This is a genomic window from uncultured Prevotella sp. (genome assembly GCF_946407605.1).
Classification (GTDB): Bacteria; Bacteroidota; Bacteroidia; order Bacteroidales; family Bacteroidaceae; genus Prevotella.
In genome coordinates, this window is record NZ_CAMJOS010000024.1 from 1 (window position 1) to 55,214 (window position 55,214).

49 protein-coding genes and 1 tRNA gene are annotated in these 55,214 nt (G+C 48.0%); 35 read left to right on the plus strand and 15 right to left on the minus strand.

Features of this window, described 5'->3' with window-relative positions:
- From Q0R57_RS10350 to Q0R57_RS10360, 3 genes are all read right to left on the minus strand, one after another.
- Positions 1-1,274: ABC transporter permease (locus Q0R57_RS10350; protein WP_294747077.1), on the minus strand; the 1,274-nt coding region annotated here is incomplete at its 3' end.
- Between the two features lie 160 nt (positions 1,275-1,434).
- On the minus strand, positions 1,435-1,986 hold the full coding sequence (locus Q0R57_RS10355) for a hypothetical protein (RefSeq protein WP_294747080.1): 552 nt from the start codon (positions 1,984-1,986) through the stop codon (positions 1,435-1,437).
- A 6-nt stretch (positions 1,987-1,992) separates the two neighbouring features.
- Positions 1,993-2,541, minus strand: coding sequence for a hypothetical protein (locus Q0R57_RS10360; RefSeq protein ID WP_294747083.1), 549 nt, complete (start codon positions 2,539-2,541; stop codon positions 1,993-1,995).
- 610 nt (positions 2,542-3,151) lie between these two features.
- On the opposite strand from Q0R57_RS10360, the gene Q0R57_RS10365 reads away from it, so the two are divergent.
- Entirely contained in the window at positions 3,152-4,432 is a 1,281-nt protein-coding gene (locus Q0R57_RS10365; RefSeq protein WP_294747086.1) for an ATP-binding protein, read from the plus strand.
- A 352-nt stretch (positions 4,433-4,784) separates the two neighbouring features.
- Here Q0R57_RS10365 and Q0R57_RS10370 read toward each other — a convergent pair whose 3' ends face one another.
- On the minus strand, positions 4,785-5,090 hold the full coding sequence (locus tag Q0R57_RS10370; protein ID WP_294747089.1) for a hypothetical protein: 306 nt from the start codon (positions 5,088-5,090) through the stop codon (positions 4,785-4,787).
- 370 nt (positions 5,091-5,460) lie between these two features.
- Between Q0R57_RS10370 and Q0R57_RS10375 the strand changes: the two genes are divergently transcribed.
- The 20 genes from Q0R57_RS10375 to Q0R57_RS10470 all read left to right on the plus strand — a co-directional run bounded on the left by Q0R57_RS10375 (position 5,461) and on the right by Q0R57_RS10470 (position 29,508).
- Positions 5,461-6,105 (plus strand): UpxY family transcription antiterminator, encoded by a 645-nt coding sequence (locus Q0R57_RS10375; RefSeq protein WP_294747092.1) that lies wholly within the window; start codon positions 5,461-5,463, stop codon positions 6,103-6,105.
- Between the two features lie 25 nt (positions 6,106-6,130).
- Complete coding sequence (locus Q0R57_RS10380) at positions 6,131-6,862, plus strand: hypothetical protein (RefSeq protein ID WP_294747095.1); 732 nt, start codon at positions 6,131-6,133, stop codon at positions 6,860-6,862.
- A gap of 199 nt (positions 6,863-7,061) precedes the next feature.
- A complete protein-coding gene (locus Q0R57_RS10385; RefSeq protein ID WP_294747098.1) occupies positions 7,062-7,604 on the plus strand; it encodes a hypothetical protein in 543 nt (180 codons plus the stop codon).
- Between the two features lie 7 nt (positions 7,605-7,611).
- Positions 7,612-8,169, plus strand: a complete 558-nt coding sequence (locus Q0R57_RS10390; RefSeq protein WP_294747100.1) for a hypothetical protein — start codon at positions 7,612-7,614, stop codon at positions 8,167-8,169.
- Positions 8,162-10,045 carry a patatin-like phospholipase family protein gene (locus tag Q0R57_RS10395; RefSeq protein ID WP_294747103.1) on the plus strand — a complete coding sequence of 628 codons (1,884 nt, stop codon included), beginning with the start codon at positions 8,162-8,164 and terminating at the stop codon, positions 10,043-10,045. The genes Q0R57_RS10390 and Q0R57_RS10395 overlap by 8 nt, the downstream gene beginning before the upstream one ends.
- A gap of 84 nt (positions 10,046-10,129) precedes the next feature.
- Positions 10,130-11,227, plus strand: a complete 1,098-nt coding sequence (locus Q0R57_RS10400; RefSeq protein ID WP_294747106.1) for a dsDNA nuclease domain-containing protein — start codon at positions 10,130-10,132, stop codon at positions 11,225-11,227.
- Positions 11,228-11,274: 47 nt separating this feature from the next.
- Complete coding sequence (locus Q0R57_RS10405; protein ID WP_294747108.1) at positions 11,275-12,975, plus strand: hypothetical protein; 1,701 nt, start codon at positions 11,275-11,277, stop codon at positions 12,973-12,975.
- 10 nt (positions 12,976-12,985) lie between these two features.
- Positions 12,986-15,418, plus strand: a complete 2,433-nt coding sequence (locus Q0R57_RS10410) for a hypothetical protein (protein WP_294747111.1) — start codon at positions 12,986-12,988, stop codon at positions 15,416-15,418.
- Positions 15,418-16,536, plus strand: coding sequence for a hypothetical protein (locus tag Q0R57_RS10415; protein WP_294747113.1), 1,119 nt, complete (start codon positions 15,418-15,420; stop codon positions 16,534-16,536). The genes Q0R57_RS10410 and Q0R57_RS10415 overlap by 1 nt, the downstream gene beginning before the upstream one ends.
- Positions 16,529-17,995: a hypothetical protein gene (locus Q0R57_RS10420; RefSeq protein ID WP_294747116.1), complete on the plus strand. Its 1,467-nt coding sequence runs from the start codon at positions 16,529-16,531 to the stop codon at positions 17,993-17,995. The genes Q0R57_RS10415 and Q0R57_RS10420 overlap by 8 nt, the downstream gene beginning before the upstream one ends.
- 5 nt (positions 17,996-18,000) lie before the next feature.
- Entirely contained in the window at positions 18,001-19,572 is a 1,572-nt protein-coding gene (locus Q0R57_RS10425) for a hypothetical protein (RefSeq protein ID WP_294747118.1), read from the plus strand.
- 2 nt (positions 19,573-19,574) lie between these two features.
- Entirely contained in the window at positions 19,575-20,279 is a 705-nt protein-coding gene (locus tag Q0R57_RS10430; protein WP_294747121.1) for a hypothetical protein, read from the plus strand.
- Between the two features lie 117 nt (positions 20,280-20,396).
- Positions 20,397-22,376 (plus strand): leucine-rich repeat protein, encoded by a 1,980-nt coding sequence (locus tag Q0R57_RS10435; RefSeq protein ID WP_294747122.1) that lies wholly within the window; start codon positions 20,397-20,399, stop codon positions 22,374-22,376.
- Positions 22,377-22,853: 477 nt separating this feature from the next.
- Positions 22,854-23,165, plus strand: a complete 312-nt coding sequence (locus Q0R57_RS10440) for a helix-turn-helix transcriptional regulator (protein ID WP_027449625.1) — start codon at positions 22,854-22,856, stop codon at positions 23,163-23,165.
- Positions 23,166-23,341: 176 nt separating this feature from the next.
- A complete protein-coding gene (locus Q0R57_RS10445) occupies positions 23,342-24,748 on the plus strand; it encodes a hypothetical protein (RefSeq protein WP_294747129.1) in 1,407 nt (468 codons plus the stop codon).
- Positions 24,749-24,750: 2 nt separating this feature from the next.
- Positions 24,751-25,416, plus strand: coding sequence for a hypothetical protein (locus tag Q0R57_RS10450; protein WP_294747131.1), 666 nt, complete (start codon positions 24,751-24,753; stop codon positions 25,414-25,416).
- Positions 25,417-25,608: 192 nt separating this feature from the next.
- Positions 25,609-26,034 (plus strand): hypothetical protein, encoded by a 426-nt coding sequence (locus tag Q0R57_RS10455; RefSeq protein ID WP_294747134.1) that lies wholly within the window; start codon positions 25,609-25,611, stop codon positions 26,032-26,034.
- 142 nt (positions 26,035-26,176) lie between these two features.
- Positions 26,177-26,509, plus strand: a complete 333-nt coding sequence (locus tag Q0R57_RS10460; RefSeq protein ID WP_294747136.1) for a hypothetical protein — start codon at positions 26,177-26,179, stop codon at positions 26,507-26,509.
- Between the two features lie 33 nt (positions 26,510-26,542).
- The gene (locus Q0R57_RS10465; protein WP_294747139.1) at positions 26,543-28,960 is read left to right on the plus strand and encodes a BT4734/BF3469 family protein; all 2,418 of its coding nucleotides are present in this window, start codon (positions 26,543-26,545) and stop codon (positions 28,958-28,960) included.
- Between the two features lie 62 nt (positions 28,961-29,022).
- The gene (locus Q0R57_RS10470) at positions 29,023-29,508 is read left to right on the plus strand and encodes a D-Ala-D-Ala carboxypeptidase family metallohydrolase (RefSeq protein ID WP_294747142.1); all 486 of its coding nucleotides are present in this window, start codon (positions 29,023-29,025) and stop codon (positions 29,506-29,508) included.
- Positions 29,509-29,568: 60 nt separating this feature from the next.
- Here Q0R57_RS10470 and Q0R57_RS10475 read toward each other — a convergent pair whose 3' ends face one another.
- The 3 genes from Q0R57_RS10475 to Q0R57_RS10485 are packed head-to-tail and all read right to left on the minus strand — an operon-like array spanning position 29,569 to position 34,340.
- Positions 29,569-31,068: a DUF4301 family protein gene (locus Q0R57_RS10475; RefSeq protein ID WP_294747144.1), complete on the minus strand. Its 1,500-nt coding sequence runs from the start codon at positions 31,066-31,068 to the stop codon at positions 29,569-29,571.
- Between the two features lie 12 nt (positions 31,069-31,080).
- Positions 31,081-32,118, minus strand: coding sequence for a sugar kinase (locus Q0R57_RS10480; protein WP_294747146.1), 1,038 nt, complete (start codon positions 32,116-32,118; stop codon positions 31,081-31,083).
- 11 nt (positions 32,119-32,129) lie between these two features.
- Positions 32,130-34,340: a RelA/SpoT family protein gene (locus Q0R57_RS10485; protein WP_294747148.1), complete on the minus strand. Its 2,211-nt coding sequence runs from the start codon at positions 34,338-34,340 to the stop codon at positions 32,130-32,132.
- A gap of 127 nt (positions 34,341-34,467) precedes the next feature.
- Between Q0R57_RS10485 and Q0R57_RS10490 the strand changes: the two genes are divergently transcribed.
- The 3 genes from Q0R57_RS10490 (at position 34,468) to Q0R57_RS10500 (ending at position 38,309) form a co-directional block, all read left to right on the plus strand.
- Positions 34,468-36,870, plus strand: a complete 2,403-nt coding sequence (locus Q0R57_RS10490; protein WP_294747151.1) for a glycoside hydrolase family 2 TIM barrel-domain containing protein — start codon at positions 34,468-34,470, stop codon at positions 36,868-36,870.
- 117 nt (positions 36,871-36,987) lie between these two features.
- Complete coding sequence (locus Q0R57_RS10495; protein WP_294747153.1) at positions 36,988-37,611, plus strand: hypothetical protein; 624 nt, start codon at positions 36,988-36,990, stop codon at positions 37,609-37,611.
- 11 nt (positions 37,612-37,622) lie between these two features.
- Positions 37,623-38,309, plus strand: coding sequence for a sigma-70 family RNA polymerase sigma factor (locus Q0R57_RS10500; protein ID WP_294747155.1), 687 nt, complete (start codon positions 37,623-37,625; stop codon positions 38,307-38,309).
- A gap of 136 nt (positions 38,310-38,445) precedes the next feature.
- Here the strand turns inward: Q0R57_RS10500 and galE are convergent, their stop codons facing one another.
- The 7 genes from galE to Q0R57_RS10535 all read right to left on the minus strand — a co-directional run bounded on the left by galE (position 38,446) and on the right by Q0R57_RS10535 (position 44,883).
- Positions 38,446-39,486 (minus strand): UDP-glucose 4-epimerase GalE, encoded by a 1,041-nt coding sequence (gene galE / locus Q0R57_RS10505; protein WP_294747158.1) that lies wholly within the window; start codon positions 39,484-39,486, stop codon positions 38,446-38,448.
- Positions 39,487-39,598: 112 nt separating this feature from the next.
- On the minus strand, positions 39,599-40,201 hold the full coding sequence (gene rsxA / locus Q0R57_RS10510) for an electron transport complex subunit RsxA (protein ID WP_294747160.1): 603 nt from the start codon (positions 40,199-40,201) through the stop codon (positions 39,599-39,601).
- 86 nt (positions 40,202-40,287) lie between these two features.
- Positions 40,288-40,869, minus strand: a complete 582-nt coding sequence (locus tag Q0R57_RS10515; RefSeq protein ID WP_294747162.1) for an electron transport complex subunit E — start codon at positions 40,867-40,869, stop codon at positions 40,288-40,290.
- 53 nt (positions 40,870-40,922) lie between these two features.
- Positions 40,923-41,576 (minus strand): RnfABCDGE type electron transport complex subunit G, encoded by a 654-nt coding sequence (locus Q0R57_RS10520; protein ID WP_294747165.1) that lies wholly within the window; start codon positions 41,574-41,576, stop codon positions 40,923-40,925.
- Complete coding sequence (locus Q0R57_RS10525) at positions 41,573-42,571, minus strand: RnfABCDGE type electron transport complex subunit D (RefSeq protein WP_294747167.1); 999 nt, start codon at positions 42,569-42,571, stop codon at positions 41,573-41,575. Before Q0R57_RS10525 ends, Q0R57_RS10520 begins: the two co-directional genes overlap by 4 nt.
- A gap of 51 nt (positions 42,572-42,622) precedes the next feature.
- Positions 42,623-43,990, minus strand: coding sequence for an electron transport complex subunit RsxC (gene rsxC / locus Q0R57_RS10530; RefSeq protein ID WP_294747169.1), 1,368 nt, complete (start codon positions 43,988-43,990; stop codon positions 42,623-42,625).
- Positions 43,987-44,883: a Fe-S cluster domain-containing protein gene (locus Q0R57_RS10535; RefSeq protein WP_294747171.1), complete on the minus strand. Its 897-nt coding sequence runs from the start codon at positions 44,881-44,883 to the stop codon at positions 43,987-43,989. The genes rsxC and Q0R57_RS10535 overlap by 4 nt, the downstream gene beginning before the upstream one ends.
- 174 nt (positions 44,884-45,057) lie before the next feature.
- Here Q0R57_RS10535 and Q0R57_RS10540 point away from each other — a divergent pair, with 174 nt between their 5' ends.
- From Q0R57_RS10540 to rpe, 4 genes are all read left to right on the plus strand, one after another.
- Positions 45,058-45,498 carry a hypothetical protein gene (locus Q0R57_RS10540; protein WP_294747174.1) on the plus strand — a complete coding sequence of 147 codons (441 nt, stop codon included), beginning with the start codon at positions 45,058-45,060 and terminating at the stop codon, positions 45,496-45,498.
- A gap of 7 nt (positions 45,499-45,505) precedes the next feature.
- Positions 45,506-47,326, plus strand: coding sequence for a chloride channel protein (locus Q0R57_RS10545; RefSeq protein WP_294747176.1), 1,821 nt, complete (start codon positions 45,506-45,508; stop codon positions 47,324-47,326).
- A gap of 29 nt (positions 47,327-47,355) precedes the next feature.
- On the plus strand, positions 47,356-48,339 hold the full coding sequence (gene fmt / locus Q0R57_RS10550) for a methionyl-tRNA formyltransferase (RefSeq protein WP_294747179.1): 984 nt from the start codon (positions 47,356-47,358) through the stop codon (positions 48,337-48,339).
- 213 nt (positions 48,340-48,552) lie between these two features.
- Positions 48,553-49,200, plus strand: a complete 648-nt coding sequence (gene rpe / locus Q0R57_RS10555) for a ribulose-phosphate 3-epimerase (RefSeq protein WP_294747182.1) — start codon at positions 48,553-48,555, stop codon at positions 49,198-49,200.
- Between the two features lie 69 nt (positions 49,201-49,269).
- Here rpe and Q0R57_RS10560 read toward each other — a convergent pair whose 3' ends face one another.
- Positions 49,270-49,869 carry a sigma-70 family RNA polymerase sigma factor gene (locus Q0R57_RS10560; RefSeq protein ID WP_294747184.1) on the minus strand — a complete coding sequence of 200 codons (600 nt, stop codon included), beginning with the start codon at positions 49,867-49,869 and terminating at the stop codon, positions 49,270-49,272.
- 172 nt (positions 49,870-50,041) lie between these two features.
- On the opposite strand from Q0R57_RS10560, the gene Q0R57_RS10565 reads away from it, so the two are divergent.
- The 7 genes from Q0R57_RS10565 to Q0R57_RS10595 all read left to right on the plus strand — a co-directional run bounded on the left by Q0R57_RS10565 (position 50,042) and on the right by Q0R57_RS10595 (position 55,213).
- Positions 50,042-50,938, plus strand: a complete 897-nt coding sequence (locus Q0R57_RS10565; protein ID WP_294747186.1) for a patatin family protein — start codon at positions 50,042-50,044, stop codon at positions 50,936-50,938.
- 2 nt (positions 50,939-50,940) lie between these two features.
- The gene (gene trmD, locus Q0R57_RS10570) at positions 50,941-51,627 is read left to right on the plus strand and encodes a tRNA (guanosine(37)-N1)-methyltransferase TrmD (RefSeq protein WP_294747188.1); all 687 of its coding nucleotides are present in this window, start codon (positions 50,941-50,943) and stop codon (positions 51,625-51,627) included.
- Positions 51,628-51,687: 60 nt separating this feature from the next.
- A complete protein-coding gene (locus tag Q0R57_RS10575; RefSeq protein ID WP_294747190.1) occupies positions 51,688-52,434 on the plus strand; it encodes a polyphosphate polymerase domain-containing protein in 747 nt (248 codons plus the stop codon).
- Between the two features lie 36 nt (positions 52,435-52,470).
- Positions 52,471-53,148, plus strand: a complete 678-nt coding sequence (locus Q0R57_RS10580) for a DUF4956 domain-containing protein (protein WP_294747192.1) — start codon at positions 52,471-52,473, stop codon at positions 53,146-53,148.
- Positions 53,133-53,879: a DUF2490 domain-containing protein gene (locus Q0R57_RS10585; RefSeq protein WP_294747194.1), complete on the plus strand. Its 747-nt coding sequence runs from the start codon at positions 53,133-53,135 to the stop codon at positions 53,877-53,879. The genes Q0R57_RS10580 and Q0R57_RS10585 overlap by 16 nt, the downstream gene beginning before the upstream one ends.
- Before the next feature lie 15 nt (positions 53,880-53,894).
- Entirely contained in the window at positions 53,895-55,040 is a 1,146-nt protein-coding gene (locus Q0R57_RS10590; RefSeq protein WP_294747197.1) for a carbohydrate-binding domain-containing protein, read from the plus strand.
- Between the two features lie 100 nt (positions 55,041-55,140).
- Positions 55,141-55,213: transfer RNA gene (locus tag Q0R57_RS10595), tRNA-Lys, on the plus strand.
- Position 55,214 lies beyond the last annotated feature (1 nt).

Consider the following 55,214-nt stretch of genomic DNA (forward strand, 5'->3'; position numbering starts at 1 on the left):
TTAAGCACGAGTATCGCCCCAAAGGCTCCAATGAACAGTGAGGGGGCAAAGAGCATCTCGCCCTCAACAATCGGAGCCGTATTGAGCGTGCTATTGTCGAAGAACATGCCGAGGATTTCCCTTCGCAGACCGTAGATGGCGAGCCACGAGAATACGAGGCCGATGATGCCTCCGATAGTTGTCAGTACCAGGTTCTCAGCTATCACTTGGTTCAGTAGCGTTGTGCGTCTGGCACCGAAGGTCTTGCGCACGGCCATCTCCGCCGAGCGTCGCTCCATACGTCCAGCCACGATACCGCAGAGGTTCAGTGCCGGCACGAAGAGTAGCACGAACAGGATGCCCGCGTAGTGCATGACCAATTGCCACCCCGTAACCACCCCGAACACGCTGTCGCGATTCTCGGAGCGGAGCATGTGCACGGGGTGCGTGGCCAGGTTTCGGGTCAAAACCAGTTTCATCTTTACACCCTCGCCAAAGTTGAAACTCGACTCTACCACTTCAGGATGTGCCTGCTGCATGCGTGCGGCCAGGTCGTCGAGTTGCTGCTTCAGCGCCAGCAGATGTGCGTCGTCTTTCACTGTGGCCACGATGGAGTAGAAGCCATGGTAGGCATTGCCGAAATGTGTTTCCACCAGGGTGTAGGGCACGATGATGTCAACATAACTGTCGGGGGTAAGCTGACTACCGCTGCGCACCACGCCCACCACGCGCACATCGGGGCGGTTTTCTATCGTTACCGTCTTACCTAAAGCATCCACGCCCTTTCCGAACAACCGTTCCACCAGGGCATCGCTGATGACGCAGACAGCCTCCTTGTCTTCCACCTCCTTCTGGGTGAAGGGCCGACCGCTCAGGAAGTCGTATTCATAGATGCGGAAGAAGTCGGCGTTAGTCTCGTTGCACACGACGTCCACATAGTCATCCTTGCCGCGTTCCACAAAGGTGTGGCAGCGCCCTTCCATTTTACCCGTACCTGCCGCCAACAGCGTGGGCGAAGCGTACTCAATGTTCGGGCTGGACTTGAACCACTCCTCAAAGGCTTTGGCGCTGAAGCCCATCTGCCCCATGCCGCCGTTCTCCGCTTCAATGCGCAGACCCTCGAAGTAGACCGTCCGTGCGCGGTTTGGCTCCGGATAGATGGGCGCCAACTTGATGTAATACACTACGGCCATCACCATCGTAAAGGCAATGGCCAAGGCCGTGCCCGCGATGTAGATGCCGGAAAAAAGTTTCTCCTCGCGCATTAGGGCGAGGGCCTGTCTGAAATATCTCATATCTGTTGCGTTATTTTGTCTTCCTTATTATATGCCAAAACCGTGCCAAACTCATAACTGCCTGATAATCAGCAACGGCATAAAATAAAGTGTCCATTTCTGGACACTCATGGTGTCCGGAAATGGACAATCTAATATGTATTTCTCGTTACTGTATCTTTCAGAACCCCGGTTCTGCCTCGCCACGAAGGAAGGTAATCCATCCATCCTTGTCTTTGAAGTAAAATCCTTCGAATCGAAGCGTCGTTTCATCGGCGTAGTCGAAGGTGGCGATATTGGAATAGGCCATGTGTCCACTATTTGCACCCTCATAGTGGGCATTCAGCAACAGGCAGTTGCGCTTCTCGCCATTTCCCCCTTCCGGGCTGTAGTAACTCAGTTTCCATGTACCTGAGAAAGTTCCTTCCAAAGGCTCCACATTCTCCCAATCGGTATAGAGTTGCTCCCCGTCGATGGTGACGAGCTTGCGGGTTTGCCATTTGCGCATACCCGATAGTGTGCCGTCGGTCTGGAATGTGAGGCGCTCGAAATAGCGCTGCGTGTCGCTGATGTTCTCGTAGTGCCATGTGCCGACCATGAGCGGCCCGTACTGCTCATTCAGCTTCACGGTCTTTTCGTGTGCCTCCGGGTCGGCATATCTTGGTTCGTCGCTTTCGCAAGAGGCGAATGCGAGGGTGACAACCAAAAGTGATATGACGGTTCGGGTTTTCATGTTCATTTACTTCTTCAACTTGCCTTTGCTCTCAAGATACATCGTGAAGGTCTCCCACTGCATGGCATTCTTCTTGATGTTGGCCTGCGTGCGCTCGTCGTTAATGAACTGTGCTGGGTAACAGTCGTGCAGATAGTAGCGTGGATTGCCCTCGTCCTCGCCAATCGTAGAATAGTGCAGAACAAGGTCGTAGAAAATGCGGCTGTCGAAATCGGACACGAAACGGCTGACCTCAAACAAGAAGTTCTCACCAAGGCGGAACTCCAGTCCCTCTTTATGATAGTTCTTCATCAGCTTATTGAAAAGTTGCTCATCCTGCTTCTTGAAGCGGATCTCGCGGGTGCTAACGTTGAACCACTCGATATCGTCCTCGGTGAAGAGGGTGTCAATGGTGGCAGTCGCGCCCCTTGTCTCGCCACTCGCTTCGCAGACGAAGAACTTAATCTGCTCCTCGGGACAAACAGTAAAGGGCTTATCCTGCTCGTTGTCATTGCTGCTGCAAGAGGCGAGGGAGAAAGCAGCAAGCATCATGAAGGCGATTCTCCAGAGTTTCATTGTTTTCATCTTTCTGTTTCAATTGTTACTTTCATTTAATTTGTCGTTCTGACTGAGGTCTATGCACTCAAATCATTTTGATATTTTATACACACGCCTTGTCCTGTTGAATGTCGGACACACTCTTAGTTCTAATTCGACTGTGCAAATTTACGAATTATTATGTGATATCGTTCCCTTTGCCTATACCTTTTATGTATTATTAGGTGAAATTTGTTTGTTTTGAGGAATGATATAAAGACTACTATAATCAGATGAAATCGGAGTTTATTCAGGAGATTGTTGAGCGCACTATGTCCGTGTGGTCCTTTCCCGAGTTGATTTCTATCTGGTGAGCACTCATCGTTCAGATAGAGCTTGATTTACAATGAACTGAAAGCACTTACAGCAGGTTTTTTTACACTTTTCAATAACTTTTGATGGCAAAAAAACTACACTTTTCAATGATAAATGTCAAAACTACACTTTTAAAATTGTTGCGTTATTATGTAAAATATCGCGTTCCGAGACACTATTTCTTGTAAAATATCGTATTCTGATGCTATGTTTTTATGTAAAATATCGCGTTTTACGTTTTTTTTCGTATCTTTGCACCCAAAATATCATCGTTATGGTTGACAAAAGGACATTGGAATTCATCCTCACTGACCAGCAGGAGGAAATGGAAGGCAGAGCTGAAGAGGCATTATGCCAGCGGCGTGAAGAAAGTCTGATTGACTTCAAAAGCACTCAGGCACAGGTAGTCATTGGTGTCAGGCGAAGCGGTAAGTCAACGCTTTGCTATCAGGCTATGCACAATCACAGCCTGAAGTTTGCATACGCTGACTTCGATGATGAACGGTTGGTTGACCTCAAGGCAGACCAGCTGAACGACGTGCTGGAGATTCTGTATAAGATATACGGCGACTTTCAGTATCTTTTCCTCGATGAGATACAGAATGTCGAAGGATGGCATCTGTTCGTCAATCGTATGCTGAGAAAGAAAATGCACGTTATCATCACAGGTTCCAATGCCAAACTGCTCAGCGGCGAGTTGGCCACGCACCTCTCTGGTCGCAATAAGGAAATATCACTTTATCCTTTCTCTTTCAGGGAGTTCTGCATGATGAAAGATGTGGACACAGAACGTCGCACCACGAAGGCAGAGGCATTCCGCAGGGCGGCTTTCGACGAGTATCTGAAGCAGGGCGGCTTTCCTGAGTTGCTGATGATAGACGACAACAGAAATTACGTGAGTTCATTGGTGGACAACATTCTGAAACGCGACATCGAGCAGAGATACAAGATTGCCTACAAGGCTGCATTTGAGAACCTTGCCCATCACCTCCTGAACGTATCGCCTGCCATTGTCGTCACTACTGACCTGGCTGATCTGTTCCATTTCAAGTCGGAGCATACGGCCAAGAACTACGTGAAATACTTGAAGGAAGCCTATATGCTGGTGGGCATTCAGAAGTATTCGCAAAAGAGCAAGCAACGCTCTGTCCAGGAAAAGGTCTATGCCGTTGACGTGGCCATGATGGACCAACGCGAGAATGCCTTTGCGGGCGAGAACCTTGGTCATCGGCTGGAGACCATCGTAGCCATTCACCTTGTCAGGAAATGCAAGTCGGAGGGATTGGATGTCTATTACCTGAACGACCGTTCGGGCGAGTGCGACTTTGTGGTCTGCAAAGGTAATCAGGTCATACAAGCCATACAGGTGTCATACGATATTTCTGCTGAAAATACTTACAAGCGTGAGAAGAATGGCCTACTGCTTGCCGCCAGACAGACCAAATGCGAAAATCTGTTGCTACTCACTGACCATGAGAGCGGCGAAATAGAGGAGGATGGTCACAAGATGAAGATTCAGCCCGTCTATGAATGGAGTTTGGAACTCGGAGTGTAGTCAGCTGAATTTTAAGAAAGCAGTGCAATAGCCAAATATGTCAGGGGACAGATACTGACACAGGTGGGGGATACATGCCCCCTGGGGCAAATGCTTAGCTCACCTTGCTCTTTGAATGATTCCTCGGTCTATGCCTGTTAGGCGTTGAAGCTGACGGACGGATGCTCCAAGTTCCTTAAGCTGAATGAATGCCTGCCACTGGGTTTCTCTGTCGAGCTTTTGGAATTCGCTGCTATTGGAAACGCCTGCGATTCTGAAATCATTGAATGGAATACGGTTTACTACTGTTTGAGTATTACAAATCTGAAAGACGGGTTCAACGGTGCCATCGTATTCACACCAGGAGCTATATTCATAGTCCTTGATCAGAGTAACAATAGACATATGCACCTGCAATTCTCTTGATGGTATCACCAACTTTCTCATCACGCTCACGAATGAGCAGATGAAAGTGGTTTGACATCAAGCAGTAAGCGTAATAGATGCAGTTAGTGCCACAGGAGTTACCCTCATCATCATACTGAGTGCGCATTCTGTCGAGGATATTGATGAACTGATAGAAGTCCTCTGGCTCCTCGAAGATGTTCTGGTGATTGATGCCTCGCATCATCACATGATATATCTCAGTTCCTGATGTTACTCTTGGTTGCCTGGACATGAATGAATGTGTTGACTCTATGATATATAACGCTGAATAAGAGGGAATATTGTAAAAATAGAGGCTATTACGCAAGAAGAGAAGTGGAATACTAGTGGTTCATGTTGAATGGCTACTTCTTATGGTGCATAATCAGCTCCTGTGACTCTGGATGGAGTTGCAGGGGCGAATTGTTTATAACGGTTTTTGCGATGATTGACGAGAGCGGAAAAGGATGGCATGAGAGATTATGTTAAAAAATGCATAAGATTGTAGAAAAATAGAAATATTTCACTATCTTTGTGCCTTGAAAGGCAAGAAGTCGGGCGGCACCGACATTGCATCGATATTGAAATGTTGAAGTCATAAAGCTACTGAAGACCAGAGTGATATGATGGAGATGGAAGATGGAAGATGTCTGAGGGCTGATGTGAGTGGGCCGAGGACAGAGTCGGGAAAAGGACAGGGACGCGACACAAGGATGTGTGGTGACCCCAAGATGTGGTTTCCGATGAGGGTGACGTATCAGCGGGAGATGAAGGTGAAGGCGGAGCTGGACCGGCTGGGAATAGAGAACTTTGTGCCGATGAGGTATAAGGTGGTGGAAAGGCACAATAACGGGGATACGGAACTGCGGCGGGTGCTGGTGCCGGCTATCAACAACCTGATTTTCGTGCGGTCGACGCAGGAACGAGTGAGCGAGTTGAAGAGGACAAATGAGGTGCTGGAGCCGCTGAGGTATATGATGGACCATACGGCCGCTCGTGAACACGCCATTATGACGGTGGCGGACGGGGAGATGGAGAATTTTATGCGGGTGGCTTCGCGGACTGACGACAGCGTGATGTTTCTGGATGATGAGACGGTTTTGGGGAAGGAAGGCAAGCGCGTGGAGATTATGGGCGGCGCGTTTGAGGGCGTGACGGGCGTAATCAGGAGAGTGAAGAGGTGTAAGAGGGTAGTAGTGGAGATAGAAGGTGTGGCGAGCGTGGCGATAGCGTGGGTGCCGGCAGGGATGCTGAAGGAGATTGGTTAGATGGTTATGGGTTATAGACGTGGAAATGGCTAAAATGAAAGAAATATTTGTTGGCGTAAAAGAAATCGGTTATATTGAGACACAAATATCGAAATTGTGTGAAAAGTATAACAGCCGGAATGGTGTTGACTATATCCAGCAAAGAGCTCTGTTTAGAAATTATTGTCATGATACAATCACCGTTTTCGAAGATTGCTTTGAAACGTCAATGTTGGGCATGCAACGTTGTGTGAATAAGGTAAAAGCATATCAAACCAAAGATGATTTGGATATAAGAATTGCAACGCTTGATATCGTGGATATGCTTTGTGAGCTAAAGGATATCGCAAGAACAATGGTACCTATCAAAGATTTGCCATCATGTAAGAAACTGACAGAATTGTCGGCTGAAGACATCGTATCTAAAGCCAAAGACTTAGTGAAGAACGATTTTGTTAAGGCTGCTGTTGGAGTGTATCTTCTTGGTTCGAAGGTAAATGATGTGGTTAAGATTGAAGATGTGAAAGGTTACTATAGTGAACGTTTGGCTCAATTGAATAGTGAGATACGAACAAAGGGCAAGTTGATAAGTCCTATCGAACAATTCTTGCTGGACAAATTCAATGCGGAGATTGGTTATTGTAATATTGCCTTGTTTAAAGCAGGGATTGGTGCTGCAGAAGAATTAAAAGGATTGGTAGAGATAGGGAAGAAGCATATTGAAAAGTATGAGAATGAATATCGGAGTACGGCTTGCTCTGAGCGGGTGTGCTTGTAGATAATATGGAGGATGTTTAGGGCTTGTGCCGAGGTGGGGGGAGGAACCACAGGGCTGAGGAACGGAATAAGAATTTTATGGAGATGAAGGGATAGGAGATTGTTAAAGGGGTATGGCTGATGAGGCTGTGCCTCTTTGTGGTTATGAGGGCCGCGACGGTGTCGGGGCAGACAGAAGAAGTAATATAAAACTATAGATTATGGAAAATTGTAATATAAAGATTGTTGAATACAATGTGGTGAGGAGATTGCCTGAATTTAAAATGGCAAATGCTGCCAAGATTGTTTATGTGCGAAAAAGTGACCATGCGGACGATGAGTATGATACTTTTATAAATGAGGCTATTAGGCAAGTGTTTGACAACGTAACTTTCCGCAAAGTGACTAATATAGAATTGTTACGCAGAGAGGTGGGAAATTATAAGAAAGGACTGTTTCATATTCAATATGAACCAGATACTGATAAGATAGACCTGTATGCTACAGAATTTATATCTGAGGAAAAGAAATGGTCTGTTTATGATATCGTATTTCCGTTATATGTAAAGTCGAATGGTGAAGGGTTGGATATTGTCTTTAAGCATGAGATTGCACAGATGAAATATGAGAGTAAAGATATACCAAGTGCGAGAGACTTTATTGAAAGCTTGAAGAAAGAATTGATTAATCCACTGCCAATCATTTATACTCTTGATTGGGAAGAGGAGAGTTATGTGATGGGGGCTGAGGAAAAGATGAGTTAGTCGCGATATGAACACTATAGATGCTATTGTAAATATTGCAAGAGGTACAGACATTTTTAAAGTGTGTGTGTGTCAAATAGATTATTCTAATGATGAACATGCGCTTACGGATGAAGTAGGATGTTACATGTTTCATCGGCATAATTATGATTATCGCTTTATTGCTGTTGATGAACATCTAAAGGCATCGTTAGTCCAAATGGAGACAAAAGGGTTTGTGCTTAATTCTCAGGTGATGTTGAAAGATGGCAGATATGCCCATATCCCTCTTATGGATTTTCTTTGTGAGGTAAATGATAAAAATACGAGCAGGGTTATTGCAGGATTAAAACTATTAGACCTTAAGCACGGCTATTTGATGTACAGTGGCTCTTCGTATCATTTTATCGGATCTGACGTGTTATGTGAATCGGATTACAAATCATTGCTCTATCATTCATTGTTGTTGTCGACATTGGTTGATTGCCGATGGGTAGCCCATCAATTGATTAATGGTTCAAGTAATCTGAGGATGGGTGAGAAAAACGGAATTGTACCCCAATTAATAAAGAAGATAGATGACTAAGACTGGAAGGATAAGAAAGGTGGATCAGTTCACCACATGCAAAGGTGTGTTCCAGGGAGGTGGATGCAGAGGCTTTGCTTATGTGGGTGCTTATAAAGCTGCCGTTGATGCTGGGGTGGTTTTTACTGAGGTATGTGGAACATCAGCAGGCTCAATCTTTGCTGCATTTATAGCAGCAGGCGCTACTCCTAAACAGATGAGGTCAATTGTTGACCGGATGAATCCTGATGTTTTGTTTCATGTGCCATGGTACAGAAAGTCAATTATTACGAAAATTATCACTGGAGTAAGAAGGGGGTATGTTATTGACCCATCGAAATTGGAAGAAATACTCAACAAGGAATTAGCGGAATTGCTCCATATGGATGACGTGGTCAGGTTTTATCATTTGAGAATGCCGCTCACAATCATAGCCTCTGATTTGTGTAGGCACACTTATAAAGAATTCTCTCGCGAAAAAACGCCCGACGAATCCGTAGCCCATGCCGTGGTTTGCTCCTCTGCATTTACGTATTTCTTTAGATTACAGGATAAACGCTATACAGATGGAGGCATAGTTAGTAATATGCCGGCATTTGCTTTAAAGACCAGCAACCATTTCGACAAAATACTTGCATTTAACTTGTTGTCCAAAGAGACTGAATCGGTTAAAGACACATGTTCCTTTGATATACTGATGAATGTATTGACAACCATAACTAACGCGAATGTGGAAGTGCAGAGCCAATTAGTTCCGAAATGTTATGTTGTTCCTATTGACGTTAGGGATTATGGCGCACTGGAATTTGAGAAGATTAAGGATAAGGCGTGGTTGAATGCTCTTATATCACAAGGCGAAAAGAGCACGAAGGAGTTTTTTGATAGGAAGCAGCGTCCTTCGGCCAATCTTACTGCTCATGAAGATATGCTGAACAAGAGCATAGAGATGCGCACGCAGATATCCTTGATAAGTTTGAATGAGACACATGATCTTGCAGAAATATTTGTAATTGCTCATAATACTGTATGGTCAAGAGAAATGTTTCCTCTTCTTGTTGGATGGTTCAATGACGGTGTGAAGGTGAATGTTTATTGTGAGAGCCCTACCGCAAATAGTCAAACAGATGAAGAAGCCAGAAGGAGGATGCTTCGATACATGGGGTGCGAGATATATGAGGTGCAAACTACACTACCAATGATAGGATACTTCGTGAGGAGAAGTGGTGATAAGTGGGAGGCAATTATATCGAACGATGCGACAGGTAAAGGGAAGTATTATCGTACGGCAGTTGACAAACCTCTTTTGAAATCGGCACTGAATAACATTACGGCCAATGTGCCCTTGTTGGGAGCACCATACCAAACTGTGGGGAATACTGCTATCGGGATTAAGCAGGTAAACGATGCTGCTATCATTTCAATGATACAGCAAGAACCACTGTATCAAGGAGCAAGTCTTAGCTTTGAGACTATAGCCCTTAAAGATGTGGAATATCTGACAAAGTATGTACTTAACTACAAGTACATTAACATAGATTTGATACATCAGTTATATCAAGACGCAAATCTTCCTCCATTTAGTGCCGCTGCAATAGATTTTGGGCAGAAAGAGTCTTTGGTAGGACCGCCTGTGCTTGAAGAACATAATGGGAAATTGTATGTTATCGAGGGTAATACGCGGTGCTTTTATTGTATGAGAAATGGTATTGAGACTATCGAGGCGATTGTGGTAAGAAACGTAACCGCCCCGTTGCCAACATCGGGTAGATACAAATACGAAGATATTATACTAACAGACAATACCATGTATTTCGATACACGTTATCTCAATGCAAAGAGAAAGTATTTCAGGCATATTGAAAGATGCTTGAGGCCAAGTAATACATATTTAGTGTGAGAATACCGGTTGCGATGGTGTTGCAGTATACGAGGACAAGGAGGCAGCGATGCATCGCTGGAAAAAGACAAAGAAGAGAGAGCAATGAAAGAAGCAATTAGGCAAATCATAGAACTAAAACCTGATGACAACTCGGGTTCAACAATATCTAACAGATATGGCTATCAGAAGAATTGGGCTATGATGAAGATGTTGGAACTTGAGAGGAAAGGGAGAGACTATATGATAGTGTTTGATTATCATGAGGATATTATGGTAATCGACTCCTTGGCTGATGACCCTCAAATAGATTTCTTCCAAGTGAAATCATTGAGAGGGGATTATTGGCTAATGAGTGATTTATATAATGCCAAGGATGGCGATAAATTGTCTATCTTAGCAAAACTGCTGAAACATTCAGTTGATTTTACTAGGACAAGAGACTTCTATTTCGTTACAAACTCTTTCTTTAATACATCGCAGTATGCTAAAGGGGAAGACTACGTTCCATCGAAAGTACCTTTTTCAAAGTTTCATGAAAACATAAGAATGAAGACAATGGAAAAGGTAAGGCAGGAGATAAAAGATTTGAAAGAAGGGGTATGGGAGCATTTGTATGTAAGCCAAGAACAACTGAGCGTAAATGACTACAAATCGGAACTTCTTCAGGAGATACAAACGTTTATAGATGAAAAAATACCCCTTGGCGAAATAAAGAGAGAAACCATGTATGACGCTTTGTATGGCGAAATAGAGGGGAAACAAAACTATGATGATTTGATAACTGATGAGAACGTTCTTACTACGAGGAAAAGCATTAGACATGAGGAATTTGCCAATTTCATAAAACAGCTATCCACTTTCAAATCATACGATGAACATTGTAAGATTGTAAGGAATGAATTTCTCAAAGAGGCTAAATTTGGAGAGATAAACCTGAAACGAGAGATGGAATTCAGAAACATCCTCAATGAGAGAATAAAGACATGGATTTATAATTATAATGATGTGGAGTTCCTGCAACTGTGTACTCTCATTAAAAATATGGTAAACGAGTATAACACAGTGGATATGTTGGAAGACGATAACCATTGGACTGCCGCAAACAATGTGCTTGCCAAACTGAAGGGCGTGTATAATAATTATAGGGGATTCTCTGATGACGAGTTGTTGGCTTTAATACTATTGGAGTATGCAAGATAACAAAGGGAAACTGAATATACTTATTCGTAATCTTAGAACGAAACGGTATGAAAAAAATACGATTCAAGGAAATAGCCCTGATGAGTTACAGCGGGGCGGCCAGGAGAATCAATCTGGACAATGACTTGGTGATAGTAGCAGGTGGTAATGAGTCGGGAAAGTCGAGCATATTAAAGACTTTGTATTACACACTTGGTGCTACAGTCTATCCTTTTGCTCGACGGTGGGAACGAGCCAATGTGGCCTCGCTGCTGAAATTTACGATAGATGGGGTAAATTTTAAAGCTGTGAGAGTGGCAAGTGATGTGTATGTGTTTAATCCAGACAATACACTTCGCTTCCATGACTGGAACAAGCAAAAGATAGCCGAAGAAATGAACAATTTGCTGGGTATTCCACCATTCTTTAAGGACAAGGATGGTAATAGCCTGACTCTGTCGACTGGATGCCTGTTTATGCCTTTTTACATAGACCAAGATAAAGGGTGGGACCAACCGTGGAACTCTTTGCTTGGACTGAATGGGGGTAAGCATAATGCCATGTTGTTTCATACAGGTGCCATCGATGAAGAATATTATTCGTATAAATGCCTTTTAGACCAATCGGAATCCAGACTGAAGGATGTCGTCAACGAAATAAGCGGTAGCTTGAAGTTTAAGAGTACTTTCATGGCGAAGTATAAAGAGGCAGAAAGACTACCATTTAATGACGAAGACTTTAATCGTGGTATTCAAGATGTTTTGGAAAAATTGAAAGAGCTAAAGGAGGAACAAAAACAAATTCTTCAAGAACTGGAAAAGCTATATGCAGCCAAATATTCTTATCAGTTTAATGTTGACCAACTGAAGGAGAATATTGCGGAAATCAATAAGGATTTCAATTATGCGCTGAAAAGCCCGACAGAACTATGTTGCCCCATGTGTGGTGCAATGGTGGAAAATGGCCAGTATGAGCGTTTCAGAATGTTGGATGACCGGGATAGATGTAAAAGTCTGTTGATAGAGAACAACAAACGACTGGAGGAAATAACAGAAAAGATAAACACCAAGGAGATATTATCAGATAGAATTAAGCAAAAGATAGCCAGTATACAGGCTTCTTTTAGCAATAAGAGCGATAAGGTGTCTTTGGAAGATATGTTCATAGAAAAGATGAAGGAGCATGTGGAGACTGTTATGACACGTGCGACCAATGATCTTTTGGACGAAAAGATTAAACTGGAACGTGAAATCAAATATCTTAAAGATAATCTTAAACGAGTAAACAAGGAAGAGATAAAGAAGCAAATAGAAAAGGATTTTGATGCGTATCTAAAGAAAACGCTCCGAGAGTTTGGGTTGGACAAGAGCGAATATCAAAAACGATTCAAACTTGGAAGTAGAATAAATACAACGGGATCGAATGTGGTGAAACATATCGTGGCATATACATACGCCTACTACTATGTGATGCAGAAGTATAACTGCCCATTCTTCTCGCCTATCGTTATCGACGAGCCAAAACAAAAGGGTTTGGATGATAATGGATTTAGTTCGACTATCGATTTTATCATCAATGGACGGCCATCAGACTCACAACTAATATTGTCATTGACGGACAGTGAACTTAATCTGCTGCCAGAGAAATATAATCCTATTATGTTGCGGAGCGGAAACGATGTGATGAATAGCGAGGAATATGAGAGTGTGAGAAATGAGATAGATGAGCTGATATATACGGAAGGGTTTTCGTTGACGTCGCCGAGATAAGGAGGAATTTATGTTTAAAATACTAGGTATTAAAATATTGGAGGGATGTTATGAGAGTGTTCATAAGGTCCTAAAGGTGGGTGAAACATACCTTCTCTTTGACTATTACCAAGAGGATAATGGCAATGAGAATACACTGAAATGTGCAAAAACAGAACGTGGCGTAGAAAACGGACTGTATAACGTGACATGTGATAACGGAAGAGAAATCGCGGTTACAGTTACAGGCGTGGTGGGCCAAAACGGAGATGGAAAAAGCACATTCGTGGAGATGGCATTACGACTATTGAATAACTTTGCATACGCCTTTGGTTTCCTTACAGACCAAGAATCGCTACACTATAACATAGGTGTGGCAGGAATATTGTATTATGAAGTGGAAGGGCATATCTATGCGATTAGATGTGAAGGAGGAGAAAAAGCTTTTGATACAAATGGGAACCCTAATATGTCGTGCTATAAGGATGGTGAGAAGATAGAGGATATAGATTTGAGAGAAAATGATATCACAAAGAAACAGAGACTGAAGGAACTGCACTTGGAGGAACTGTTTTATACGATGGTGATAAACTATTCGCTCTATGCATATAACTCACTCACGATGATGAATGAAACGAAAGACGGTGGCAGTTGGATAGATGAACTGTTCCATAAGAATGATTCGTATCAAACACCTGTAGTACTGAATCCCATGCGTACAAAGGGAAATATTGATGTGAACAATGAAGAACATCTGTCGTATCAACGCCTATTGAGTTTATACACTATTTCAGGTGATAACGAGGAAGAGCGGAAGATAAAAGAGCATGAAACGGCCATAGGTTTTGCTTTTTATCAGGAGAAAGAGTCGAAGTTTGTTAAGAAAACGATAGAGGCATTCTTTTCTGAACATTACAGAGATGATTATTCATGGCAGAGCGTAGATATATTTTTTGTACCAGTGACGGGTGCCAAGGATGAGTATCAAGAACAGAAGGAAGCCCTTAGTAATCATTTTATGGACTTCTGGAGGGAGTTTGATGGGCTATATAAGAGAAATAAGAAACTCATGACATTGGTAGGGGACGCGCTTGCAAAAGACTGGATGAACCGTAGCAGCGAAACAGACTTCAATAAGTATGCGACCAAGTTGACCGATCATCAGTTATATTACAAATTAAGCGACCTAAAGCCATATCAGGCAGGAATAGATAAGTTCTTGAAGAGCGAACCATTCAAGACCATGAACTATGCAGAGTTTTATCGCATGGTAAGGGTTATGAAACTATGGGATATGTTGCAGGAAAAGTGCGTAGAGATAGATTGTGACCTGAATGAAGCCATTGAGAATAGAAAACAACCGCTATATGCTGCCAAGTTGTATGTGCTGTATAAGGTGATGGAAATTATGAACACCTATACCCCCTATAGGGATCATAGCTACATTGAGGACAGGACCTTTGAAATGTTGGTAAACCCTATATCAAAGAACATTGGCTTTAATAGAATGAAGGGCGATTTGCAAGAGATACTTGAAAAAGATGACTATACAACCTTAAAGTTGAGGCAGGCACTGAACTACATCAGGAACTATCAGGAGGCAAATAAATACTATCAGGCAAGCCCTGCAAAAGAGAGCATACCCAAGTATGAGGTGAAGGCCGAGAATACGTATTACGTCACATTCAAGGATTTGAAGAAGTTGCTGACGGGGTACAAAGGCTATGACGGCGTGAGTAAGATTATGAGTCTACTGCCGCCGCCAATCTTTATCGGAGATATTATTATCAGGTATCAGGATGAGAAAGAAGAAAAATATCATGATATGGCTTCGATGAGTTCAGGAGAAAGGCAAAGACTAAACTCAGTGGGCTCGTTTATCTATCATCTTCGAAATCTTGATGCGGAACAGACAGATGACAGTAAAATCCAGTACAAGAACTTGTTTGTTGTGTTCGAAGAAGTGGAGCTTTATTTTCACCCAGAATATCAGAAAGGTTATATCAATTGTCTGCTGAAACAGATTAGGCAGTCGAATTTGAAGAATGTGAAAAGTATATCTCTGTTGTTTGTGACACATTCACCTTTTATACTGAGCGATGTGATAAAGAGCAATATCCTGTATTTAAAAGATGGAAAAGATGCAAGAGCAATCATGAAGGTACAGACGTTTGCTTCGAATATTAACGAACTGCTTGCAGAGAGCTTTTTCTTGAAAGGAGGGTTCGCAGGGGAGTTTGCCAGTGAGGTGATTAATGATTTGGTTCAATATCTTCTGGGTAATTCAAGCAAACGTCAATGGAACATGAAATCGACAGACCAACTGATAGAACTGGTAGGTGACGATGTGGTAAAAATGCAACTACGCAAACTATATGCGCAAAAATATGGTAGGGAAAGCCAGGGCTATAAGGCTTGGTTGAAGAAAGAATATGAAAGGTTGGGACTGGACAAGGAGAACTGATGAGGAGAATACTGATTGATAAAAGAATAAAAGACCTAGCCGCTGACTATGTGAAAGATATGTCACGCGTAGTGGGAGATGTTGAGGCTTGTTTGCGGAACTTGGCTGAAGAGCTGAAAAAGCGAACAACTAAGATTTATGTCTGCACGCCTGACAATGTGAATTGTTATAAGGGTGATGAATACCAAAGTGTGTCGCAGTATGTTGGCAAGATAGCCGGCCATTACGGGGAGATAAACAATCTATTGCCATCGAAATATGATGGTGTGATGAGCGATATAGATGGAAGGCTGGGAACAATAAAGGTTGATGAAGTTTTAGTAAAACTGAGAGAAAAGGAAAAGCAACCATTATATGAAATGATAGTAGATATAATGGGATATAACAAGGTTAGAAAAGAAGTACTGCCCAAATATGTTAATAAACTAGAGATAAAGACTTGTGTTTATTGCAACGCCCAATTTGCGATTACGACGCTCATAGAAGATGTACGCGAGAAAATTATGTTAGGCAAGCCAGGACGCCCGAAGAAAGCAATAGTTATTCCCCGCCGAGGTGGTTATTATGAGATGGACCATAATAAGCCCAAGTCGAAATATCCCTATTTATGTACAAATTTCTATAATCTGCAACCATGTTGCAGTTCGTGCAATAAGCGTAAATCGGCGCAGGATTTGTCATTTTCTGTCTATTATGAGGAGGGTGATCCAGATCCAGCACCGCTACATTTCGCCATCAGTGAGCAAGATGTGATAGATTTTCATACCAAGGGTAAGTGTAAGGGCGTAAAGCCTTACCTATGTGATGAGGCTAACCCAACGAAACGTGTAGTGGCCAGAAAAGACGGTACATTGGCAGAGCAGTTCAATTACATCTTTGATATAGATAAAATATATGCAGAGCATGATGACGAGGTGGAGGAACTGCTATGGCGAAACAGAATATATACAAAAGGTATAATAAGTGCAACCAACAGCCAGTTTAAGGACTTGCAGATAGAGGAATTTGACTTTGGAAGGTATATTCTTGGTACCTATCCAAACAGGGAAGATGCCTTAAAGCGCCCTCTTACTGCGATGAAACAAGATATTTGGGAACAGGTGATAAAGGATGAGTAAATACCGTAGAACTATAGTGACACTTGATGACACGCAGACGAAAAAAGACTATATGTTGTTCTGCGTGTTTGAGAAGTTGTGGCCAGATATGGTTACACCATCACCGCAGCACATGCATCCCAAAGGAAAAGACTTTAACAACGATGGCAGGTTCGATATCTGCGTGCATGTTGATGAGGTAGATATAACTGCAAATGTAGAGGATGCCCCATTGCCACACGTGGTGTTGCAAGGCAAAGTGGAAATGCTATGGGGAGATATGCGGAGAGATCCTGATCCTGGCAATCATGGATTCATGCTGAAAAAAGGAAGCTTTGACATAGATTCTGTGACCGACATGCTGCCAGAGTCGCAATCCGTGCAACAGACATGGGCTTGGTTTGATTTGCAGCGACTGATGTACAATTTCTTGGGAACGCACAATATCAATCTTAACAAGGTAGGAGCTTTTACGAAGAAGCATCTTGGTATCAACCTTGCTGACAATCCTCTACATATAGGTTGCATTTATGTGGTACATTATAGCCCTATTAAAGCTGTGCATGTAGAGACGGTGCCAATGATGCCTGCAGTGAGGTGTGAAATAGACTGGCGGGTAGAGGCGACTAAAGAAGATGTGTATGTGAAAGTGACGGAAAAGGTGACTGATAAGCAAAGTACCCCTAATGTTTTTACCCAGCAAGTGACAAAAGGACAGACGTTTGCCTTAGTGCAAATGGGGAGCAGGCCAAGAAGAATAGATCTGGATGTGGAAAATGGAGCAGGTGAAGTGCTGTTTTTCCTGAGGAGTATAGTGTTTTTTGGTTCTACTATGTCATTTTATTCAAACCAACGCCAAAAGAAACAGCCATCGCCGGTACCAGTCAAGACCGTGGGATTGGAACACTATCTGAGAACGGCAATACTTGAAAAAGAGGCAAAGATAAAACGGTCGAGGATGGAGTTCGTGTATTTTGACGGAGATCCAACCAAGAAGGCTGAAAACCAGAAAGAAGCCAAAGACTGTGTGAAAAAGATGTTGGGAAGGGCAAAGAAGCATCTGATGATAGCAGACCCATACTTTGCAACAGACCAGTTTAATGAATATATCATGCCATTGGCAAGCGAAAAAGACCTTGAGATAACTATCGTGAACTGTAAAGAGCAATTGGAGATTGTAGCTCATGGTCTACAAAAACAGTTTCAAGATATAGAGAATGAACTAAAGGCTTTGGTTGCGAGTTTCAACGCAAATGCGAACGGGAATAAGGTCACCATTTATTGTATTACAGGAAAAGGACGGCTGCATGATAGATTTGTGCTGACTGAAGGAGAAGGATGGCAGATAGGTTCCTCGCTAAGTGAGTTCGGAAATAGAGCTTGTTGCATCATTAAACTCTTTGATAGTGCCTGCATGGAATTAGATAATTTACTATGTGGGTGGTGTAACGATGGGAACGTTTCATACAAAATGGAGTAAACGAAATGGAAAGGAAAGATTTGTTTATCAATAATGACCTCTCCATGATGTTGTCGAGAGAGTTGGCTTCTGCACAAGAAAAAGATGCGGAATGGGAAAAAGAGCAGGAGAGGATACGTAAAGATGCGGAGAAAGCGGCTGAAAACCCGGCTGCAATTATTGATGCCAAGACGATAATGGCCAGAGGCATTAGATATGCAGGAACAGATGAATACTTTTTAAAGCTATTTACGGAAGGGAGTGACGAGGAGCAGCTGACTGAATTGGGAAGTTTAGAATATGTTGCATCGCTGACACTACTGCCTGATGCCATTTTTGTTGCTGGCTATAATCTGATAAAGAAAGCAGACTATGCCAAATGGACGGAGATACTGTTTAACCTGCATTACGTACCTTTGCAGATGGCATTTTGCTATTGTTTGAAAAGCCATCGTGATTTTTGCAATGTACTGAAGACGATAGACGTTAGACGACTGGATTATCCGCAGACGTTTTTGTTGTCGCTTTTGGATCATTGGTTTGAATGGCTTACGAGAGCATCTGGACATCTGATAAGTTATGATGATGAGCGTAGGAATTATGATAAGAATCCTAAGGCACAGGAATTGAAAAAGGAAGGCCAAGCAGTAAAAGAAGAATGGGAGAAAGAACTGCCTGTGATGATTCATGAAATCATGGGTTGCTTTGCGCTACATTTGCAATCTGAAAGGATTCTAGCATGGGCAACCAATGAGCCGCTAAGAGATGACACCTTAAGTAATCCGTATAGTGCAAGTTATAATCGCTGCATATATCAGATATGGGATGACTTGTCGAAAGTTGTTCAGTTAAACTCAATTCCAGAAAAGGATTTGAATCTGAATATGCTACTGCTGATGGCCAATAAGGCCGTGGAAGATCATGATGAGGCTTATGGAAAAGAAGTATATGAGAAACTGACGGGATGCCTTATAAGAGAGAACTTTTCCAATATGGAAAAGAAATCAAAAGTTGAAGAGAAACGACAGCGAACAATTGCGAAACTGATGGTTTTAATTAAGCCAGATTTGGATTTTGGTGGATTTGTAAATGGTGTTGCGACGCGGTTTCAGGGATGGAATTTGGACTACCAGCAGGTTTACGCAGAAGCAAGACGGGAAGCGTATTTAATTTGTTGTCTATTTAGGGTGTTTGAAATTCAGACAGTTGAGGATAGTAGCTTATTCCCGTTATGGAAAAACTTGGTGGATGTCTATTTGCATGAGTATCGGCGCTGCGATAACGAATATATATTAAGAGATGATTTTATTGTGCCGTTTAGAGTGGCTGTAGAGGTGGCTGCGAAGCTAAAGGATGATGGTTGTCGGGACTATCTGCATGAGGTGATGCTGGAGAATATACTGAGCATTGTGGCATTGTTGACGGTATTTTCGGAATGTAGTATGACGTTGGCTGATAATATTGTAAAATGGTTACTGCAGAGGATAGAAATAGAGTGGCCATCGGCAAAGATGCTGATGGAAGTAAGAGGACAGCGGATGTTGGAGGAGAGAATAGAGAATCTGATTGGGCAGTTGAAGAAGGGAGGAGAGAAATAATTATGAAAAAATGTTTGGATTACTATTTAGAACAGCGAATGAACTCTACTGATGGCGATAAGATAAAAGAAACTTTAGAAGCAATCAGTTTAGAGGAGAAAAATTGTCTTGAACTGTTCAAAATACAGATAAGGCATTGCCAGCAACAATTAGCATTGATTGGTGAGAGAATTGCTGCTGGGTGGCATACTCATGAACTTATGACCCAAAAACGTGCTTTTGAGGAACAAGAGTTCGTACTAAATGTTGCAGCGCAAATCCAGCAGTGTTCGTATGAGACTAAAGGAATTCAGAAGTTGCTGTATTTTGAAAATAATGAAAGTAGTAGGGAAAGGATTGCTGTTGATGCTTCTGTGATGATGTATGAATGGTGTGAAGATTTGAATGAACTTACAGGAAAGAAGTATCAAGATATAGCCCAAAGGTTGTTGTCGGAGGCTGCGTTGGCCAAGACCAGAATTGCCAGGAAGAAACTAGCTGATTTCTTTAAACAGGAGGAACCTGTGCTTTCTGAGATACGGCATAACGCAGGGGCACATCGAGAACATGATTTCATGAAGCAAATGGAAGTGTTGGAAGGAGTTGGCTGGTCAGACACGATTGAACGACTGCATAGATTTGAGGAGGTGACATTGGAATTAGGAAAGACGATGAAACCTCTGATGGAAGCTGGGCTGAAGAAAATTGAGGAGGCTTTTGGGAAATAATATTATGCATTTGAATAAAACAAAGGTTAAATACGTTAATTTTGCCTCCTTATTTCTGACATTGTCCAACCCTCAATCCACCTCTCTACCGTTTAATGTATAAGTTGTTGATTATCAATGCTTAATATATTCGCTTATTGTCCCATGCTTACCACTATCAATCTTCCGAAATATTTGACCCAGATAGGAGATCACGTGTTTGAAGCGTGTACAGGGCTTTCAGAAATCACTTTTCCTGATAGCATTAAGTCGATTGGAAGTTTAGCTTTTGAAGGCTGCAAAAGTTTACAATCTATTGTTTTTCCTAAGAATCTTGTTAAAATAGGCTCTTCTGCATTTTCCGGATGTTCAAAACTCACCTCTATAACTCTTGGGGATAATATTAAATCTATCAGTAATGCTTTTGAAGGGTGTGATTCTCTTTCAGAAATAAATATCAACAGTCTAAAGATGTGGTGTTCTCTCACATTTCCGTTCAAAACACATAATCCTTTGTCGATTTGCAAAAAACTATATTATAAAGGTAATCTAGTAAGAGATTTGGTGATTCCTGATGGAACGACAACCATAGGAGAACATGTTTTTTGTGACTATCCTTTTTTGAATTCTGTTTCAATTCCACATAGTGTTAAGTCCATTGCGGATAATTCTTTCGTTGGCTGTGATAGTTTATCTGCAATAACCGTGAACTGTTCAGAGCTAGGACTCACATTCAGTGGTATGACCTCAATAAAGAATGTATATTTGGGTGATAGTATTTACAGGATTGTCAAGAACGCTTTCCTAGATTGTTCAAATATTGAGAAAGTAAATATCGCTAATTTAAAAAGCTTTTGTGGTATTCGATTTGCTAATCCTTATGCAAATCCATTATATTATGCCCACAGACTATATAGTGAAAACAATGAAATTATAAACTTGGTCATTCCGTCTGAGGTAACTACCATTGGAGCCTTTCAGTTCATGAATGCTGAACATTTAAAGTCTGTCACAGTTCCTTCAAGTGTAACGGAAATTCAATCATATTCTTTTGCAGGTTGTTCATCTATTGATGAAGTACACATTACAGACTTAGATGCTTGGTGCAGAATATTATGGGGTTCGGAAAAGGCTAATCCCCTTGAATCTTTTGGCGAGCTATACCTAAATGGCGAACTTGTTACTGAAGTTAGATTTCCAGATAATATATCAAATGTTGGCAACTCCTTTATTAATTGTAAACATCTTAAAAAGATTACACTTCCAAAGAATGTAACATTTATTGATAATAAGGCATTTAATGGATGCGATTCATTAACAACAATCTATTCAATACCTATAATGCCTCCAGTATTATCAGAAACAACCTTTTCTGATTATACAGCAACATTATATGTTCCCATTGGTTCAAAGAGTGCATACCACACACCCCAAAATCCTGAAACCTTCGCATGGACATGTTTTGATAATATAGTAGAGTTTCAACCAGACACATTAGGTATTCCTCCAGTTACCCTGACAGCCAATAGTTACTCTATAGAATATGGCGACGAGATTCCTGCATTTGGTTACACATCAGAGGGTGCCGATGTTGATGGAGAACCGCAAATATCCTGTGAAGCAGGAGTCGGTTCATCTGTCGGGACGTATGATATCGTTATCAGCAAAGGAACGGTTAAGAATTACAATGATCATTATGTAAACGGCACATTGACCATCACCAAGGCTCCGCTTGTAGCATCAGTAGGCGACTACAGCCGTGAAGAGGGGCAGGATAATCCCGCTTTCGTGGTAAATTATGAGGGATGGAAACTTGGCGAGACTGAGAGTGTGCTTATCACCTCACCCATCGCCACAACAGCAGCAACAAAAGAAAGCCCTGTTGGCGATTATCCCATTACGGTATCTGGAGGTGAGGCTCAGAACTACAAACTTGAATACATCAACGGTACATTGACAGTCTTAGAAGCCTCTGGTATTAACGACGTCTTTTCCTATGGCTGTATTTTCGACATATATACCACAACAGGTACTAAGATAAAGAGTCATACAACCACTCTTGATGGTCTACCCAAAGGCGTTTATATTATAAACAAAAAGAAAGTATTTGTAAAATAAGGTTATATCGAAGAGAAAATGAAGGGGTCGGAGTTAGTAATCAGCTTCTCCGACCCCTTCATTTCATACACAAAAGGGACTCTAATTTTGCGCTCTGATAGAATATATCATTGAAGAATTTGCTTTATCACGGCCAAATCCTTACCTTTGTTGTCAGAAGGAGGAAGAGGCCGGCAGGAAAGGGAAACTATCCGTGGGACAACAGTCCTTGGATCGCGGGGTCGGAGAATCTGATCACTTTCTCAACACATGATGGAAGAGGGCTGAGGTCTGAAGGAAGATGGAAGAAGGAAAATGGCTGAAGGCTGATGGAAGATGGAAGAGGTCTGATGGCAGATTTTAGATAAAATGAACTTTTTTCTTCCAATTATTTGCATATTTGGAATAAATATATTACTTTTGCGGCATGAACGAAGACATTAGAGAAACTTTCCACTCTGCGGAGTACGATGAATACTACGCCAGGAGGACAAGAAGATGATAAAGCTTGACGAAAAGAAGCTGGCCGGACTGAAAACCGGTTCACAGCATTTGGCAGAGACGTATGGTGAGAAGGGAACTCCCAGCCGTGAGGAATTTGAGGCAAAGGCCAAGGCTTGGTACTATGCCGAGTTACTACGTGACGAGCGCAAGCGCCAGAAACTGACCCAACAGCAGTTGGGTGAGCGCATCGGCAAGAAGCGCGAGTATATTTCTTCGCTTGAGCAGGGACAGACTGATATGCAGCTTTCGACGTTCATGCTTATTGCGAATGCATTAGGGCTGAGATTCTCATTGGTCGTTGGCTAAATAGAAACTACGTACTCCGACCCCAATGAAAATGTGATTTATCGTAAACTCCTTATAGTCAATCCCATTCAAAATTATTGTGAGTGGGATTGATTTTTTTTATTGAAAAACATGCTAGAATGAACGGGATATTTTGTATCTTTGCACCTCGAAAAATTAAGAATCTTGAATCAATCATGACAGAATATACCATCAAGATATTAGGAGCGCAATATGCGGCTAATCCGGATTACAAGTTTGGTGATCCGGAGACTCCTGAGATGTGGGCACGTACCATCGACTTGCTCTCGAATCTCAGGGATATGAGGCCGCGTGTGGTGCTGAAGCTTGAACCTACGAATCCGAATGACCATCTGGCTGTGATGGCCCGTGCGATGGGCAATAAGATTGGTTATGTTTGCAAGGATCAGCGCGACAAAGTACGCAATATGATAAACCAGTCGAAACGGGGTATGCTGGCAGCAGATATTAGCGAGGTGGTGATCGACAAGCATGGCTATCTCTACATCACGCTGAAATGCGAGGAGACTGCCTGCGACAGCCAGCAGGAGCCAGGCTTTGATTGGAGCGAGTGGCAGACGGAAATTCCCCTGCTGCCGCCTATGGATGCCCTGCATGCAGAAGAGGAGGCTGAGTTCATACTGGAAGAGGTACTGCTGCCGTGTTTGAAGGATGTGGACATTACAGAGCTGCAGACGTATTTGGGCATCTGGATGGAAGGTAGCCGCCACGACATGAGTCTTGAAGCCTGCCGTCAGCGCGAGTTGTACATCAAACTGCTGGAGGAGTCGACACGCGACGAGGTGCGTGAGCTGGCTGGTGAGTTGAAGCACCAGAGTGGAAGTATGTGCTGTCGCCATCGGTTGGAGGAACGCACATTGGAATGGTGGCCGCGAGTGGTAGATTCTGAAGAGGCCGCAGATATGTGGGGCCGTTGGTGCGAGCATACGAATGGTCAGTTGTGGGGTGGTCTGCAACTGATTGACGGCTTGCTCCGTCAGTTGCCAGGCAGCCTGTATCAGAACATCGGCCACATGGAAGCGGTCTTCTCACAATTGTATTACCTGTGCATACCCAGAGCCGCCCTGACCACGATTCTCTCGCTGCTGGTGCTGAGAGAGAGGACATGCCGCGAGCTGGGTATCGAGATGAAACCTATGACTGAGGCCGACTATGAGCAATGTATGCCTGAGAACGGCAAGTTCTCGATGAAGGACTTGGCGAACTCTTTTCTGAGATTCCCAACGAAAATAGCTATGGGGATGTTTGGAGGCGTATCAACGCTGCTGGCATGGCATCCTGAATGGCAGAAATCGGCGCCAATGATTGAGGAACAGATACTGGCGAAGGAGAAGGAACAGCAGGACAGGCAGGAGCAGAAGCAGGACAAGATTCTTGACTCTATGGAAAAGGCAGCGAATAAGCCTACGACGCAGAATATCTATGGCGACAAGAACGATTTTCAAAATGGAGCGCAGATGCTGAAGATGGGCTTTCCTGAAGGTGCTGACCCTGCTGAGATTGCTGCACGCATAGCAGAACAGCAGCAGGCTCTGTTAGAGCAGAAGGGAAATAACAGATAACGATGAGCGATACGAAGGAATATATCAAGGGCGATAAGCATGTGCACCAGGCTGGGAGCATCATGATTAAGTTCGCACAATATAACGTGCCTGGGCAGAAGGGTGACTGGAAGCAGCAGGAAGAAAAGGAGGCAGAGGAACTGGAGAAGGAGTTTGCCGACTTTGAAGAGGTAGTGAATGAAACGGCTGATAACAATGAGTCTAAAGTAAAGGTGAAGCCAGACCTGCCACCAGCCGATGTATTTGTGAACAGGGTGAAGGCTATTGTGATGGAGGCTGCCAAGAAGAATGGCGAGACTATCAAAACTAATACCAGGGCATGGCAGGGCGAGTATGTGTTCTATGTGGATGGTAAGCGCATCGCAAAGATGATGGACGACCTGAGAAAGAACTATGAGCAAAAAATCAACGATTATCTCAGCGCCACCTCAAAATATGATGGTGTGATGATTGTGGCACCCTTTATTGGGAAACTGCTACAGATAGAAGAGCTGAGGGCACGCGACCTCCAGTTTACTGACTTGGAATTTGCTTTCGTACCTTATTATAATAAGCCAGCCAGCGCTGTGAAGCGCATGAGCGATAAGTTGGACTCAGCAGAGGCAAATATGCTTTTTGGACTGCTAAAAGGACTGCTAAAGAAGTATCCGAAGACTGAATCCACTTGAATCCACCTGAATCCACTTTTAAAAATATTGGCGGATTCAGCTAAAAGGTTAAATATCAGCGATTTAGTAAAAATATAATTATTTCAGGAAAGACTTGTAAATCTGAAACTGGATTTAGAATCTTTGCCAACGGAAATCAGAAATGACGACCGTTGGCAATTTTTTTTATTCACTCATTATAGTTTTAGATTTATGACAAAATCAGTTATGTTGGAAGCTACTACAACTGAAACAGGTAGCAACGTAGAGAACTCAGAAATCAGTAAGGTGCTGCAATACCTGGCTCCTTGGATTGAGAAAACCAATGGTGAGGAATCAGTTGGGGCGTGGGAAACAACGATGGCTACTAAGATGATGGTGAAGCTGTTGGAACTTTGGTTGACTCAGGAAAGCAGAGAGCGCGTAGAAAAGATGCTTGAGCACTATCACCCTCTTGATCGTGCGGCTATGGCTTATGCCTTGGTGGTCTATGTGATGACTGGCACGAAAATGACCTTTAAGAGTGTTGTGGCTAAACAACAATACAAGACTATCTGCCAGATGCTGAAGGAAGATATGCCAGAGCTGATGTTTGCTGGTCACATGAAGTATATGGTTCGTAGATATGGGAAAAGGTGAAAGGTGAAAAGTGAAAGGTGAAAAGCAATAAACAATAAAGTATAACCGAGTCGGAGGATGAGCGTGTGGGAAAGTATCCGGATAGAAATTGAGCTCAACTGAAAAACACATCGCTTTCCAAAGCTCACAAATTCGACAAGTTATGAAAAAGTACATTTATATTTTGAATGCCGTCAGTGTGATGGCCAAGTTGCTGAAAGACAAGCGAATAGAAGGTGTTCTGTACATTGATCAGAACACAGGTAAACTAACCTTTAAGGCGTACAACCGCCAATCGCGAGAGCGAGAGAAGGACCGTCTGGTGAAGAAGTTGCCCTGGGGTTGGGTTAAAGAGTCGGTAGAACGCGTGAAAGTGTTCGGCAGCTTCCCCAAGGACTTCTGTATGGCGCAGATAATCGGGTTGATGAACGAGCACAACCAGGACGCAAAGAATGCGCTTATTGATAAAGAACTGGACGATATCGAGTTTTGCTAAAACCACGAATTACACGAATTTCACGAATAAAATATGTTTGCATATCAGAAGAATTTCAGTAATCCTACGTTGCCAGTGGACGAGGCCCAGTTTTGGGCCCTCGTCAGGGCGACACAATGGAATGAGAATATCGATAAGTATCGTGAGACGCACGATGCAGCACTCAAGCGCAAGCTGCCCGCATTCATCTTTCAGGCCACGTTTGATGAAACCACGTCGAAGGCTGGGAAAGTGGGGCAGTGGCGCAAGCAGGCTGCAACTCGTTTGACAGGCTTGGTGGTGATGGACATTGATCACGTAGAGAGTGAAGAGTTAAGAGTTAAGAGTGAAGAATTTGCTGCCGCCGACTTTAAGCAGCGTGCCGCTGAACTCGGCATTCTTCTTATCTACATCACACCCTCTGGGCATGGTCTGAAGATTGTGTTCAAGGCTCGCACGGAATGGGGCAACCTTATCGACAACCAGCATGAGATGGCAAAGGTGCTGGGCGTGGAGGTGGACGAGAGTTGCAAGGATGCAAGTCGCATGAGCTTCATCTGCAAGGAAACGGACATTTTGTACTTGGATAAAGAACTATTTACGTATGAAAACAAAGAATTTGCCGAGCGATATAACCAGGAATATCGAGACGGTCATTCGCAACAGACCCAACAGACCCCTCCCGTCCTCCCCTGCTTAGGGGAGGGGAATGGTCAGACTGCGTCGCTCCCCTCTCTAAACAGAGAGGGGCCGGGGGAGAGTCTTCCATCTTTCAAGGGCATTCCGTATTCTGAGATTATCAGCGAGTGGTGGAAACAGAACGGTGGCGAGCCGCAGGAGGGCGAAAGGAACGTGAAACTGTACCAGTTGGCAGTCAATCTGAGGGCCATCTGTGACAACAACCGCGAGCTACTCCTGGAAATCATGCCTCGCCTGGGACTGGACGAACAGGAGCTGCGCAGCATCGTAGAGTCGGCCTGCAAAGAGCCGCCAAAGGGACTGAGCAAGATGATGCAAAGCATCCTTGCGATGTATGATGTAAGAGGTAAGATGGAAGATGTCAGCCATCAGCCTTCAAACATCGACCATCAACTCTGGGACTGGGGAGAACAGATTGAGACTTTAGCAGAGGAGTATCCGCTGATAAAGGACATCACGAAAGGCTTGAAGCGTAACCAATATCCTGCAGCGCTGTTCGTGGCTGGAGGTCTGCTGATGACCTTGATGACAAGGTGCACTTACAGGTTCTACCATCGTCGTGGAGAATTGCGCCGACTGAATAACTCGACCTTGATTATTGGCGACCCAGCCAGTGGTAAGAGCTTTGCCACCCGACTATATAAGTTGCTGGCTGCTCCTATCGTGGCTGCAGACAAAGTGGGTAAGGATGCTATCAACGCCTATCGTGAGCAGATGCGCACCAAGGGCGCCAACAAGGAGAAGCCCAAGAAGCCGAAGGTGGTGGTACGTATCCACCCAGCGCGAACCTCGAACGCGCAGTTCATTCAGGATATGGTGAACGCCATAGAGGTAGTAGATGGTGAGGAGATGCAGTTACACATGCTGACCTTCGATACGGAGCTGGATAATACGCTGTCGTTGCAGAAAGGTGGAGCATACATCGACAAACAGGCCCTGCAACTCAAGGCCTTCCACAACGAAGAGGATGGTCAGGCGTATTCTAACAACGACTCTGTGCTTCAGGACTTTATGGTGGTTTGGAACTTCATCTATACAGGTACACCTATCGCCTTGAAGAAGATGGTAAACGAGCAGAACTTTGGCTCTGGTTTGGCTACGCGCCTCACTTGCATCCCTCTGCCAGCCACCAACTTCGAGATGATGGATGAAGACGAAGAAGAGGTGGACGTGGACAGCGACAAGCGCCTGAGTGAATGGGCTGAGAAGCTGGACAGGATGAAGGGTGAACTGACAGTAAAAAGCATCGTTCATGAGTTGTATGAGTGGACGTCTCGTCGTATGGCTGATGCAGAAGAGAACGAGAGCAGGGCTGACGAGATGCTGCTGAAGCGCTGCGCCTATCACGGCTTGAACTTCGCTGCACCATTCATCGTGATGCGTCATTGGGACAAGATGAAGCAGGACGGTCAGTACTGGTGCGGTGAGTTCGAGACGGACGAGGTCGATTGGAAACTCGCAGAACTGATTACGAACATCCAGTACGCCTGTCAGCGCCACTACTTTGGCGCTATGGCTGAGGCTTATTTCGACAACAAACTGAAGGATGCCTCTGTGAATATTCAGCGCAAGCAGAAGACCTACGAGGGCTTCCAGCGATTGCCTGAGGAGTTTACCAACGAGGATGTAATGCGATGTTTCAATCTCTCTAGTACGTCTTCAGCTAGGGGCAAGGTCAGCCGTCTGATGCGCGACCACTTGGTAGAGAAAATTCGTGAGGAGCGAGGCACAGCGCCCGCCCTGTATCACAAAACAGGAACTATTATTCTTTAAACTCTTAGGCGCGTCGGCGTTTACCCGCGTCGGCGCGTCATTTCAAAAAAAACAAAAATAAAATGGCACAAATAGAATTGAACAAGCAGATACGCCTGAGTGATCACTTTACTCTTGGCGAAATGTGCAAAACAAGTGCGAAAACTCCTGATGGAAACATCCCTTCGCACGTACATATCGAGAACCTGAAGCGACTTTGCGGCTGGCTTGAACAACTGAGAAGAAGACCTACCCCCAGCCCCTCCCTGCTTAGGGAGGGGAGTGAAGAGCCAATCATCATTAATAGTGGATATAGGAGCCCTGAGGTGAATAGGGCTGTGGGTGGTGTCGCTACCAGCAATCACCTGACGGGGTGTGCTGTGGATATACACGTTACAGGCCTCGAACAACTCATCCATTACGCTAGCACTCTGCTGGATATCAGCGATGAGAGGCAAGAGGACTTCGATGAGTTATTGTTAGAGCGTTCACCCAGGGGCACCTACTGGCTGCACTTCGCAGTAAGGCCATCAGGCAATCGCAGGAAAGTAAGGCTGATTCAGACGTAAGAAAAGTGCGCTGGCTCATAATGGGTCGGCGCACATTTTTGTTTCTGAATAACATGCTGTTTACTGATGCTGGTCGCGCAGCAGGTCGTTGACCGTCTTAACGGGATTGAACGTGCCTAAGGGCACCTCGACGAAGATGGTGCTCCAGTTGCTCATGGCACCATTCCACAGGCCCGGCAGTTCGAGGGCCTTGAGTTCCTTGCCGCCTTTCGACTTGCTGGAGATGAAGCCAGTGGTCTTGTCAACAAACGCGGGGAGGTTGAAGGGCTGACCCTTATAGTCCTTGACGGCGCAGACGAGGTCAACGGGGTTGAAGTGCGTGCCCTGCGTGAACATCTTCATATACTCGGCATTGTTGGTGTCAATCTGACTGCTCTCGAGAATCTGCAGGCTGACGGTGCCATCCTGGTTATAGGTGAGGAACGGACCGCCACCAGGCTCGCCCACATTCTTCACCACGCCACAGACACGCATGGGGCGGTTGAGTTTGCGACGCAGGTAGTCGGCATCGACCTTGTTGCCCTTGGGGTTGGTGCAGAGGTTCTTCTCTACAAACTCAGCAATCTCGGCGAGTTCTGCCTCGCTGGCACCTGCATCGAGCTTGCGCAGATAGTCGAAGGCCTGCTTCTGCAGGGTGACCAGCACACCTGCGATGACCTGCTTCCACTCTACGGTCTCGGGTTTCAGACGGTCGGGCACCACATTGTCGATATTCTTGATGAAGATAACGTCGGCCTGAATCTCGTTGAGGTTCTCGATGAGTGCGCCGTGTCCGCCTGGACGGAACAGCAGCGAGCCGTCAGCCTCGCGGAAGGGTGTGTTGTCGGGGTTGGCGGCAACGGTATCAGTAGAGGGCTTCTGCTCAGAGAAGGTGATGTCGTACTTGATGCCGTATTTCTTGGCAAAGCCGTCGGCTTTCTCAGCCACCTTGGCCTTGAAGAACTCCAGATGGTCGTGGCTGACAGTGAAGTGCACATGGGCCTCGCCGTTAGAGGCGGCATAGAGCGCACCCTCCACCAAGTGCTCCTCCATAGGCGTGCGTGGGCCCTCGGCATACTGGTGGAACAGCAGCATGCCCTTGGGCAGCTGACCGTAGTTCAGACCTTCTTTCTTCAGCATATTGGCAGCCACAGCCTTGTAGTTGCCTTCGGCTATGAGTGCTTCGATGCCCTTGCCCTCGTTCTTCTGGCAGACGGCGTCGAGTGCGTCGTAGAAGGCGAACTTCTTCAGCTCAGCAAAGTATTTCTTCTCGAAGTCGGTGGTAGGCACGTCGTAGTCGGCATCGACAAAGGCGAACATGTTCTTGAACATACGACTGGCGGCACCCGAGGCGGGTACGAACTTCACCACGCGCTTGCCGGCAGCCTTGTAGTCCTCCCATGCCTTTACATATTGCTTACGCTCCTGCTCGTTGGGAGCCACGATGCCGTTGCCCACCGATGCTGCAGCCTCCAACTTCAGGAAGGGGAAGCCTGTTTCAAACTGTTTGAGTTGTGTTTCAATCTGCTCTTCGCTAATGCCGCGCTGAGCAATCTGCTTAAGATCTTTTTCCGTTAACATTGTAGTAATATTTTATTTTTGAATGAGTTCCAGAATCTCTTCATCGGTAGCCAGGTTGAAGTCGCCAGGAATGGTGTTCTTCAGCGTTGAGGCCGCCAGCGCATAGTCTACCTGCAGCTGGTTGTCGTGAGGATAGGCTGTGACGGCATGCAGCAGGCCAGCCATGAAGGCGTCGCCCACACCCGATGGGTCGACCACGCCGTTGATGTCGTTGATAGGCGCCTTGAGCAGCTCGTAAGGGCCGTCAGACGTCTCGGCAGTATAGAGTAGGGCGGTGAGCAGGTGATGGTTCGATGCCACCATGTTGCGCATGCCCATGAGCCATTTCTTACAGCGTGGGAACTCGCGGTGCAGGTCTTCGAACCACTCGCGGTATTCGTCCATCTGCATCTCGAAGTTGGAGTCGAGGGCTGTGAATGGCGGCTGCTTACGCTCACAGATCCATTCAAACTCGATGGCGTCGCCAAACATCAGGTCGCAGCGGCTCAGCATGCGCTTCAGCGTCTCTCGTGGGTCGGCACCATACTTCCACAGGTTCTTGCGGTAGTTGATGTCGAAGGCCACCTTCACTCCCATCTCGTCGGCAATGTCGAGTGCCTCGAAGGTGGCGTCGGCAGTACTCTGCGAGATGGCTGCCGTGATGCCCGATACATGGAGCACGGAGGCGTCTTTCAGTATCTCGCGCCAGGGTATCATGCCGGGCTTCAGCTCCGAGCAGGCCGAGTTGGCGCGGTCGTAGATGACCTTTGCCGACCGCATGCCGGCAGCAGGTTCCATATAATAGGTGCCGATGCGCTGTCCGCCCCATTGTATATAGTGGCAGCCCACACCCAGTTGCATCAGGTTCTGTGCACCAGCATGTCCTACGGGCGTCTCTGGCAGTCGGGTGATATACTCCACCTCGTTGCCCAGCGTGGCCAGCGATACTGCCACGTTTGCCTCGCTGCCACCATACTTGCTGGTGAAATAGTCGCCCTGCGAGAGGCGTTGATGGTCTAATTTTGAGAAGCGAAGCAACAGCTCGCCAAAAGTCACGAATTTAGTCTTCATATGGTTTTGTGTTATATTCTTTCTACTTGCTTGACGCCCTTCACCGTGCGTAGTTTCTTGATGAGGGCTTCCAGTCGGGTGTTGTCGTTGATCATGATGGTGAGCGTGCCACGGAACAGTCCGTCGTTCGAGTCGATGTTGATGTTGCGCAGCACCAGTCGCTCGTCTTTCGAGATAATCGAGGTGAGGTTGTTCACGATGCCCAGGTCGTCGTTGCCGATGATGCGCAGCGTGATGGCATACTGGCTGGAGCCCTTGCCGCTCCACATGGCGCGAACGATGCGATAGCCAAAGCGACGGCGCATCTCTGGGGCGTTGGGACAGTCGCAGCGGTGAATCTTGATGCCGCCGTTGATGGTGACGAATCCAAACACCTTGTCGCCATAGATGGGGTTGCAGCACTTAGCCAGCTGGTAGTCCACACCTTTCAGGTCCTGACCAATGACTAGCACGTCATCGTTCTGCAGCACCTTCTGACCCTTGAAGTCCTCGAGCACAAACTCGTCGGCCGAGCGTGCAATATTGTCGCCTGTGACGGTCTTCTCGCTCTGCTGCAGCTCCAGGTATTTATCGAACACGTCCTGCACATCGAGTGTCTCGTGGGCAATGTCGCGATAGAAGTCGCTGGCCTCTTTATAGCCTAGCTTCTTCATAGTGCGCATCATCAGACTCTCGTCCTGCTCAATCTTACGGTTCTTGAACTTACGCTCCAGCATCTCCTTCACCATCAGAGCCTCTTTCTGCTGAGTCTCCTTCAACGCCAGACGAATCTTGGCTTTGGCTCTGGCGGTCTTGACAATGTTGAGCCACTCCTGCTTGGGATACTGCGTCGACGAGGTCAGAATCTCCACCTGGTCGCCTGAGTGCAGCTCCTGACGGAAGGTCACCACCTTATTATTAATACGTGCTCCTGTGCAGGCCGAGCCCACCTTAGAGTGAATGTGGTAGGCCATATCGAGCACGGTGGCGCCCTTGGGGAACTTCAGCAGGTCGCCCTTGGGGGTGAAGACGTAAATCTCGTCGTCGTAGAGGTCCATGCGGAACTGATCCATCGCCTCCATGCCGCTGGCGCTCTCCAGCATCTGACGGATGCCGTTGAGCCAGTCGTCCATGCCGCTCTCGGCCTTCACGCCCTTATAGCGCCAGTGGGCTGCCACACCACGTTCGGCCACCTCGTCCATACGTTCCGTACGAATCTGTACCTCCACCCATTTCTTCTCTGGTCCCAGCACGGTGATGTGCAGACTCTCGTAGCCGTTTGACTTGGGCACCGAGAGCCAGTCGCGCATGCGTTTGGGGTTCGAGGTGTACATATCGGTAATGATGGCGAAGGTCTGCCAGCATTGCTGCTTCTCCTTCTCCAAAGGACAGTCGATGATGATGCGGATGGCAAAAAGGTCGTAGACGCCCTCGAAGGCGCATTTCTGCTTCTTCATCTTCTGCCAGATGGAGTGTATGCTCTTGGTGCGGCCTTTCATGTGAAACTTTAAGCCCGCATCCTTAAGTTTCTGTTCTATAGGACCAATGAATTGCTCAATGTATTTGTCGCGTGCCTGCTTGGTGGCGTTCAGCTTGTCCTTGATATGATAGTAGGCGTCGTGCTCCAGATACTTCAGCGACAGGTCCTCCAGCTCGCTCTTCAGCTTATAGAGGCCTAACTTATGGGCCAGGGGTGCATAGAGGTAGGCGGCCTCTTCTGATACCCGTCGCTTAGCCTCCTCATTATCCGTGTCGCGAATCTGTCGCATCAGGTTCACACGACTGGCAATCATGATGAGGATGACGCGCATGTCCTCGGCAAACGACAGCAGCAGGTTGCGGAAGTTCTCGCTCTCCACCACGGGGTTCTTCTGGTAGAGCTCCTGAATGCGCTGCAGACCGTGGAGTATGCGACCCACGGCAATGCCATAGGTAGCTGCCACATCGCCGACAGTCAGGAATCCCGACTCTACACAGGGGTTCAGCAGTATGGCCAGCACAGCATCGCGGCGCAGTCCTATCTCGTCGATCACAAGCAGGGCCGTCTGCAGACTCATCACAATGGGGTTCAGTCCGAAGATGTCGCGCCTCACCTGGTTCTGCTCCAACGCATGCAGCAGATGACTGCGCAGATGCATCTCGTCATCGCATTCCAGCGAGGGTGCTATCTTCGTCTTCAGTTCTGTATAGAGGGCTAATGTCAGGTCCCTCTCTTCTATGGTGAATTCTAAGTGTTCGGTCATGTTATTTGTGAACTTGCCGACAAAAATACAACTTTTTTACGTAAAAGCCATCATAAAAGCGGAAAAAATACAGAAATATCCCGATTTTTTATTACCTTTGCATCGCAAACAAACATCTACTAAGAAAATGAGGAAAACCAACACTCTCCTTATCATCATTGTCGTGAATGTGCTATTTGCTGTCACGGCGATGGCTCAGCGTACCGTTCAGGACCTTAACCTCGGGTGGCGCTTTCATGCTGGCTCTATTGATAATGCCGCCAGTCCTTCACTCGACGACAGCAGTTGGCGCATTGTCAACCTGCCTCACGATTTTCAGATAGAACAGCCTTGGGTGGCACCTGCCGCCGACGAGAAGGCCAACAATAACGACCCTGCCGCCAATATCAAGAGCAGGCTCAGCAGTCGTGGCTTCAAAGAGATGGGCATAGGCTGGTACCGTCTGCACCTTAATCTCGCAGACTCCCTGAAGGGGCGCCGTCTGCTCATCGATTTCGGAGGTATCATGTATTTGGGCGACGTCTATCTGAACGGACAGAGGGTAGGGGGCACCAACTATGGCTACGTAGGTTTTCAGGTCGATGTGACCGACAACATCCGCTGGGGTGAGGATAATGTGCTGGCTGTGATGGCCGACACGCGTGCGCCTGAGACTTCGCGCTGGTACACTGGTGGCGGACTCTTCCGCATGGTTCGCCTCATCAGCACCAACCGCGACGTGTTCTTTGAGCGTCATCCGCTGAAGATTACCACTCGCGACAACCATTTCGTCACCATTGCTGCCGAGGTCAACACCCGTGGGCGCGACAAGACCATGCCTGTACAGATACGCATCACCGACCCCCAAGGCCAGCAGGTCTATGAGGGACGTGCCGAAGTGAAGCGCAGCAACCCCTCACGCATCATCGAGCAACAGCTGGCAGAGGTTGAGATTCCCAATGCCCAGTTGTGGGATACTGACCATCCTAACCTCTATACCGTCCACCTCACCCTCTATAATGAGAAAGGTGTGGCTGTGGACCATTGTTCTGAACGCTTCGGCATTCGTACTGTTGAGATTACTCCCCAGCAGGGCTTGTTGCTCAATGGTCACAAGGTGCTGCTCAAGGGCTATGCCAACCACCACTCGCTGGGAGCCCTTGGCGCCGCAGCCTATCCGCGTGCCATCGAGAAGCGCATCAAGCTGATGAAACAATATGGTATCAACCATATACGCACCAGTCACAACCCCTACAGCCGCGAGTTCATCGAGCTGTGCGATGAGAACGGCATCCTCGTGGTTGACGAGCTCTACGACAAATGGACGCGTCAGAATACTGGCGGACGTGTAGGCTTTGAGGCTTTGTGGCAGACTGATGTGCCTGAGTGGGTGAAGCGCGACCGTAACTCGCCATCCGTTATCCTCTGGAGTCTGGGCAATGAGTTGCAGCAGGATGCCAATCAGCCCTACAACGACTTTGGCGTCACCATGTTCCGACTCATGAAGACCCTTTTGCAGCGTTACGACTCCACCCGTCTGGTTACCGTGGCCATGCATCCGCGCTATCGCAACTGGCAGACCGACTCGCTGCCCTGCGACCTTGCTATGGTAACTGATGTGCAGGCCTATAACTACCGTTATATGTACTTCCCTGGAGACGGCAAGCGCTTCCCTTGGATGACGTTCTATCAGAGCGAGGCCGCTGTGGCTACTATGGGTCCCAACTTCTTCGAGATGGACCTCGACAAAGTGATGGGACTGGCCTATTGGGGTGCCATCGACTATCTGGGCGAGAGTCAGGGCTGGCCTGCCAAAGGCTGGAACCAGGGCGTCTTCGATATCGCCCTCAACCCCAAGCCCAACGCTTACCTCATGAAGTCTATCTTTATGCCCAATGAGCCTGTGGTGCATATCGGCATCGTTGAGCGTCTCGGCAATCAGATGTGGAATGGCGTACAGACGGGTACTGACGCTATGACTGACCATTGGAACAGGGAGGAAGGTCAGCGTGTGGGACTCATCACCTATACCAATGCCGACGAGGTAGAGCTGCTGCTCAACGGCAAGAGTCTCGGCACTAAGCAGAACCCCATTTCCGATCCGAAGCAGCGCAACCAGATTCGTTGGATCAATATCACCTATGCCCCTGGAACGCTCGAGGCCGTAGCCCGCACCAATGGTCAGGTGGTGGCTCGTCATAAGATAGAGACCACTGGTCCTGCCGTGAAGTTAGTAGCCCAGAGCGATAATTCTGAATGGCGTTCAGATGGTCTCGACCTGCAGCATGTCCGCATCGCTGCCGTCGACAAGAAAGGACGTGAGGTGCCTACGGCCCAAGGGCTCGTCACCTTCTCCGTCGAAGGTTCTGCCGATATTGTGGGTGTCATCAATGGTGACATCACCTCGCCTGAGCTCACCGTAGGAAATACCCGCAGCCTCTACAACGGCTCCTGCAGCGTCATCCTCCGTTCGCAAACCATCAGCGGCAAGGTCACACTCAAAGCCTCTGCTCCTGGCCTCAAACCAGTCAGCATAGATTTCTCACTTTAGGGAAACCTTCGTGAAGGTACTTGTATTCGAAATAAATACAAAATAAATGATTTTTTGTTTTGTATTGTTCTCACTTATTCGTACCTTTGCACGGCAAAACGAAAACGACCAAAAACGATGAAAAGAAGCATTCTTCTATACCTTATTATATTTATAGAATGCCTGGGGGCTGCGGCCCAGACGACTGCCGAGAAAAACGAGGCCCGACAGACGTTTGACAAGGTGTATGATATGGTGTTCGGTCCGCAGGGCTCAACGCTGCGCTATGACGTGAACATCATTGGCCTGTACAAGACCCACGGCACCATTTGGTATAAGGGTAAGAAACAGCGCTTCTCGGACGAACGTGTCAATACCTGGAACGACGGCGTGACGGCCTATATGGCGTTCAGAAAAAAGCACACGGTGGAGATTCATCACGCCAACTCGGACAAGAAGGACAAATACTCGGGTAAGTTCAAATTCGACCTGGAGGATTTTGACTACAGCATGAAGTCGGAGGATGGTGACATCCTGCTGATACTGAAGCAGCGTCGCAAGGCCAAGGGCACCATCAAGGAGGTCAGGGCACTCATCGACGCCCAGACGCTAACACCGAAGTACGTAAAAATCAGGGTGGCCCTGTTCTGGGCGAAGATTAGAATCAGCAACTTCAAGTCGGGCGGCATCTCTGACGATATGTTCGTATTCCCTGCCGACCGCTACAAGGAGGGTTATAAGTGGATTGACAAACGAGGATAATAGGAGGAAAAATGGAAGATAGTCTGTTGAACAAATACCTGGACGAGATAGGACGGGAGCAGCTGCTGACGGAAGAGGAGGAACAGCGGCTGTCGGCTCGTGTGCTGAAGGGCGACGAGCGGGCTTTGAACAAACTGATTGAGGCCAACCTGAGATTCGTGGTGGTCATAGCCCGTCAGTATTTGGGTAAGGGGCTCTCGATGGAGGACTTGGTGAGCGAAGGTAATATGGGACTGATGAAGGCTGCCAGGAAATATGATGCCTCGAAGGGTCTGCGCTTCGTGAATTATGCCGTAGTGCCCATCCGTCAACAGATAGAGAAAGCCCTGAAGGTGGAGAGTGCCGAGCAGCGTGTGGAGAACAGAAGCGACGGACAGACACGATCGGTGGATGCCCCGCTGGGTACGAAGACCAATATGAGTCTGCTGTCTGTATTGGTTGACACCAACTCGCCCCTGGCTGACGAAAGGGTGTACCAATCGAATGTGGAGGCGGCTGTGGAATATGCCCTGCGTTCGCTGGACGAACGTGAGAGTCACGTGGTGAACGCCTACTTCGGCATTGGTCAAGAACATGCCACGATGGCCGAGATTGCTGAGGAGATGAACCTGAAGCGCGAACGTGTGCGCCAGATTCGTGACAAGGCAATCAGAAAGATGAAGAAAGCCTATAGACGCAGGCTTTCTGATTTGCGCTAAGATATTTTGTTAAATGTTTAAATGTGCTTGTGCACAAATAAATGGGCCTCTGATATCACATCAGGGGCCCATCACAACACAAACACAAAATCAGTCTATCTAGAGACTGTATATCGTCAATTTCTGAATTGTCAAATTACTGAATGCCGTCTGCACGCAGCTTCTCCTGCCACTTCCAGGCGCTCTTCAATACTTCCTCGGTGGGAGTGTCGGCCTTCCAGCCCAGTACCTTGTTGGCCTTGTCGACATTACCCCAAACCTGCTCGATATCGCCTTCGCGACGAGGAGCATACTCCCAGTTGACCTTCACGCCAGTAGCCTTCTCGAAGCCCTCAACAACCTCGAGGGTAGAGAGACCGCGACCTGTGCCGATGTTGAACACCTCGACAGCGTCAGTATCGGGCTGGTCGAGCACACGCTCCATAGCCTTCACGTGAGCCTTAGCCAGGTCAACAACATAGATATAGTCGCGAATACAGGTGTGGTCGGGCGTGTTATAGTCGTTGCCGAAAATCTTCAGTTGCTTGCGGATACCCATAGCCGTCTGGGTGACAAACGGGATGAGGTTCATGGGAACGCCATTAGGCAGCTCGCCGATAAGAGCTGTGGGGTGTGCGCCGATGGGGTTGAAGTAGCGCAGGATGATGCTCTTGATGGGAGCGCCGCTGTGGATATAGTCCTGAATAATCTCCTCGTTAATCTGCTTGGTGTTGCCGTAGGGACTCATAGCCTTCTGGATGGGAGCGTTCTCCGTAACAGGCAGGTTCTCCTGTGAGGGCTGACCATAGACGGTACAGCTTGAAGAGAAGATAATACCCTTGACATCGTACTTAGGCATCAGCTCCAGCAGGTTGATAAGCGATGTGAGGTTGTTGCGATAGTAGAGTAGGGGTTTTTCTACGCTCTCGCCCACAGCCTTTGAGGCAGCGAAGTGGATGATACCCTCAATCTTGGGATATTTCTTGAAGACGCCTTCCAGAGCCTCCATATCGCAACAGTCCACCTTCTCGAAGGCGGGACGGATGCCAGTAATCTTCTCGATGCCGTCGACTACATTAGCGTTTGAGTTCGACAGATTGTCGATAATCACTACTTCGTAGCCTGCTTCCTGCAGTTCTACGGTGGTGTGGCTGCCAATGAATCCGGTGCCACCAGTAACGAGGATAGTCTGTTTCATTTTTCCTTATAGTTTAGAAGTTTTGTTCTTATTTGTGTGCAAAGATAATAAATAAATTCAAAACAACAACGATTATCGGCTACTTTTTTCCCTTTTACCCTAAAACCGCCGATTATTCGATGCCTAACAGGCCGCGCAGACCACTATCTACACCCGAGAAACCCATAAAGGCGAGACTGAGCAGACCAGCAGTGACCAGCACGATGGCCATTCCACGCATGCCCTTGGGGATATCAGTCAGCTCCAGCTGCTCGCGAATGGCGGCAAAGACCGTCAGCGCCAAGCCGAAGCCGATGGCGGTAGAGAGGGCATAGACCAACGACTGACCCAGGTTCATCTCTTTCTGTATGACCAGGATGGCTACACCCAACACGGCACAGTTGGTGGTGATAAGGGGCAGGAAGATGCCCAGCGCCTGATAGAGGGCAGGGGAGAGCTTCTTCAGCACAATCTCTACCATCTGCACCAGCGATGCGATGACCAGGATATAAACGATGGTCTGCATATACTCCAGATTAGCAGGTACCAGGGCGTATGTCTGCACCAGCCATGTAACCAGCGTGGCTAGCACCATGACGAAAGCCACAGCTGCCGACATACCCAGCGAGGTACCAATCTTCCTGGAAACGCCCAGGAACGGACAGATGCCCAGAAACTGCGCCAGCACAATGTTGTTGACGAAGATGGCGCTAATGAAAATCAAGATATATTCCATTGTTTCTTTTCGTTATCTTGTTATTCCGTTATCTCGTAATTTCGTAATTTCGTTATCTCGTAATTCCGTTATTCCGATAATCCGAATTATTTCTTCAACCTGTTAACGATGGCGATGAGGTAGCCCAGGGTGATGAAGGCTCCTGGTGCCAGCACAAAGAACAGGATGTTATAGTTCTCAGGGATGAAGGCCCAGCCGAAGATGGCACCTGAGCCCAGCACCTCGCGTACCATACCTAAAAGGGTGAGGGCCAGCGTAAAGCCCAGTCCGATGCCGAGACCGTCGAAGAGCGATGCCAGCGGCGTGTTCTTGGCGGCAAAAGCCTCAGCGCGTCCCAGGATGATGCAGTTGACCACAATAAGCGGTATGAAGAGTCCCAGCGCCTTGTCCACATCAGGCAGATAAGCTTTGATGACCATCTGCAGCAGGGTGACGAAAGCTGCGATAACCACAATGAACACAGGGATGCGAACCTTGTCGGGCGTTAGGTTCTTGATGCACGAGATGACCACATTGGTACAAATGAGTACTGCCATCGTGGCCAGACCCATCGCCATACCGTTGGAGGCCGACGTGGTGGTGGCCAGCGTGGGACACATGCCCAGCATCAGGACAAATGTGGGGTTGTCCTTGATGATGCCGTTTTTGATAATATTCAGATAGTTCATAACTTCTAACTTCTAACTTCTTACATCTTACATCATACATCTTCATTTCCATCTCACTTCACCTCTCTCTTCGAGGCACCGCTTTGTCCGTCGGCTTCTGGCTTCGACGTCAGCGCGGAATAGGCATTGTTGATGGCAGAAAGGAAGGCGCGACTGGTGATGGTTGAGGCTGTGATGGCCTGCACCTCCATCGCGTTTTCTGGCTGTTTCTTGGTGACGGTCAGTAGACTATCTTTTGATAGTCGCTTGCCGATGATATTGCCCTTGGAACCTTTCTGGAACCAGGTCTCAGCTTTGGCGCCAAGACCTGGTGTCTCTGACTGCTTCAACAGGCGATAGCCTAGGATGGTACCGTTGTTGTCGAAACCTACCAGCACAACCAGTTGCCCGCCAAAACCATTGACGGTATCCTGAATGGCCACACCGATGGGCTTACCCTTCATGTCGTTGACACGGAAGACGGAGTAGTAGGCAGTCTTGTGTCTCTGCTTGTCCTGCATGGCGATGATTGTGTCTGGCTTCTCGCCAACCTTCACCTGTTGTCCGCCCATCACGGCTTGGATACCTTCTGCCAGTGCTTTCTTCTCCTGTTCGGCAATAGCACTTGCGGTGAGGTGGTTCATATAGGCCAGGATGCAACCCATGATGGCAGCCACACCTGTGAGCACCAACACCATATTTAATAATGATGATTGTAGTTTCTTCATTTGGCTTCCTCCCCGAATCGTTTTGGTTTTACGTAACTGTTGATAAGCGGAGTAAACGCATTCATGATGAGAATGGCGAACGACATACCCTCGGGATAGGCTCCCCAGTTGCGGATGATGATGGTGAGCAGTCCGATACAAACGCCATAGATGAGTTGACCCTTGGGCGTCATTGGCGAGGTGACATAATCGGTTGCCATGAAGATGGCACCCAACAGCAGTCCACCACTCAGGATGACGGTGGTGGGAGCAGCATAGGCGGGGTTGACTAGGTGCATCATGCCGCTAAACAGAAAGACGGTGCCGATGATGCTGACAGGGATGTGCCACGTGATAATCTTACGCCACAGCATGAAGGCGAGGCCGAGGAGCAACGCCAGGCCACAGATTTCGCCAATGGCGCCTGCACCACCACTCATAGAGTGTTCGCCCAGCAGCATGCTGAAGGCATCGGGCAACTGGTTCAACTTATTGGGGTTGCCAGTCTGGATGGCCTCCTTCATCAGCGCTAGCGGTGTGGCTCCCGTCTCTGCATCGGTATATTTCAGCAGGTTGCCTGGCAGCGGCCACGAGGTCATCTGCGCAGGAAAGGCCACCAGCAACACACAGCGTCCTACGAGGGCGGGGTTGAAGATGTTATTACCCAGTCCGCCGAAGGTCATCTTGCCCACGCCGATGGCGAAGAGCGCTCCGATGATGATAATCCATACGGGCAGGTTCGATGGCAGGTTCATGCCGAGTAGCAGACCTGTCAGCGCTGCCGAGCCGTCGAGGATGGTGTTACGTTTGTTGCCTAGGATAAAGCGGTTGATGGTCCACTCCAGTAGCACACAGGCCGCCACGCTGGTGAGACAGACGATGGCCGAGCCGATGCCGAAATAATAGAACGACACCAGCAGGGCGGGCAGCAGGGCGATGATGACGCCGTACATGTTGCGCTCCACCGAGTCGGTTCCGTGGGCATGTGGTGAAAGGGAGACTATGATTTTTCCCATCTTTTATTTCACTATTAGACTATTTCACAATTTGATTATTTCACAATTTGACTATTTCTTCGTCGCTCTGCTGCGAATAATGCCGTTGACCGTCTGTTTGCCCTGACGGATATTGTCGAGCAGCGGACGATGGGCAGGACAGGTGAACTGACACGAGCCACACTCAATACAGTTGATGATGGCCTCGTTCTCAGCACGCTCCCATTGCTTGAAGGCCGAGAGCTTGGCCAGCAAATAAGGTTCCAGTCCCATGGGACAGACGCTCACGCACTTGGCGCAGCGGATACAGGGCTGAGGCTCTTTTCTGCGAGCATCGTCATCGGTGAGGATGGTGACAGAGTTGGTACCCTTGCAGATAGGCACCTCGGTAGAAGTGAGAGCCTTACCCATCATCGGACCACCAGCCAGCAGTTTGTTATCGCCCTCGGGCATACCGCCACAGAGGTCTATCAACTGCTGCATCGTCGTACCCATGCGCACCAGGAAGTTGCCTGGCTTCTGCAGTTGTTTACCTGTAACGGTGGTATAGCGCTCGAATAAAGGCTTGTGCTTCATAACTGCCTCATACACAGCATAGGCGGTACCAATATTCTGAACTATTGCTCCAACGTTGACGGGGATGGCAGGAGGCGCTGGCACCTGTCGACCTATGACGGCATCGACCAGTTGTTTCTCGCCGCCCTGGGGATAGCGTTGCTTCAGTGGCACGACCTCAACCTGATAGTTCGAGGAGCCGAACACCTCGACACATTTCTGTGTCAGTAGGGCGATGGCCTTGGGCTTGTTGGTCTCGATGCCGATATAGCCGCAAGTGACCTTGGCCGCCTTCATCAGCAGTTCCAGACCCACGAGAATCTCGTCGGCATGTTCCATCATCAGACGGTAGTCGGCGGTAATATACGGTTCGCACTCCACCGCGTTGATAATGACGCATTCGGCCTTGGTGGGTGGTGGCGGCGAGAGCTTGACATGCGTGGGGAAACATGCGCCTCCCATACCTACGATACCTGCTTCCTTGACGCGTTTCACAATCTCCTCGGGTGTCAGCTCTGGATGGTCTACAAGGCGCTCCAGCTTGTTAGAGCGGTCTATCGTCTCCTCCCATTCGTCGCCTTCCACATTGATGATGATGGCAGGCTTGCGATAGCCTGTGGCATCGATGGCATTGTCGATAGCGGCTACCGTACCGCTGACGGAAGAATGGATGGGAGCCGAGATAAAGCTGCTAGCTTCGGCTATCAATGTGCCTACCTTTACCTTGTCGCCTTTCTGTACGATAGGACGGGCTGGCGCACCGATATGCTGTGACAGGGGGAACACGGCCTGATGGGGCAGGGGAGCTACTTGCGTCTCTGCCTCGTGGGTCAGCTTGTTCTCCTCAGGGTGAATGCCACCTATACTAAATGTCTTGATATTCATGCTGTGGCCTCCTTTCTTTCATTGGTTGCCGTTTCCTGCTTGGGAACATTAGTTGTCGTCTCCGGCTTGGGAGCTGGGAAATTAACGGCTTGGATGGCTTTGGTAGGACATACAGCCACGCACTTGCGACACAAGCGACATTTGCTGTAGTCGATATAGCTGACATTGTTGCCAATGGTGATGGCACCAAACGCACATTCCTTCTCGCATTTTTTGCAGGCGATGCAAGCTGCCTTACAGGCCTTGATGGCAACGGCACCTTTGTCCTTGTTGACACACGACACATAGATGCGGCGGCCCTTGGGACCTTTCTTTCGCAACTCGATAATGCCGCGAGGACAAGCCTTCGAACACGCGCCGCAAGCCGTACATTTCTCTTCGTCGACCTCGGCCAGACCCGTCTCGGGGTTGATGTGGATAGCATCAAACTGACAGGCATCCACACAGTCGCCACAGCCCAGACAGCCATAGCCGCAGCCCGTCTCGCCAGCGCCGCAGGCATGGATGGCAGCACAGGTACGCAGACCGTTGTAGTCTATCGTCTTTGGTCTTACCTTACACGAGCCGTTGCATCTCACCACCGCAATCTTCGGTTCGCCGTTGGCAATAGCCATTCCCAGCAGGTCGGCCACCTGGCTCATCACCTCGCCGCCGCCCACAGGACAGTTCAGACCATCGACGCTGCCTTTGTCGGCACCCTTAGTCAGTGCGTCGGCCATACCTCCGCAGCCGGCAAAGCCACAACCTCCGCAGTTGGCGCCAGGCAACAACGCGTTAACCTGAGCAATGCGCGGGTCTTCCTTGACAGCAAATTCTCTGGAGCAGACATAAAGCACGGCGCCCGCTAAGAGAGCGATGCCTCCGAGCATGATGACTGCAATCAAGATTTCCATAAATGTTGTATTTGTAATGTTTGTTGTTGTTTCCTTTTTTAGGACGTGCAAAGTTACAAATAAAAAGTGGTATAAGGAAGAATAATGTTACTTTTTTTTGAAATTTATGTCTATTCGCTTGCAAATACAAATCTTTTTTGATACTTTTGCACGAAAAATAGAGAGAAAGCGTATATGAAAGCAACAGAACAAACACTCCAACAAATAGGGAGAGCCTTCAGAAAAGTGTCTGAGAAGTTCCCCAAAGACCAGGAAGCATCGGTGCTGACCGACATACACATCAGGGTGGTTCAGGAAACAGGCGAGATGCTGTTCTTTGACGATGACGACAAGGAACTGAACCGTTGTGTGATAGAGCAATGGATGGACAACAAGGATGACGACTTCTACGAGTCGGTCACCACGATACTGCGCAATGGTATCGAAGCCGATAAGGACTTGTTGGAGAACTTATCCATTTTGAAACCCTACGCTTTTGTGCTGGAAGACGATGACCGTGAGGCAGTTGCCGAGCTCTATGTGGTTGACGACGACACGGTGATTATCGATACAGAACTGATGAAGGACCTGGACAAGGACCTGGACGATTTCTTCGAGAACTTGCTGAAATCATAAGCTGACGATGGCAGATTCTTCTATCGATATTTCTTCTGCATCATCAGCTCCCACATGGTTTGTGCGCCTGCATGAGTGGCGTGAACAGCATATCAGCGAACGGATGTTCGTGCTGATACTGGCCTTCTTTGTAGGTTTCTTCTGTGCGGTGGCAGCCTTCGTGCTCCACTGGATTATCAATCAGATTGTCTATCTGCTGACCAGCTCGTTCGATGCTGGCTCTTCCAACTGGCTCTATCTGGTCTATCCTGTGGTGGGTATCTATCTCACCTCGCTGTTTGTGCGCTATGTGGTCAAGGACAACATCTCGCACGGCATCACCCGCATCCTTTATGCCATTAGTCAGAACCGTTCCAGACTGAAGTCGCACAACACCTGGTCGAGTGTCATCGCCTCGGCCATCACTATCGGCTTTGGTGGTTCTGTGGGTGCTGAGGCACCTATCGTGCTGACGGGCTCGGCTATTGGCTCGAACTTAGGAAAACTGTTCAAGATGGACAGCAAGACGTTGATGCTGTTGGTGGGCTGTGGTGCCGCAGGTGCTATCGCTGGTATCTTCAAGGCCCCTATAGCCGGACTGGTGTTTACCCTTGAAGTGCTGATGATTGACCTGACGATGGCCTCGCTGATGCCTATCCTCGTCAGCTGTGTGACGGCAGCCTGCTTCACCTATATCTTTAGTGGCGACGCGGCGCTGTTCACCTTCCATCTCGACAATGCGTGGACGGTAGAGCGCATTCCTGGATGTATATTGCTGGGCGTGTTCTGCGGACTGGTGAGCCTCTATTTCATCCGTACCATGGGCTTCTGCGAGGATATCTTCGCACGCTTCAAAGACAAACCCTATGTGAAGTTGGTGATTGGCGGCACCCTGTTGAGCTTGCTCATCTATCTGTTCCCCTCGCTCTATGGCGAAGGCTACGGACCTATCAACTTGCTGTTGAATGGTGCCTCTGAGGCCGACTGGGCACCAATCCTGAATAACTCACTCTTCTCTGGACAGGCCGAGATGTTGCTGCCATATATCGCGCTGGTGTTGCTCACCAAGGTGTTTGCCACCTCGGCTACTAATGGTGGTGGCGGCTGTGGTGGTACGTTTGCACCTTCGTTGTTTATTGGTTGCTTCAGCGGCTTCTTCTTCTCGCGCTTCTGGAATGTCAACGAGATTGGTACCTATCTGCCTGAGAAGAACTTTGCCCTCATGGGTATGGCTGGCGTGATGTCGGGAGTGATGCATGCGCCGCTGACGGGTATTTTTCTCATTGCTGAGCTCACAGGCGGCTACTCGCTCTTCCTGCCGCTGATGATAGTCTCTGTTTGCTCCTATCTCACCATCATCCTGTTCGAGCCTCACAGCATCTACAGCTCGCGTCTGGCTAAGCAGGGCAAGCTCATCACGCACAACACAGACCATGCTGTGCTGACGCTGATGCAGCTTGACAGCGTGATAGACCGTGATTATATGACTGTAGGCCCAGATACTGACCTGGCTGATATTGTTCGTAAGATCAGTCAGACACGCAGTCGTGTGGTGCCTGTTGTCGATGCTGCGGGTACTTTGTTGGGCGAGATCGACATTGCCAAAATCAGAAATATCGTGTTCCGTACAGAACTATACCACCATTTTACTGCCAGTCAGCTAATGCAGGAACCGTCTGCCGTGCTGAGCGACCAGTCGCCTATGTCTGAGGTGATGAAGACCTTCGAGAACACCCAGGCCTCGTGGCTTCCTGTGCTCGATCAGGAGAAACACCTGACGGGCTACATCTCTCGCCGTCGCGTATATACGCAGTACAGAAAGATGGTGGCTGATATGAGTGAAGACTAAGCCGTTTAGTCTTAAAAGTAAAGAAAGATATGAATAAAAGTGATTTGAGAATCGTGTTCATGGGCACACCCGAGTTTGCGGTGGAGACCCTGAAGGCATTGGTTGATAACCAATATAATGTGGTGGCTGTGGTCACTCAGCCCGATAAACCCGTAGGCCGTCATCAGAACGAGCTGCAGCCCTCAGAGGTGAAGAAGTTCGCCCTGGAGCATAACCTGCCCGTGCTGCAGCCAGAGAAGATGAAAGACCCTGCCTTCGTGGAAACGTTGCGTTCGTACCAGGCCAACCTGCAGGTGGTGGTAGCTTTCCGCATGTTGCCCGAGGTGGTGTGGGCCATGCCGCAATACGGCACCTTCAACGTTCATGCCGCTTTGCTGCCACAGTATCGTGGTGCAGCACCCATCAATTGGGCCGTCATCAATGGTGAGACGGAGACAGGTGTGACCACCTTCTTCCTGGACCACGACATCGACACGGGCCGCATCATTATGAAGAAGCATTTCCCCATTCCCGACGATGCCAACGTGGAATATGTCTATGACGGACTGATGCACTTAGGAGCCGAGATTTGTCTCGACACCCTCGAAGCTATCATCGCCGCCGACGGTCAACCAAAGACGATAGCGCAAGACGATTCTTCACTCTTCACTCTTCACTCTTCACTCAATTCTGCTCCCAAAATCTTCAAGGAGACCTGTCAGATTAACTGGCACCAAAACGCAAAGAAAGTCTATGACTTCGTTCGCGGCTTGTCACCTTATCCTGGCGCCTGGACCACCCTCCGCGATGCCGATGGCCGCGACACGGTACTCAAGATATTCCGCACCACCAAGACTGCCGAGAATGCTGGCGTTGGGGTAGGGACGCTGCGTGCCGATCGCAAGCACCTCTATATAGCCTGCGATGACTGCTGGCTGCAGGTTGACGAGTTGCAGATGGCTGGTAAGAAACGCATGGATGCCCAGGCTTTTCTGAACGGGATGAAAGATATTGAAAATTATTCTGTGGTTTGATATAATAAACTGCAAGGCGTTGCGTTACTATAATGTAACAAGTAACATTAAAAGCAAATGCCTATGCAGATTTTTACCTACGAAGAGATGAATCCGAGTAAGAAAACGATTGAGTTGATCAAGCAGATTGCATACACTTATCGTGTCTCGAACCAGCAGGCGTATTGTCTGAACTAACAGATGTAAAGTCTGAATTTAAAGCAAACAAAGAACATGACGATTGTTTCACCTTCGCTTCTGGCGGCCGACTTCCTGCATCTCGACCGTGACATAGAAATGATTAATCGCAGCGAGGCCGACTGGCTGCATCTCGACGTGATGGACGGCACGTTCGTCCCTAACATCTCCTTTGGTTTTCCTGTCCTTGAGGCTGTGGCCAAGGCCTGCAAGAAGCCCCTCGACGTGCACTATATGATTGAGAAGCCTGAGCGCTACATCAGTCAGACGGCCCGTCTTGGCGCCATGATGATGAATGTGCATCAGGAGGCTTGCGTCCATCTGCATCGCACCGTTCAGGAGATTCACCAGGCTGGCATGAAGGCTGGTGTCACGTTGAACCCCAGCACACCTGTCAGCGTGCTCGAGGATATCATCTGCGATGTCGATATGGTGCTGTTGATGAGTGTGAACCCAGGCTTTGGTGGTCAGACGTTTATCGAGAACACCATCCAGAAGGTACAGCGCTTGCGCCGTCTCATCAGCGAGAGTGGTTCAAAGGCCCTCATCGAGGTCGATGGTGGCGTGCAGGGTGAAACAGCTCCGCGTCTTGTTCAGGCTGGTGTCGATGTCTTGGTTAGCGGCAGCTACGTCTTCAAGGCAAAAGACCCCGAAGGAACAATCCGTTCTCTCAGGGCGCTTTAAACTCGTCGTTATTTCGTTATTTCGTTATAACGACATTTCGTTATTACGACATTTCGAAATTTCGAAAATTTATCCACAAAGTGCCAGTTCAATCTGGTAGTCCTTTGCCATGCGGCGCAGGTTGATGAGTGCGTAGCGCATGCGGCCCAGCGATGTGTTGATGCTGACACCTGTCAGGTCGGCAATCTCTTTGAACGACAGCTGCTGGTAGTAACGCATATATACCACCTCGCGCTGGGCTGCTGGCAACTGGTCCACCATTCTCTTGATGTCTATCAGCACCTGCTCGTTCACCATTTCCGTCTCCTTACAGATGTCCATCACCGATGCGCTCTTCAGGTTCTGAAGGTTGTTGTCTTCGTTCACCTCGGTGATGTGGTTCGACTGCTGCTGGCGATACCAGTCCATGATGCAGTTGTGGGCGATGCGTGAAATCCAGAACTGGAACTTACCTGAATCGGTGTATTGTCCCTGCTGCAGCTTGGTGATGGCCTTGACAAACGTCTCTTGGAAGATATCGTCAGCCACATCATGATCGCGAACCACGAACATGATATAGGTGAACAACTTTGACTGTGTGCGACTCAATAACTCATCGAACGCACGATTGTTGCCTTGAACGTAGAGTAATGCCAACTGTTCGTCGGATACTCCTTCAAAATTCTTCATATTCTTTAATTTTAATTATGAAGTAAATTTTGTTTCGATAGGCAATAATTTTGGTTTTTATGAGTTATTACTAAGAATTATCGGGTGCAAAAGTAAGTAAAATAATTCTAACGACCAAATATTTTTCAAAAAAAATGCGTAATTTTGCAATCCCTTACCTCTTATTATATATATGGAGTATCCAAAAACCCACAGTATGACCAATGATGAGCGACCCTCTAAAAAGTGCGGACTGGTGCTTGAAGGCGGCGCCTTTCGTGGTCTGTTCACGGCTGGTATCATCGACGTGATGATGCAGCACGACATCTGGCCCGACGCCATGATTGGCGTGTCGGCAGGTGCTGCCTTCGGATGCAACTATAAGTCGCGCCAGCCTGGTCGCGCCTTGCGGTATAATAAGCGGTTCGCACGCGATGGCCGTTATAGTGGCATGCACTCGTTGTTTACCACAGGCAATTATTTCAACGCCGACTTTGGCTATCATGTCATACCCCGTCAGTACGACGTGTTCGACGATGATGCCTTCAACCACAATCCGATGGCGTTCTATGCCGTCTGTACCGATGTGGAGACGGGTCAGCCTGTGTATAAGCTGCTCAACGAGGTCACCGATACCACCTACGACTGGATTCGTGCCTCGGCCTCTATGCCTTTGCTCTCAAAGGTGATTGAGCTCGAAGGCTATAAGCTGCTCGACGGAGGCATTGCCGACTCCATACCCCTGCAGCATTTCGAGCACCTGGGCTATCAGCATAACGTGGTTATCCTCACCCAGCCCCAAGGCTATCGCAAGACGCATAATAAGCTCATGCCCCTCATGCGCCTGTTCTTGCGCAAGTATCCCAACCTGCTCGAGGCCCTCGACCAGCGCCACCTGATGTACAACGCCCAGCTCGACTATGTGTCTGAGGCCGAGCACGCAGGCCGTTGTCTGGTCATCCGTCCCGATGCGCCGCTGCCCATTGGTCATGTGTCTCACAATCCTGACGAGATGCAGCGCGTCTATGACATTGGTCGTGCTATGGGCGAGCGTCAACTGGAGAATATCAAAACATTTTATAACAAATAGAAATGCGAATAGACATTATCACCGTATTGCCCGAGATGATCGAGGGCTTTGTACACGAAAGCATCCTGGCCCGTGCCGAGAAGAAAGGGCTGGCAGAGATACATCTTCACAACCTGCGCGACTACACACTCGATAAATGGCGCCGTGTTGACGATTACCCCTATGGCGGTTCGGCAGGCATGGTGATGCAATGCGAACCCATAGACCGCTGCATCAGCGCCCTGAAGGCTGAGCGCGACTACGACGAGGTCATCTTCACCTCGCCCGATGGTGAGCGCTTCGACCAGCACATGGCCAACGAACTGTCGCTCAAGGGTAACCTCATCATCCTGGCAGGCCACTATAAAGGCATCGACCAGCGTGTGCGCGATCATCTCATCACCCGCGAGATCAGCATTGGCGACTTCGTCCTTACTGGTGGCGAGCTGGTGGCAGCCATGATTGCCGATGCCGTGGTGCGTGTGGTGCCTGGCGTCATTGGCGACGAGCAGAGTGCGCTGTCTGACTGTTTTCAGGACGACCTGCTGGCAGCGCCTATCTACACCCGTCCAGCTGACTACAAGGGCTGGAAGGTGCCCGACATCCTGTTGAGCGGCAACGAGGCCAAGATTCGCGACTGGGAACTGGAGCAGGCCATCGAGCGTACCAAGCGCCTCCGTCCAGAACTTCTTAAGAAAGTTCCCAAATAATTTGCTTATTTGTGGGAAAATGTGTAATTTTGCCACCAAAACGATAACTAAAGACTTTTTATGGACCATTTATTGGCATCTTTTGCCCCAATCACCTTGGCCGAAATGAGTAGTGTGAAGCTGATGAATCGCACGGATACGAAGTTCGTCACCACGCTTCCCAAGCTTATGCAACTGCTCAAGATGGCACAGGACGACTACTACGCCCAGGAGATTGACGGCGAGCGAAACATGCTATACGATACCACCTATTTCGATACCAACGACTACGCCATGTATCGTCAGCACCAGTGCGGTCACACCAACCGCCAGAAGATTCGCTTCCGCACCTACGTCAGCAGTCATCTACAGTTCATGGAGGTGAAGACCAAGAACAATCACGGACGCACCAAGAAGAAGCGTATCGAGGTGACTGACATGGACTTAACCGATGTTGGTAAAAGAGAATTCTTAGCCTCGCACCTGCACTTCGATGTCGATACGCTGATACCCCACATGCACAATTATTTCCGACGCATCACCCTGGTCAACAAAGCCAAGACCGAACGTCTCACCATCGACACCGCCCTGCAGTTTCATAATATGCAGACCAACGTTGACCGCGACATGGGCCCTCTGGTCATCATCGAGCTGAAACGCGACGGACTGGTCTTCTCGCCTGTGCTCGAGATGCTGCGCCAGTTGCACATCCATCCCCACGGCTTCAGCAAATACTGCATGGGAGCCGCACTCACCAACCAGCAGTTGCCCGTCCACCGCTTCAAGAAGAAGCTGCGCGATGTGGAACGCATACTCAGCAAGCAATAACCCCAACAAGCAAATAAACATAAAACAATATTAATAATGGATTACCTGATTTCTTTCTTTTCTGGAGACTTTGGTTTCGCACTTCTCCGTTTCTTAGTGTGCATCGTCGTTAACTGGGTCATCATCGACCGCCTCTACTACAAGAAGGCCCGTCGCCGCGACTTCTACTTCACGTTCATGCTCATCTCCGTCGCCATCTTCTTCCTCGTCTATTTCATGATGGGAATGGACCGCGGCAAGGCCACCATGGGCGTAGGTCTCGGACTCTTCGGCATCTTCAGCATCATGCGTTATCGTACCGACACCATGCCCGTACGCGAGATGACATACCTTTTTATTATAGTATGCCTCTCAGTGGTCCACGCTATGGTTGATATCGAGAGCACGCCTGACGTGCTGGGCGACTTCCTCCGCCTCTTCATCATCGACGTCATCACCGTCATCGCCATCTTCGTGTGCGAGAGCCACCTGAAGATTATGAACACCAAGCTTATCCAGTACGACCGTCCCGAGCTCTGCAAGCCCGAGAACAAGGAAAAGCTCATTGCCGACCTTGAGGAGCGTACAGGTCTGAAAATTAAGAAGGTAGAAGTGGGAGGCATCGACTTCCTGAAAGACTCTGTGGTGCTGCGCGTTACCTACGATGGCAACGGCAAGGCTAATGAGGTTGATGGTCAGTACACAGTTCGCAAGTCGCAATGGAGAAACGTCTAATCACCCTCTTGCTGCTGCTCTTCGCCACCCATGCAGGTCTCCTAGCCCAGAGCAATGATTTCGGTATGTGGTACGAGTTGTCAGCCGAGAAAAAACTGTCTAAGCAGTGGAGTGGGGGCGTAGAGGCCATGTACCGCTCACGTAACAATGCTCGCACAGGCGACCGCTGGAGCGTTGCTGTGGATGCCGAGTATAAGATTGTGAAGAAGCTCAAGGCCTCGGCAGGCTACGCCTTCCTGCGCGATAACTTCAAGGAGGAGATGGACCTGAAGAGCGACGGTTTCCGCTACAACAAGTGGACGCCCAGCTACTGGGGCACGCGCCATCGCTTTCACGTCGACCTCAGCGGCTCCTACGATATTGGTCGCTTCAGCCTCTCGCTGCGCGAACGCTGGCAGTACACTTATCGCCCTGAAGCCGAGGGTAAGAAATACGACTTCGATGAGGAGGCGTGGAAGCCCGTCAAGGGCAAGGGCAAGCATGTGTGGCGCAACCGCCTGCAGGTGGAGTACGACATCGCCCAGTGTAAGTTCGACCCCTTTGCCAATGTCGAGATGTTTGTCGACGACAGCGGCATCCAGAAGATGCGCTATCAGGTGGGCGTCGACTATAAGTATCGCAGGCAGCACACCTTCTCGCTCACCTATCGCTATCAGAAGGTCAATTCCGACGACGATGACTTCGAAGTCAGCAGCCATCTGCTGGGTCTCAGTTACAAATACAAGTTCTAACCCCCACCATTCATCATGAAGAAACTCTCAACGCTTCTGCTGGCTGCACTCGCTTTCGTGGCCTGCTCTAACGACGATAACTACACATGGGACGACAATTTTGCCGACCGCACCAATACCGACACCATCCTTATTGCCATCAACTATCAGGGCGACCAGGTCACCGTCGAGGGCGACGCCTGGGGCTATGTCAGCGCCAGCGGTGCCCACGTCACCGTCAAGTCCTCGGCCAACCGTTTCCTGCAGCTGCAGCTCAGCGGCACCACTACCGATGGCTCGCTGCTCATCTATAGCTGGAAGAAAGTCGGTGTGCTGCTCAATGGCGTTAGCATCACCAATCCTCATGGCCCTGCCATCAACAACCAGTGCGGCAAGTCGTTCATCGTCACCACAGCCCCCAATACTGTCAACACCCTGGCCGACGGTGCCGAATATCAGATGGCTCTCGGACTCAAGGGCGACACTATCTCGCAGAAGGCCACCCTCTTTAGCGAGGGACAGATATACCTGCGCGGCACAGGCACCCTACAGGTCAACGCACAGGCTAAGAACGGCATTGCCAGCGATGACTTTATCGTCGTCGAGGGCGGCACCATCAACGTCAACGTGGCTGCCACAGGCAGCAATGGCATCAAGACCAACGACGGCTTCACCATCAATGGCGGCACCCTTACTGTCAGCGTGGCTGCCAAGGGCGCACGCGGCATCAAGAACGATGCACGCACCACTATTGCAGGCGGCACCACCACTATCACCACCACTGGCGACTGCCTCATCGAGACCGTCGATGGCATCACCGACACCACCTCGTGTGCCGGCATCCGTTGCGATAGCCTCTTCCAGATGACGGCCGGTCAGCTCACCATCACCAGCAGCGGCGATGGCGGCAAGGGCATCAATTCCGATCAGCAAGTGCTGTTCCAGGGCGGCAAACTCCTTGTCACCACCACTGGTGGCAATCAGTTGGGTAAGCCCAAGGCTGTCAAGGCCAGCAATGGCATCATTGTCAGCGGCGGCACCTTCCAGGCCTCTTGCCTCAAAAGCTGGGCGTGCGACAACGGCAGCGACAGCGACGAGCCCGAAGACCACATCACCGTCAATGGCACTCCCACCACCAAAATCATTCAAAAACGCAATGTCCACATAGCATATTCTGAATGAAACAGCCTTTTTTGCTGGTGCAGAACAAAAAAGTACGAAAAAAGTTTGGAGGTCTCACGAAAAGTTAGTACCTTTGCACCCGCTTAAGCCAAAAGGCGATGCACCCGTAGCTCAGTTGGTAGAGCACCTGACTCTTAATCAGGGTGTCCAGGGTTCGAGCCCCTGCGGGTGTAC

Coding starts and splice junctions, on each gene's coding strand:
- Q0R57_RS10375 (WP_294747092.1), top strand. CDS start 5,461: ATGATGGAGATGGAAGATGGAAGATGTCTGAGGGCTGATGTGAGTGGG.
- Q0R57_RS10585 (WP_294747194.1), top strand. CDS start 53,133: ATGGAGAAACGTCTAATCACCCTCTTGCTGCTGCTCTTCGCCACCCAT.
- galE (WP_294747158.1), bottom strand. CDS start 39,486: ATGAAACAGACTATCCTCGTTACTGGTGGCACCGGATTCATTGGCAGC.
- Q0R57_RS10470 (WP_294747142.1), top strand. CDS start 29,023: ATGGCACAAATAGAATTGAACAAGCAGATACGCCTGAGTGATCACTTT.
- trmD (WP_294747188.1), top strand. CDS start 50,941: ATGCGAATAGACATTATCACCGTATTGCCCGAGATGATCGAGGGCTTT.
- Q0R57_RS10395 (WP_294747103.1), top strand. CDS start 8,162: ATGACTAAGACTGGAAGGATAAGAAAGGTGGATCAGTTCACCACATGC.
- Q0R57_RS10425 (WP_294747118.1), top strand. CDS start 18,001: ATGGAAAGGAAAGATTTGTTTATCAATAATGACCTCTCCATGATGTTG.
- fmt (WP_294747179.1), top strand. CDS start 47,356: ATGAATAAAAGTGATTTGAGAATCGTGTTCATGGGCACACCCGAGTTT.
- Q0R57_RS10490 (WP_294747151.1), top strand. CDS start 34,468: ATGAGGAAAACCAACACTCTCCTTATCATCATTGTCGTGAATGTGCTA.
- Q0R57_RS10405 (WP_294747108.1), top strand. CDS start 11,275: ATGAAAAAAATACGATTCAAGGAAATAGCCCTGATGAGTTACAGCGGG.
- Q0R57_RS10485 (WP_294747148.1), bottom strand. CDS start 34,340: ATGACCGAACACTTAGAATTCACCATAGAAGAGAGGGACCTGACATTA.
- Q0R57_RS10440 (WP_027449625.1), top strand. CDS start 22,854: ATGATAAAGCTTGACGAAAAGAAGCTGGCCGGACTGAAAACCGGTTCA.
- rsxC (WP_294747169.1), bottom strand. CDS start 43,990: ATGAATATCAAGACATTTAGTATAGGTGGCATTCACCCTGAGGAGAAC.
- Q0R57_RS10475 (WP_294747144.1), bottom strand. CDS start 31,068: ATGTTAACGGAAAAAGATCTTAAGCAGATTGCTCAGCGCGGCATTAGC.
- Q0R57_RS10500 (WP_294747155.1), top strand. CDS start 37,623: ATGGAAGATAGTCTGTTGAACAAATACCTGGACGAGATAGGACGGGAG.
- Q0R57_RS10415 (WP_294747113.1), top strand. CDS start 15,418: ATGAGGAGAATACTGATTGATAAAAGAATAAAAGACCTAGCCGCTGAC.
- Q0R57_RS10480 (WP_294747146.1), bottom strand. CDS start 32,118: ATGAAGACTAAATTCGTGACTTTTGGCGAGCTGTTGCTTCGCTTCTCA.
- Q0R57_RS10435 (WP_294747122.1), top strand. CDS start 20,397: ATGCTTAATATATTCGCTTATTGTCCCATGCTTACCACTATCAATCTT.
- Q0R57_RS10590 (WP_294747197.1), top strand. CDS start 53,895: ATGAAGAAACTCTCAACGCTTCTGCTGGCTGCACTCGCTTTCGTGGCC.
- Q0R57_RS10430 (WP_294747121.1), top strand. CDS start 19,575: ATGAAAAAATGTTTGGATTACTATTTAGAACAGCGAATGAACTCTACT.
- Q0R57_RS10370 (WP_294747089.1), bottom strand. CDS start 5,090: ATGTCCAGGCAACCAAGAGTAACATCAGGAACTGAGATATATCATGTG.
- Q0R57_RS10390 (WP_294747100.1), top strand. CDS start 7,612: ATGAACACTATAGATGCTATTGTAAATATTGCAAGAGGTACAGACATT.
- Q0R57_RS10535 (WP_294747171.1), bottom strand. CDS start 44,883: ATGGAAATCTTGATTGCAGTCATCATGCTCGGAGGCATCGCTCTCTTA.
- Q0R57_RS10540 (WP_294747174.1), top strand. CDS start 45,058: ATGAAAGCAACAGAACAAACACTCCAACAAATAGGGAGAGCCTTCAGA.
- Q0R57_RS10380 (WP_294747095.1), top strand. CDS start 6,131: ATGGCTAAAATGAAAGAAATATTTGTTGGCGTAAAAGAAATCGGTTAT.
- Q0R57_RS10520 (WP_294747165.1), bottom strand. CDS start 41,576: ATGAAGAAACTACAATCATCATTATTAAATATGGTGTTGGTGCTCACA.
- Q0R57_RS10450 (WP_294747131.1), top strand. CDS start 24,751: ATGAGCGATACGAAGGAATATATCAAGGGCGATAAGCATGTGCACCAG.
- Q0R57_RS10410 (WP_294747111.1), top strand. CDS start 12,986: ATGTTTAAAATACTAGGTATTAAAATATTGGAGGGATGTTATGAGAGT.
- Q0R57_RS10385 (WP_294747098.1), top strand. CDS start 7,062: ATGGAAAATTGTAATATAAAGATTGTTGAATACAATGTGGTGAGGAGA.
- rsxA (WP_294747160.1), bottom strand. CDS start 40,201: ATGGAATATATCTTGATTTTCATTAGCGCCATCTTCGTCAACAACATT.
- Q0R57_RS10560 (WP_294747184.1), bottom strand. CDS start 49,869: ATGAAGAATTTTGAAGGAGTATCCGACGAACAGTTGGCATTACTCTAC.
- Q0R57_RS10525 (WP_294747167.1), bottom strand. CDS start 42,571: ATGGGAAAAATCATAGTCTCCCTTTCACCACATGCCCACGGAACCGAC.
- Q0R57_RS10455 (WP_294747134.1), top strand. CDS start 25,609: ATGACAAAATCAGTTATGTTGGAAGCTACTACAACTGAAACAGGTAGC.
- Q0R57_RS10400 (WP_294747106.1), top strand. CDS start 10,130: ATGAAAGAAGCAATTAGGCAAATCATAGAACTAAAACCTGATGACAAC.
- Q0R57_RS10565 (WP_294747186.1), top strand. CDS start 50,042: ATGGAGTATCCAAAAACCCACAGTATGACCAATGATGAGCGACCCTCT.
- Q0R57_RS10355 (WP_294747080.1), bottom strand. CDS start 1,986: ATGAAAACCCGAACCGTCATATCACTTTTGGTTGTCACCCTCGCATTC.
- Q0R57_RS10580 (WP_294747192.1), top strand. CDS start 52,471: ATGGATTACCTGATTTCTTTCTTTTCTGGAGACTTTGGTTTCGCACTT.
- Q0R57_RS10515 (WP_294747162.1), bottom strand. CDS start 40,869: ATGAACTATCTGAATATTATCAAAAACGGCATCATCAAGGACAACCCC.
- Q0R57_RS10360 (WP_294747083.1), bottom strand. CDS start 2,541: ATGAAACTCTGGAGAATCGCCTTCATGATGCTTGCTGCTTTCTCCCTC.
- Q0R57_RS10495 (WP_294747153.1), top strand. CDS start 36,988: ATGAAAAGAAGCATTCTTCTATACCTTATTATATTTATAGAATGCCTG.
- Q0R57_RS10575 (WP_294747190.1), top strand. CDS start 51,688: ATGGACCATTTATTGGCATCTTTTGCCCCAATCACCTTGGCCGAAATG.
- rpe (WP_294747182.1), top strand. CDS start 48,553: ATGACGATTGTTTCACCTTCGCTTCTGGCGGCCGACTTCCTGCATCTC.
- Q0R57_RS10445 (WP_294747129.1), top strand. CDS start 23,342: ATGACAGAATATACCATCAAGATATTAGGAGCGCAATATGCGGCTAAT.
- Q0R57_RS10465 (WP_294747139.1), top strand. CDS start 26,543: ATGTTTGCATATCAGAAGAATTTCAGTAATCCTACGTTGCCAGTGGAC.
- Q0R57_RS10420 (WP_294747116.1), top strand. CDS start 16,529: ATGAGTAAATACCGTAGAACTATAGTGACACTTGATGACACGCAGACG.
- Q0R57_RS10365 (WP_294747086.1), top strand. CDS start 3,152: ATGGTTGACAAAAGGACATTGGAATTCATCCTCACTGACCAGCAGGAG.
- Q0R57_RS10545 (WP_294747176.1), top strand. CDS start 45,506: ATGGCAGATTCTTCTATCGATATTTCTTCTGCATCATCAGCTCCCACA.
- Q0R57_RS10460 (WP_294747136.1), top strand. CDS start 26,177: ATGAAAAAGTACATTTATATTTTGAATGCCGTCAGTGTGATGGCCAAG.